The organism is Streptomyces sp. S063, from assembly GCF_002832675.1.
Lineage (GTDB): Bacteria > Actinomycetota > Actinomycetes > Streptomycetales > Streptomycetaceae > Streptomyces > Streptomyces sindenensis.
Genome location: NZ_CP021707.1, coordinates 628698 through 686368 on the forward strand (window position 1 = coordinate 628698; position 57671 = coordinate 686368).

Annotated in this window: 41 protein-coding genes and 8 pseudogenes; 29 read left to right on the forward strand and 20 right to left on the reverse strand. The window is 71.5% G+C overall.

Annotated features, from left to right (window positions below; genetic code table 11):
* Positions 1 to 187: 187 nt before the first annotated feature.
* Complete coding sequence (locus CCZ36_RS02760; protein ID WP_128816966.1) at positions 188 to 2143, forward strand: family 43 glycosylhydrolase; 1956 nt, start codon at positions 188 to 190, stop codon at positions 2141 to 2143.
* Positions 2144 to 2252: 109 nt separating this feature from the next.
* Positions 2253 to 2714, forward strand: a complete 462-nt coding sequence (locus CCZ36_RS35490; protein WP_237302588.1) for a GmrSD restriction endonuclease domain-containing protein — start codon at positions 2253 to 2255, stop codon at positions 2712 to 2714.
* A 471-nt stretch (positions 2715 to 3185) separates the two neighbouring features.
* Here CCZ36_RS35490 and CCZ36_RS02770 read toward each other — a convergent pair whose 3' ends face one another.
* The gene (locus CCZ36_RS02770; protein ID WP_128816967.1) at positions 3186 to 4499 is read right to left on the reverse strand and encodes a hypothetical protein; all 1314 of its coding nucleotides are present in this window, start codon (positions 4497 to 4499) and stop codon (positions 3186 to 3188) included.
* Positions 4500 to 4508: 9 nt separating this feature from the next.
* Between CCZ36_RS02770 and CCZ36_RS02775 the strand changes: the two genes are divergently transcribed.
* Positions 4509 to 5258 carry a 3'-5' exonuclease gene (locus tag CCZ36_RS02775; RefSeq protein WP_128816968.1) on the forward strand — a complete coding sequence of 250 codons (750 nt, stop codon included), beginning with the start codon at positions 4509 to 4511 and terminating at the stop codon, positions 5256 to 5258.
* Between the two features lie 72 nt (positions 5259 to 5330).
* Here the strand turns inward: CCZ36_RS02775 and CCZ36_RS02780 are convergent, their stop codons facing one another.
* Positions 5331 to 7916 (reverse strand): GmrSD restriction endonuclease domain-containing protein, encoded by a 2586-nt coding sequence (locus CCZ36_RS02780; RefSeq protein ID WP_128816969.1) that lies wholly within the window; start codon positions 7914 to 7916, stop codon positions 5331 to 5333.
* A gap of 272 nt (positions 7917 to 8188) precedes the next feature.
* On the reverse strand, positions 8189 to 8611 hold the full coding sequence (locus CCZ36_RS02785) for a YjbQ family protein (RefSeq protein WP_069736185.1): 423 nt from the start codon (positions 8609 to 8611) through the stop codon (positions 8189 to 8191).
* 101 nt (positions 8612 to 8712) lie between these two features.
* Between CCZ36_RS02785 and CCZ36_RS02790 the strand changes: the two are divergent.
* Both CCZ36_RS02790 and CCZ36_RS02795 read left to right on the forward strand, forming a co-directional pair.
* Positions 8713 to 8907, forward strand: a pseudogene (locus tag CCZ36_RS02790) (ABC transporter permease); the annotation flags it as partial.
* 111 nt (positions 8908 to 9018) lie between these two features.
* Positions 9019 to 10149, forward strand: a complete 1131-nt coding sequence (locus CCZ36_RS02795) for an NAD(P)-binding domain-containing protein (protein WP_206515707.1) — start codon at positions 9019 to 9021, stop codon at positions 10147 to 10149.
* A gap of 78 nt (positions 10150 to 10227) precedes the next feature.
* Here the strand turns inward: CCZ36_RS02795 and mltG are convergent, their stop codons facing one another.
* From mltG to CCZ36_RS02810, 3 genes are all read right to left on the reverse strand, one after another.
* Complete coding sequence (gene mltG / locus CCZ36_RS02800; RefSeq protein WP_069736183.1) at positions 10228 to 11088, reverse strand: endolytic transglycosylase MltG; 861 nt, start codon at positions 11086 to 11088, stop codon at positions 10228 to 10230.
* Between the two features lie 422 nt (positions 11089 to 11510).
* Positions 11511 to 12122 carry a hypothetical protein gene (locus CCZ36_RS02805; protein WP_069736182.1) on the reverse strand — a complete coding sequence of 204 codons (612 nt, stop codon included), beginning with the start codon at positions 12120 to 12122 and terminating at the stop codon, positions 11511 to 11513.
* 80 nt (positions 12123 to 12202) lie between these two features.
* The gene (locus tag CCZ36_RS02810; RefSeq protein ID WP_069736181.1) at positions 12203 to 14020 is read right to left on the reverse strand and encodes an ABC transporter ATP-binding protein; all 1818 of its coding nucleotides are present in this window, start codon (positions 14018 to 14020) and stop codon (positions 12203 to 12205) included.
* A gap of 113 nt (positions 14021 to 14133) precedes the next feature.
* Here CCZ36_RS02810 and CCZ36_RS02815 point away from each other — a divergent pair, with 113 nt between their 5' ends.
* The 5 genes from CCZ36_RS02815 (at position 14134) to CCZ36_RS02835 (ending at position 23191) form a co-directional block, all read left to right on the forward strand.
* Positions 14134 to 14625, forward strand: coding sequence for a MarR family winged helix-turn-helix transcriptional regulator (locus CCZ36_RS02815; RefSeq protein ID WP_069742528.1), 492 nt, complete (start codon positions 14134 to 14136; stop codon positions 14623 to 14625).
* 57 nt (positions 14626 to 14682) lie between these two features.
* A complete protein-coding gene (locus CCZ36_RS02820; protein ID WP_128816970.1) occupies positions 14683 to 17637 on the forward strand; it encodes an FAD-binding and (Fe-S)-binding domain-containing protein in 2955 nt (984 codons plus the stop codon).
* A 265-nt stretch (positions 17638 to 17902) separates the two neighbouring features.
* On the forward strand, positions 17903 to 19387 hold the full coding sequence (locus CCZ36_RS02825) for a Gfo/Idh/MocA family protein (RefSeq protein ID WP_069736178.1): 1485 nt from the start codon (positions 17903 to 17905) through the stop codon (positions 19385 to 19387).
* A gap of 160 nt (positions 19388 to 19547) precedes the next feature.
* A complete protein-coding gene (locus CCZ36_RS02830) occupies positions 19548 to 21413 on the forward strand; it encodes an ABC transporter transmembrane domain-containing protein (RefSeq protein WP_128816971.1) in 1866 nt (621 codons plus the stop codon).
* Positions 21410 to 23191, forward strand: a complete 1782-nt coding sequence (locus CCZ36_RS02835; protein WP_069736176.1) for an ABC transporter ATP-binding protein — start codon at positions 21410 to 21412, stop codon at positions 23189 to 23191. The genes CCZ36_RS02830 and CCZ36_RS02835 overlap by 4 nt, the downstream gene beginning before the upstream one ends.
* Positions 23192 to 23313: 122 nt before the next feature.
* Here the strand turns inward: CCZ36_RS02835 and CCZ36_RS02840 are convergent, their stop codons facing one another.
* Positions 23314 to 24876 (reverse strand): fused MFS/spermidine synthase, encoded by a 1563-nt coding sequence (locus CCZ36_RS02840; RefSeq protein WP_128816972.1) that lies wholly within the window; start codon positions 24874 to 24876, stop codon positions 23314 to 23316.
* A 145-nt stretch (positions 24877 to 25021) separates the two neighbouring features.
* On the opposite strand from CCZ36_RS02840, the gene CCZ36_RS02845 reads away from it, so the two are divergent.
* Both CCZ36_RS02845 and CCZ36_RS02850 read left to right on the forward strand, forming a co-directional pair.
* The gene (locus CCZ36_RS02845; protein ID WP_128816973.1) at positions 25022 to 26068 is read left to right on the forward strand and encodes a phosphotransferase; all 1047 of its coding nucleotides are present in this window, start codon (positions 25022 to 25024) and stop codon (positions 26066 to 26068) included.
* A 126-nt stretch (positions 26069 to 26194) separates the two neighbouring features.
* Positions 26195 to 27556: an NAD(P)/FAD-dependent oxidoreductase gene (locus tag CCZ36_RS02850; protein WP_069742523.1), complete on the forward strand. Its 1362-nt coding sequence runs from the start codon at positions 26195 to 26197 to the stop codon at positions 27554 to 27556.
* Between the two features lie 46 nt (positions 27557 to 27602).
* Here CCZ36_RS02850 and CCZ36_RS02855 read toward each other — a convergent pair whose 3' ends face one another.
* Positions 27603 to 29138 (reverse strand): ATP-dependent DNA ligase, encoded by a 1536-nt coding sequence (locus tag CCZ36_RS02855; RefSeq protein WP_069736172.1) that lies wholly within the window; start codon positions 29136 to 29138, stop codon positions 27603 to 27605.
* Positions 29139 to 29194: 56 nt separating this feature from the next.
* Complete coding sequence (locus CCZ36_RS02860; RefSeq protein ID WP_069736171.1) at positions 29195 to 29986, reverse strand: metal-dependent hydrolase; 792 nt, start codon at positions 29984 to 29986, stop codon at positions 29195 to 29197.
* A 139-nt stretch (positions 29987 to 30125) separates the two neighbouring features.
* On the opposite strand from CCZ36_RS02860, the gene CCZ36_RS02865 reads away from it, so the two are divergent.
* Positions 30126 to 32639 carry a DEAD/DEAH box helicase gene (locus CCZ36_RS02865; protein WP_069736225.1) on the forward strand — a complete coding sequence of 838 codons (2514 nt, stop codon included), beginning with the start codon at positions 30126 to 30128 and terminating at the stop codon, positions 32637 to 32639.
* Between the two features lie 34 nt (positions 32640 to 32673).
* Positions 32674 to 33546, forward strand: a complete 873-nt coding sequence (locus tag CCZ36_RS02870) for an acyl-CoA thioesterase (RefSeq protein WP_069742521.1) — start codon at positions 32674 to 32676, stop codon at positions 33544 to 33546.
* An 83-nt stretch (positions 33547 to 33629) separates the two neighbouring features.
* Here the strand turns inward: CCZ36_RS02870 and CCZ36_RS02875 are convergent, their stop codons facing one another.
* Positions 33630 to 33884: a DUF6011 domain-containing protein gene (locus CCZ36_RS02875; protein ID WP_069736169.1), complete on the reverse strand. Its 255-nt coding sequence runs from the start codon at positions 33882 to 33884 to the stop codon at positions 33630 to 33632.
* A gap of 167 nt (positions 33885 to 34051) precedes the next feature.
* Between CCZ36_RS02875 and CCZ36_RS02880 the strand changes: the two genes are divergently transcribed.
* The 6 genes and pseudogenes from CCZ36_RS02880 to CCZ36_RS02905 all read left to right on the forward strand — a co-directional run bounded on the left by CCZ36_RS02880 (position 34052) and on the right by CCZ36_RS02905 (position 39766).
* Positions 34052 to 35017, forward strand: a complete 966-nt coding sequence (locus CCZ36_RS02880) for a DUF389 domain-containing protein (protein WP_069736168.1) — start codon at positions 34052 to 34054, stop codon at positions 35015 to 35017.
* Positions 35018 to 35037: 20 nt separating this feature from the next.
* Positions 35038 to 36500, forward strand: a pseudogene (locus CCZ36_RS02885) (DUF2252 domain-containing protein).
* A gap of 182 nt (positions 36501 to 36682) precedes the next feature.
* Positions 36683 to 38025, forward strand: a pseudogene (locus CCZ36_RS02890) (chloride channel protein).
* 33 nt (positions 38026 to 38058) lie between these two features.
* On the forward strand, positions 38059 to 38637 hold the full coding sequence (locus CCZ36_RS02895; protein ID WP_069736165.1) for an XRE family transcriptional regulator: 579 nt from the start codon (positions 38059 to 38061) through the stop codon (positions 38635 to 38637).
* A gap of 65 nt (positions 38638 to 38702) precedes the next feature.
* Positions 38703 to 39227: a GNAT family N-acetyltransferase gene (locus CCZ36_RS02900; protein WP_128816974.1), complete on the forward strand. Its 525-nt coding sequence runs from the start codon at positions 38703 to 38705 to the stop codon at positions 39225 to 39227.
* Positions 39228 to 39277: 50 nt separating this feature from the next.
* Positions 39278 to 39766 carry a glutathione peroxidase gene (locus tag CCZ36_RS02905; RefSeq protein ID WP_069736224.1) on the forward strand — a complete coding sequence of 163 codons (489 nt, stop codon included), beginning with the start codon at positions 39278 to 39280 and terminating at the stop codon, positions 39764 to 39766.
* 165 nt (positions 39767 to 39931) lie between these two features.
* Here CCZ36_RS02905 and CCZ36_RS02910 read toward each other — a convergent pair.
* A pseudogene (locus CCZ36_RS02910) lies at positions 39932 to 41157 on the reverse strand (acyl-CoA dehydrogenase family protein).
* Positions 41158 to 41342: 185 nt separating this feature from the next.
* Between CCZ36_RS02910 and CCZ36_RS02915 the strand changes: the two are divergent.
* A complete protein-coding gene (locus CCZ36_RS02915; protein WP_069736163.1) occupies positions 41343 to 42017 on the forward strand; it encodes a TetR family transcriptional regulator in 675 nt (224 codons plus the stop codon).
* Positions 42018 to 42045: 28 nt separating this feature from the next.
* Here CCZ36_RS02915 and def read toward each other — a convergent pair whose 3' ends face one another.
* Complete coding sequence (def, locus tag CCZ36_RS02920) at positions 42046 to 42591, reverse strand: peptide deformylase (protein WP_069736162.1); 546 nt, start codon at positions 42589 to 42591, stop codon at positions 42046 to 42048.
* A 114-nt stretch (positions 42592 to 42705) separates the two neighbouring features.
* Here def and CCZ36_RS02925 point away from each other — a divergent pair.
* The 6 genes and pseudogenes from CCZ36_RS02925 to CCZ36_RS02950 all read left to right on the forward strand — a co-directional run bounded on the left by CCZ36_RS02925 (position 42706) and on the right by CCZ36_RS02950 (position 49272).
* Positions 42706 to 43943, forward strand: a pseudogene (locus CCZ36_RS02925) (MurT ligase domain-containing protein).
* A 34-nt stretch (positions 43944 to 43977) separates the two neighbouring features.
* On the forward strand, positions 43978 to 44703 hold the full coding sequence (locus CCZ36_RS02930) for a type 1 glutamine amidotransferase (protein ID WP_032765664.1): 726 nt from the start codon (positions 43978 to 43980) through the stop codon (positions 44701 to 44703).
* 212 nt (positions 44704 to 44915) lie between these two features.
* On the forward strand, positions 44916 to 45941 hold the full coding sequence (locus tag CCZ36_RS02935; RefSeq protein ID WP_069736160.1) for a 6-phosphofructokinase: 1026 nt from the start codon (positions 44916 to 44918) through the stop codon (positions 45939 to 45941).
* A 123-nt stretch (positions 45942 to 46064) separates the two neighbouring features.
* A pseudogene (locus CCZ36_RS02940) lies at positions 46065 to 47013 on the forward strand (cytochrome c oxidase assembly protein).
* 425 nt (positions 47014 to 47438) lie between these two features.
* Complete coding sequence (locus tag CCZ36_RS02945; RefSeq protein ID WP_069736158.1) at positions 47439 to 48155, forward strand: lysophospholipid acyltransferase family protein; 717 nt, start codon at positions 47439 to 47441, stop codon at positions 48153 to 48155.
* Between the two features lie 64 nt (positions 48156 to 48219).
* Positions 48220 to 49272, forward strand: coding sequence for an NAD-dependent epimerase/dehydratase family protein (locus CCZ36_RS02950; RefSeq protein ID WP_128816975.1), 1053 nt, complete (start codon positions 48220 to 48222; stop codon positions 49270 to 49272).
* A 32-nt stretch (positions 49273 to 49304) separates the two neighbouring features.
* Here the strand turns inward: CCZ36_RS02950 and CCZ36_RS02955 are convergent.
* The 8 genes and pseudogenes from CCZ36_RS02955 to CCZ36_RS03000 all read right to left on the reverse strand — a co-directional run bounded on the left by CCZ36_RS02955 (position 49305) and on the right by CCZ36_RS03000 (position 56404).
* Positions 49305 to 50887, reverse strand: a pseudogene (locus tag CCZ36_RS02955) (alpha/beta hydrolase).
* A 153-nt stretch (positions 50888 to 51040) separates the two neighbouring features.
* A complete protein-coding gene (locus CCZ36_RS02960; RefSeq protein WP_128816976.1) occupies positions 51041 to 51850 on the reverse strand; it encodes an urease accessory protein UreD in 810 nt (269 codons plus the stop codon).
* Positions 51847 to 52524 carry an urease accessory protein UreG gene (ureG, locus tag CCZ36_RS02965; RefSeq protein WP_128816977.1) on the reverse strand — a complete coding sequence of 226 codons (678 nt, stop codon included), beginning with the start codon at positions 52522 to 52524 and terminating at the stop codon, positions 51847 to 51849. Before ureG ends, CCZ36_RS02960 begins: the two co-directional genes overlap by 4 nt.
* A 61-nt stretch (positions 52525 to 52585) precedes the next feature.
* The gene (locus CCZ36_RS02970) at positions 52586 to 53248 is read right to left on the reverse strand and encodes an urease accessory protein UreF (RefSeq protein WP_128816978.1); all 663 of its coding nucleotides are present in this window, start codon (positions 53246 to 53248) and stop codon (positions 52586 to 52588) included.
* 15 nt (positions 53249 to 53263) lie between these two features.
* Positions 53264 to 54983 (reverse strand): annotated as a pseudogene (locus CCZ36_RS02975) (urease subunit alpha).
* The gene (locus CCZ36_RS02980; protein ID WP_069736151.1) at positions 54976 to 55287 is read right to left on the reverse strand and encodes an urease subunit beta; all 312 of its coding nucleotides are present in this window, start codon (positions 55285 to 55287) and stop codon (positions 54976 to 54978) included. The pseudogene CCZ36_RS02975 and the gene CCZ36_RS02980 overlap by 8 nt, the downstream one beginning before the upstream one ends.
* A gap of 13 nt (positions 55288 to 55300) precedes the next feature.
* Positions 55301 to 55603: an urease subunit gamma gene (locus tag CCZ36_RS02985; RefSeq protein ID WP_069736150.1), complete on the reverse strand. Its 303-nt coding sequence runs from the start codon at positions 55601 to 55603 to the stop codon at positions 55301 to 55303.
* A gap of 480 nt (positions 55604 to 56083) precedes the next feature.
* Positions 56084 to 56404: a type II toxin-antitoxin system Phd/YefM family antitoxin gene (locus tag CCZ36_RS03000; RefSeq protein ID WP_069736149.1), complete on the reverse strand. Its 321-nt coding sequence runs from the start codon at positions 56402 to 56404 to the stop codon at positions 56084 to 56086.
* Between the two features lie 92 nt (positions 56405 to 56496).
* Between CCZ36_RS03000 and CCZ36_RS03005 the strand changes: the two genes are divergently transcribed.
* Both CCZ36_RS03005 and CCZ36_RS03010 read left to right on the forward strand, forming a co-directional pair.
* The gene (locus CCZ36_RS03005; RefSeq protein ID WP_069736148.1) at positions 56497 to 57102 is read left to right on the forward strand and encodes an ATP-dependent Clp protease proteolytic subunit; all 606 of its coding nucleotides are present in this window, start codon (positions 56497 to 56499) and stop codon (positions 57100 to 57102) included.
* 52 nt (positions 57103 to 57154) lie between these two features.
* Entirely contained in the window at positions 57155 to 57475 is a 321-nt protein-coding gene (locus tag CCZ36_RS03010; RefSeq protein ID WP_069736147.1) for a hypothetical protein, read from the forward strand.
* Positions 57476 to 57671: the final 196 nt, after the last annotated feature.

A 57671-nucleotide genomic window follows, 5' to 3' on the forward strand; every position in this document is an offset into this window, starting at 1 on the left:
TGTTCTTATGCTGCACGTCGCAGAATTTCCAACGTCGTACATCGGTCCGCCCACCCACGGGACCGCGCTGAACTCGCACACCACGCACCGCTCCGACGACAGAACGCGCCTCCCGTACGTACGCGCCCCGTCTTGCCACGCACCTTCGTCCGACAACGTTGTCGCCTGCGAGAAAGGCCCCGCAACCATGGTGCGCACCATCCGCAAGCTCTCCCTCATCGCCCTGGCCGCCGCCCTGCTGGCGGGCGTCGCCCCATCCTCCGCGGGAGCCGACGGCCCGGCGGCCGCCCGGGCTGTCGACGTACCGGTCCAGAGCACGGCCGAGGCGGGGAACCCTTTGGTCGAGGGCTGGTACGCCGACCCGGATGTCGCGGTCTACGACGACCGTTTCTGGATCTTCCCCACCACCTCCCGCAGGTACGCCGAACAGACCTTCATGGACGCGTTCTCCTCGACGGACATGGTGACGTGGACCAAGCACTCCAAGGTGCTGGACATCGCCGACGTCTCCTGGGCCAAGTACGCTCTCTGGGCCCCCGCTCCGGTCTTCCGCGACGGCAAGTACTACCTCTACTTCGCGGCCAACGACATCCAGAACGACTCCGAGCACGGCGGGATCGGCGTCGCCGTCGCCGACCGCCCGGAGGGCCCGTACAAGGACGCCATCGGCGGCCCGCTGATCTCCCGGTTCCACAACGGTGCCCAGCCGATCGACCAGGACGTCTTCATCGACGACGACGGCCAGGCGTACATGTACTACGGCGGATGGGGCCACGCGAACGTCGTCAAGCTCAACCCGGACATGACCAGCCTCGACACCTTCCCCGACGGATCGACCTACAAGGAGATCACCCGGGAGAACCACGTCGAGGGCTCCTTCATGTTCAAGCGCGGCGGCACGTACTACATGATGTGGTCCGAGGGCGGCTGGACCGGCCCCGACTACTCGGTGTCGTACGCCATGTCGGACTCCCCGACCGGCCCGTTCAGGAAGATCGACCAGGTGCTGGCACAGGACTCGGCCGTCGCCCGCGGCTCCGGGCACAACTCGGTCGTCAACGTGCCGGGCACCGACATCTGGTACATCGTCTACCACCGCCGCCCGCTGAGCGAGACCGATGGCAACCACCGGACCCTGGCCTACGACCGGATCCACTTCAACGAGGACGGCACGATCCGTCCGGTCACCATGAAGGTCAAGGACAACTTCGACGACGGCAACGCGGTCGGCTGGCGCACGTACGGTGGCGCCGGCTGGACTCCCGAGCGCGGAGCGTACTCCACCATGTCCTCCTCCCGTGGTCTCTCGCTGCAGGACACCGACTTCTCGGACCTGGTCTACGAGGCCGACGTGACCCTGCGGCACAGCCGGAGCACATCCGGCCTCGCCTTCCGTGTCTCGCGACCGGGCACGGGCACCGAGGGCTTCCACGGCTATTACGCCGACCTGACCGCCAAGGGCCTGGTCCTCGGCAAGGCGACGGGCGACGAACGGACACAGCTGGCGACGGCCCGGCTGACGGGGGCGGTCGGCACGACCCACCGGGTGAAGGTCGAGGCCGTAGGGCCGTCCCTCAAGGTCTACGTCGACGACATGGCCGTGCCGAAGATCAGCACGACGGACTCGGCCTTCGCTACCGGGGCCAACGGCCTGCACACCGCCCCGTTGCCGCCGAAAGCCGGCACCGCGGCAGCACCGGGCAGGCCGTCCGCCCGCTTCGACAACGTCTCGATCCGCTCCAACGTGTTCAGCTTCGAGGCGTCCGACGCCCCCAACCAGTTCATCCGGCACGCGTGGAGCCGTGGCCGGGTCGACCCCGACGTCACGCCGTACGCCGACATGCAGTGGAAGGTCGTCCCCGGTCTGGCGGACCCGTCGGCCGCGTCACTCGAGTCGGTCAACTTCCCCGGATCCTTCCTGCGGCAGCGGGACGGAGAGGTGTGGATCGACACGCGCACGGATGACGCCGACTTCCGCGTGGACGCCACATGGCGACGCGTACCCGGTCTCTCCGACCGGACCCTGACCTCGTTCGAGTCCTACAGCACACCCGGCAGTTACCTGCGGCACCGGGACGCGCTGCTGTACAGCGAGCGCGTCAGCGCTGCGGATCGGCCGGACGCGACCTTCAGGCCCTGGTGAGACGGTGAGCCGGCGACCTGGTGACCTGGTGACCTGGTGACCTGGTGACCTGGTGAGACGGTCCGGCCGGACACACCGATCGAGGTTCGGCGCATCCGCCGGTCAGACGGTGAGGAACCCGCAGGCCCGCCGCCGCACCGGCTTCCGCGTCCCAGCCGGGGGCGGCGGGGCCGACGGCCGCCACCCGGCCGACACCGACCTCGCCGTCGCCGTCGATCGGCGCGTCGATCTCCCCGAACGCGGGCCGGCTCCCCTCCGAGACAGGTATACGCCGGACTGCGGCGAGGGTCTTCCCGGGTCACGGCTGTGGCGAGCACGGGCAGCCCCTGCACTCGCGAACCCGTCCTTTGACGACGACTTCAGGATCCCGGAATACCAACGTCCTTACAGATGGCAGCCCGAGCAGGCTCAGCAACTCCTCGCGGACCTCGAAGTAGCTCTCCTGAGAGGTGACCGAGAACCCTGTTTCCTCGGCTCACTGGTGCTCGTCAAGGACAGTCGCACCGCAGGCACCAGAACCTGCGGCCCGCTTCCCTGGCCCCGCCTCGTGGAGAGTGGCGGCGGCCTTTGACAGCGGCCTGCCACGGACGCATTGCGAAAACCGCAACACACGTACCGACCAGCTGTCGACTGACTCCCTCTCGCCCCGCACCCAGCGCCCAGCCGCCTTCGCGCCGAGACCACCAGCCAGGCCTCCCAACCGCCCCAGTGCGCTGTGTCGTCGGCCCGGCGTGGCGCCTGTCACCGCCTCGGTCGGCCATCGAATGCGGCACCCTGCCCGCCCCACGGTGTGAGCGCGTGGTCGGCGATTCCACGCTCGTCGATACACGAGACGCCGCAATCTCGTCCTCGCGACGTTTCTGACACCAACCCAGTGCCCGCTCACCGCCGGTAACGCCAGATCTGCCGCAGCCGCAGAGTCTCCGTGGCCCGGTGTGCCTCAAGCTGCGTTTCCGGGACAGGCTTAGCGCTTGGGCCGCAGCGGTTCTCCGCAGCCGCCTGTAACCCACACCACTCGCCTCACCAGGCGAGTCGGGCACACCTACGCGGGCAGGGCGGGGAAGACCACCACCGAACCGTCCCTGTTGCGGGCGATCTCGATCGTCACATCCGTGGCGCGGCTGTTGACCGTCACGTTTTCGTCCAGCCGGTTGATCCGGTGTGCCGCACGCATCAGGCGATCAACTTCACCGGGCGTGAAGACGGGCCGCAATCCGTTCGGGCGAGCCAACTCGAGCGCCGACAGGCGTAGCAGAACCTCGGCGATGCCCGACTCCAGTTCGTCGAGGCGCTGCTGGTCCCGCTTGAGTTCACGCGTGAAGCTCTCAAACAGATTGCCAGGGTTGTTCTGCGCATGCTCGACCGCTTGCAGAACGACGACTCGCCGCTTCAACGCAATCGCCAGCGAAGCGAGTTCGAGGTGGGCACGGAATTCGCCACCCTGGTCGTCGATGCCGGGGAACGACTTGGTCAGTGTGCCGAGCTCGACGGCCTCGCCATCGGGCAGCGCATCAAGGGTGTTCTGCCACCGGGTGAGGCGGCGACCGGCCTTGCCCAGTGCCGTGTCGATGGCATACACCGCCGAGTCCAGCCCCAGCGACACACCGAGCTTGCCCTGGTCGAGCAGGATCGCGGTGGCCTTTTCGATGGCGCCTCGGCAGCCGTCGAGGGCACTGTGCTCGTCTTCGAGCTTCTCCTCGTGCAGTCGCTCCAGCAGTTCCGTGATGTGTTCGATGGCCTGCTGACGCTGCTGGTCGGCATGCGCACTCACCCCCACCGCCACGGCCATGAGTACGAGCGGCGCGGCCACGGTGAGCGCCGCACCGCCGACGGCCGTGACGCCGGCCGTAGCACCGGCTCCACCGGCTGCGCCCGCTGCCGCCGCCTTACCGACCGGCACGTACGTCGCGTGGGCGACGATGCGGCCCATGGGATCCACGAGCGGACCACGGACGCCACCGACCACCGCCTTCGATGCCATCCGGCGGACCATGCCCTGGCCGACCTGGGCTGCGACCTTCGCCGGAATCACGATGCGATACAGGTTCTCGCCCGCGGCGGTCGCCGTGGCCGCAGCGGAGGAGTTCCGTGCTGTCTGCGTGACGAGCTGCGACAGGTGCTGTGCCAAGGGACTCACAGCGTCGAGCGGGAGGCCTCGGCTGCGGTCAAGCTCGTCGGGCAGCGGATGTGCCTCGAGAGTGGCGATCGGCTCGTCTGCCAGGACGGCCAGCACGCCGCGCAACTCACCCAGGCGCTCAGCTGTCATCGGCCTGTCCCCGACCACGGCGGGCACCCGGACGTCACCGGTCGCGAGCGTCCACACCGGAACAGCTGCTGCCTTGCGGTAGTCAATCATCGTCTCCCCTTGCGTTCCCTCAACAGCCTACGGCTGGCATACGGCTGGGGTGGTCGATTCCCGTCCTCGCGGATCACGGCGCCCGGCCAGCACTGGCCACTCCTCGGGCCAGGTCACAACCTGGACGGCTTCACCGCACCCTCGCAGTCCCAGCCACACCGTCACCGCGTCCGGACCGAGGAGTTGCAGGAGATCCTGGCCTGGTCCGCTTCGCTGCTGACGGGTGAGGAGCCGGACGACATGGACGGGGCGAAGGAATCCCTGGCCGGTTACCGCTCCACGATGCGCGGCGTACGGCCCGAGACGTCCGCGCACGCGGCCGAGGCCGAGGAGACCGCGGCACTGGTGTCCCGGGTGGAGAAGTGGATCGCCTCGGGGGTGGAGGCGGAACACATCGGTATAGCGGTGCGGTTCGTCCAGTTCGGCCGGGACATCGCGGGGGCCCTGGAACGGGCCGGGATCGCGGCATGTGTGCTGGGCGCCGGTCGTAGCGGACCAGGGGTGCGGATCGGGACCATGCACCGGATGAAGGGGCTGGACTTCCGCTGCGTGACAGTGGCCGGGGTGAACGACGGCACGGTGCCGGTGAAGGCCGCGGTCGCTCCGGTGGATGTCCACGCGCAGCAGCACCAAGACGGTGTGAACAGCGAGTTGAGCCTGATGTTCGTGGCGTGCACGCAGGCGCGGGAGGCACTTCGGGTGTCCTGGCACGGCGATCCAGGTCCGTTCCTGGCCCCGGTCACCGGCCCGTGCCCGTAGCGCCGAGCGAGTCCGACCTGCGGGAGGCCCCGGGAGTCCCCTGAGCCCCACGTGCGCGACGGACGCGGGACGTCAGAGAGCGCCGGGGTCCTCGTCCGGCATGCGCCGGGCCTCCGCGAGGGCAGCCGTGTGCGCGAACCACTCCAGCACCGCGCAGATCTCCTCGCTGTGCGCGGCGAAGACCTCCACGGGGAAGGACGGACGCAGATCGAGCTTGGCCTCTGCCAGATCGATGCCCTCGATGTCGTTCAGCCGGGTCATCAACTCGCGCCGCAGCGGCTCGTCGTCGAACGGGGGGCGCCGCTTGAGATACTGGAAGACGACTTCGACCGTCCCGGAGACCGGGTAGATCCCCAGTGGCCACAGAGTTCGGGTGTCGGTCGTGCCGCCGAACCGCGCCAGGGGGAAGCAGCTGGTCTCACTCGCCCGGCCGTAGGCGAGGTGGCCGCCCTGTCGTTCCCAGAAGCGGAGCGCGCCCAGAACGCTTTCGGCGGTTTCCTTGGTCTGGTTGTCACGCAGTTGCGCTTCGAACCGGTCGGCCGCCGACAGCTGCTCGACTTCGGTCTGTGGGACCGGCACGGCCTCCTCGGCGGTTTCCTTGCCGAGCAGGGCCGCCAGATCGCCCGTCGTCAGCCGGTGGGAGCGGCGGGCCCGGCCCGCGTCGTCGAAGGGAACGCCCTCCGCCTCCAGGCAGGTTCGCGCACCTTCGTGCTCCTGACCGTCGGGCCACCGGAAGCCCACCGAGACGCGGCCGTCCGCCGTCAGCACCCGGTAGGCGCCGTGCAGGCCGGCCTTGGACGCCAGGTGCTGGCCCACCGGGACGGCATGGGTGCCGATGAGCGCCGCAACATCGCCATACGTCGTCCATGTACCCGCCGGCATGGCAAGAAGTGCGGCCCGCAGCTCCTTCCAGCCGGACCACTCGTCGTCCCCGGGGACCGTTCCGGAGACGGGGCCGGGCCACAGCCGCACCGCCCGGTCGGCCAGGCGGGCGGCGCGGTCGAGGATCTCCGCCCTCCCCCACCGCTCCCGCCCGGCGATCTCCTGGTTCATGCGCAGGGCACTGGAGTCCAGGATCTCCTGCTTGCGGCGGAACGGATGGTTCGAGAGCTTGGCGTTGTCCCCGGAGAGGGTCAGGTTGCCCAGTGTGTGGACGAGCAGGGCATGGAGCTCGTCCGGGCCCTGTCCGTCCTCGGCCTCTTCGGCGAGCAGGTCGAACCATTGCTGGGCGGGGTTCTGCGGCAGTACGTGCTCGACGGTGAGACGCGCTTTGGCGTAGTCGACCGGCTCGCTCCCCCCGTAGCTCTCCTCCAGCCTGCGCAGTACCTGGAGCCGCTGGTTGCTGCGGCCCGCCTTGTAGAAGGGCCGGGTGCGGATCGCTTCGCGGACGGCGTCGTCGTCAGGCCAGACGCGCGCGCCCGCCTTGTTCTTCGACAGGATGCGGCGTACGGCCTCCGCCGGGTCCTCGTCCTTCTCCAGTTCCCTGGGCATCTCCATGAAGACCCGGTTGCTGCCTGTGGTGGAGTAGCCCGCGAAGAGCCGTCGCACCATGTAGCTCTCGGCGTACGCCAGTGCCCGGGCGGCCTGATGGGTTGTGGCCTGTCCACCGTCCACCCGGTCGAGCAGCTGAAGCGCCAGCGGGTAGTGGGTCTGGCCGCCCCAGCGTGACAGTCTTTCCAACACCCCGCGCAACTCCGGGTCAGGCTCCCGTTCGGGCTCCAGGATCCGCATCAGGCGTCCGGCCCGCCGTGAGAGGGACTCGATCTCGGCTTCGAGGGCCGCTTCGTCCGCGCTCAGGGGTTCCAGGCGCTTCTTCTGGTCGCGGTAGATCTCGCTCTGTTTGGCCCGGCTGTTGCCGGCCACGACCAGGTCGAGCCAGACCAGGAGTTCGAGGTTGGCCGGACCGAGCAGTTCCTGCATGGGCAGCCAACGGTTGCGGTAGACCGACTCGCCACGGGTCGGCAGACACATGAAGAGGTAGTTGCGCAGCAGGTCGCTCTGGCTGAGTCCGACACCGGTGTTGTTGATCGACTCAAAGATCCGGTAGACGTTGTCGCCCTCGGCCGCGGTGATCTCGACGATCGACAGCAGGCCGCTCAGTACGGTCTCCACCGCGTCCGTCCACGCCTCACCGCCGCTCGCCTCGCCCTCGGTCAGCGCGGCGACGAAGAACCGGTAGGCGGCGCCCACATTGCCGGGACCGCCTGCCTTGGGTGAGCTCTCGACACATGCCGTGAAGGCATCCCGGTCCGCCTGCGTCGGCAGGAGCCGGTAGTGGTCGTCACCGTTGCGGTACTTGTTGACGAGCACCAGGTCATGGATGCGGTCGGCCTGCCGTTCCGCGCCGCCGCGTTCCCGGTGGCGGTCGCGCAGCGCGGTGAAGGCGAGCATGAGGGTGGTGAGCCGCTGCTGGCCGTCGACGACGAGCCAGCGCTGCATGCCGCCGGCGGTGATCCGGCCCGGTGCCAGTACGACGGAGCCGAGGAAGTGCGCTGCGGGAGCCCGCCCTTCCAACTGCTCCTCGACCAGCTCTTGCACGTCGTCCCAGAGCTGCTGCAACTGCTCACGCTGCCAGCTGTAGGTGCGCTGGTAGAGCGGCACCTGATACTGCTTCTCCCCCTGGACGAGCTCTTTGAACGTGGTCTCCTGAGCGTGCACGCGTGCTTCTCCCCTGGGTGTCTTCGACCTGCTGCCCATCTTCCACGATCAGAGGTGCGCACGGGAGTAACCGGACGATCTCGCCGCCGTCAGCAACTGGCGGCGACGAGCAGGTTGCGGTAGTCACGCCAGGTACCGACCGCCCTCGTTTTCGCCCTCCAGGAACGGTCGGTCCTAGAAACACTCGACCGCCCGCGAGGCCATCATCGATCCGGGCGGCGTCTCGTCTGGTGTGGCCGGAAGTCGCTCCTACAGTGACGACGCATGTGCTCCTACCCGAGGAACGACAGCCGGACCTGGCGGTCCGCATTGTCGCGATTCGTGTCGACCAGGCAGACCGACTGCCAGGTCCCCAGCTCCAGTCGGCCGCCGATCACCGGCAGCGTGGCGTGGGGCGGGACCAGGGCGGGGAGCACGTGGTCGCGGCCGTGGCCGGGGCTGCCGTGGCGGTGTTGCCAGCGGTCGTCTGCGGGGAGCAGGTGATGGAGGGCGGCCAGGAGGTCGTCGTCGCTGCCGGCGCCGGTCTCCAGTACCGCGATACCGGCCGTGGCATGCGGGACGAAGACGTTGAGCAGGCCGTCGCGGCGGGGGGCGGTGCGGGTGAGGAACTCCTCGCAGGCGCGCGTCAGGTCCGTGACCGTCTCGGCCGTACCCGTGGTGATGTTCAGGACCGTGGTGGTGAAGGAATCGGACATGCCCCCATCATCACCTCACCGGGGTGAGATGAGGCGTCCCCGCTCCGAGACGCCCTTGGCCCGTGTCCCGACCGGATGACGGCGTTCAGCGCCATGCTCCGATCAGCTCTGCTCGCTTCGCGCGCGCCTCCGTCCGGCGGTCGCGGCGGTTGCGGGCCGCTCCGCGGTGGGCGCGGCGTGCCGTGGGGCCGTTGCTGTTGCTCGTGTTGTGGCGGGTCTTCAGCGCCACGGGGGTGCTCGATCCCGATGTGCTCGCCTCGCCCGGGACCATCGCCCGCACCGGTGCCGATCTCATGATCGGGGCGTCCAACGAGCAGTCGGGCTTCGAGGCGCCGTGCTGACGCCGACCGGTACCTGGTGCGAGGGCGCTCGGGAAGATCCCGGCCGCCCGACGAGTTAGTAGAAGCGTGAACATTTCTGGGGTGCGCGAGCTGGACGTGGTCGTCGTCGGCGCGGGTCAGGCGGGGCTGTCCGCCGCCTACCATCTGCGCCGCGTCGGGCTGAAGCCGGACGACGCCTTCGTCGTGCTGGACCACGCGCCCCGGCCCGGCGGCGCGTGGCAGTTCCGCTGGCCCTCGCTGACGTACGGCAAGGTCCACGGGATGCACGCGCTGCCGGGCATGGAGCTGACCGGGGCCGACCCCGACCGGCCCTCCTCGGAGGTGATCGGCGCGTACTTCGCAGCGTACGAGGACCGCTTCGGCCTGCGGGTCCACCGGCCCGTGGAGGTGAGCTCCGTACGGGAGGGGAACGGCGGGCGGCTGCTGGTGGAGACGTCCGAGGGGACGTACGCGACACGGGCTCTGATCAACGCCACCGGCACCTGGGACCGGCCGTTCTGGCCGCGCTATCCGGGCCAGGAGACGTTCCGGGGGCGGCAGTTGCACACGGCGAACTACCCGGGGCCCGAGGAGTTCACGGGACAGCGCGTCCTCGTGGTCGGGGGTGGCGCCTCCGGTACGCAGCATCTGATGGAGATCGCCGAGTTCGCCGCCGAGACTTTCTGGGTGACCCGCAGTGAACCGGTCTTCCGCGAGGGACCGTTCACCGAGGAGTGGGGGCGGGCGGCCGTGGCGATGGTGGAGGAGCGGGTACGCAACGGACTGCCGCCGAAAAGCGTGGTCAGCGTCACCGGGCTGCCGCTGAACGATGCCGTGCGCCGGGCCCGGGAGCAGGGGGTGCTGGACCGGCTGCCCATGTTCGACCGGATCACGCCGACCGGGGTGGCCTGGGACGACGGCCGTGTCGTCGAGACCGACGTGATCCTCTGGGCGACCGGGTTCCGGCCCGCCGTGGACCACCTGGCTCCGCTGAAGCTGCGCGAGCCGGGTGGTGGCATCCGGGCCGAGGGCACCCGTGCCGTACGGGACGGGCGCGTCCATCTCGTCGGGTACGGCCCTTCCGCCAGCACCATCGGCGCGAACCGTGCGGGTCGCGCGGCGGTCCGGTCGGTCATGCGGCTGTTGAAGGAGCCGGGGGGCGTGCGGGCCGGCGGGGAAGCGGGGGCGGGCGTCGCCGTGCCGGTTCCCGCCGCCTGATCCCTTCCGTCTTCCCGCCGCCCTCGCGCAGCCTTCCCTCCGTCGGCAGATGCGGTCAGTCCGTCGCGGCGGAGCCGGTCAGCTCGTGGTGGCGGAGCCGCGGCTGCGGTTGAACTCCTCTACGTTCTTCTGCTGCTCGTCGTAGCTGTCGGTGAACCGGGTGTCGCCGGGGCCGACCGTGACGAAGTAGAGCCAGGGGCCGGGCGTGGGGCGGACGGCGGCGCGCAGCGCCTCCTCGCCCGGGTTGCCGATGGGCGTCGGCGGCAGGCCCTTGATCCGGTAGCTGTTGTACGGGCTGTCCAGCTGGGTGTCGGCGGTCGTCGTGTCCAGGGTGGAGCGCTTGAGGGCGTAGTTGATGGTGGAGTCCATCTGGAGCGGCATGTCCTTGAGCAGCCGGTTGTAGACGACCCGGGCCACCTTGCCCATGTCCGCCGGGGTGTCGGCCTCGGCCTGGACGATGCTGGCGATGGTGACCGTGTCGTAGACGGAGACGTTGTTGCGCTGGGCCCCGGCCGTGACATGGTCCGCGGCGAAGTGCTTGCGGGCGGTGTCGGCCATGTAGCGCAGCAGGCCCGCGGGCTCGGTCGTGTCGTCGATCGGATACGTGGCCGGGAAGAGATACCCCTCGGGGTTGCCCTCGGCCTGGGCCGGCAGCTTCAGATCCACCGTCGACGCGGCCTTGCGTGTGCTGCCGGGCTTCAGGCCGAGCGCCTCGTCGACTGCTTCGTACACCTGCGAGACGCGACGGCCTTCGGGGATCATCAGCGTGCTCCGCGGGCTCTCCTGCTTCTTCGGCGGCTCGTCCGATCCGGTCAGGGACAGCGGGATCAGGACCGCGGCCGACACGACGAGCAGGGCGCCGACGACCAGGACGATCTTTCCGCGACGGGTCGGGCGGAGTCTGCGACGGGGGCGGGCGTCCGGGGACTCGTTCACCATGCGGGCACGTTAACCCGGGGTACGAGCCACGGCCGGTAGCCCGACCACGGCGTCGGCCCCGGCGACACGAACGCCGTACGGCGCGTCCGGAACACCTGTAGCCGGAACACACGAACAAGGGATCGGGTGTTCGCTGGAACGCGTGATCGTCAGGGGATTCGTTGCTCTTCACTCGTCCGGGGCGTGATGATTGCAGAGCGCAGTCAACGGGCTGCAGACCGCTACTGCGCTGTCCCACAGATGCACCACGTACAAGGAGAAAGACCAGATGAACTTCCTGACCAACCTGCTGGCCGGCGTCGTCCACTTCGTGGGTTGGCTCGTCTGACCATTGCTCCACCCGGCGCCGTCGCTCCCCGTCCCACGGGAGCGGCGGCGCCGCCGTGTGTGGTGTGTGCGTCGAGTGTTCGGAGCCGGTCGGCTCAGCCGTTCGTCGCGGTGGGTCCGGTGAAGGGCGGCAGCCCGGCGAACTCGGGCGCGACCGTCACCGCCGCCGCGAGGGTGTCGAGCGTCCGGCGGACCCGGGTGAGCGGATGGTCCGGGAACTCGGCGTCCCACTGGACATGGTCCGCCGCGTGGAAGGGCAGCCCACCCTGGACCTCGGGGGCATAGGGGTGCGGCCGGAAGTACTGGTCGGGGCCGAGCCTGGCCATCACCACGGCTTCCCGCATGCCCGTCATGCCGCGCTCCGCCGCCTGGACCTTCACCACGGTGCTGCATCCGGCGCGCGGCACCGTGAAGCTGCCGATGAACGCCTGACCGCTGGGCTGGTTCGGCAACGGTAGTTTGAGTATCTGCCGCAGGGCGGGCAGTTCACCCAGGCGCTTCACCGATGCTTCGATGAGTCCGCCGCCCGCCCGTGCGGTGAAGTGGGTCAGGCCGTGCCGCAGAGCCGGGCCGTCGTCCAGCGCGGCCGGCAGGTCCGGTGGCAGGTGGAAGAGATGCAGCGACAGCACATCACCGTGGTCGTTCAGCCAGGTGTCGGTGTCGACGGGGCGGTATCCGGGGAGTTCCACCCCGAGGAGAGCTCTCATGCGCGGCGATCATGCCGTACGCGGGCCGTGGCGGTGGCGTCAGGGGCGGTCTGATCGAGGGTCGGACCCGACGAGGGGCGTCAGGGCGCCGGGACCGGAACCGGGTGGGTGTCGCGGCGGATCAGGGCGGCGTAGCGGCCGTCGCGGTCGAGCAGTTCCTCGTGCGTGCCGCGTTCGGCGACGCGGCCGTCCTCCAGGACGACGATCTGGTCCGCGTCGCGGACGGTGGAGAGCCGGTGCGCGATGGTGAGTGTGGTCCGTCCGGCGGACAGGGCGTCGATCGCCTCCTGCACGGCCTGTTCCGTACGGGTGTCGAGCGCGCTGGTCGCCTCGTCGAGGATCAGCACCGGAGGGTCGCGCAGGATGGTGCGGGCAATGGCCAGACGCTGCTTCTCGCCGCCCGAGAAGCGGTAGCCCCGCTCACCGACCATGGTGTCGTAGCCGTCGGGCAGGGAGGCGATGTGATCGTGGATCTGCGCGGCGCGGGCCGCTGCCTCGATCTCCTCGTCGGTGGCTTCCGGCTTGGCGAAGCGCAGGTTGTCGGCGACCGAGGCGTGGAAGAGGTACGTCTCCTGGGAGACGACGCCGACGGCCCGGGCGAGGGTGTCGAAGTCCAGGTCGCGGACGTCGGTGCCGTCGAGCGTGACCCGGCCGCCGGTGACGTCGTACAGCCGTGGCACCAGATAGCTGAGCGTGGACTTGCCGGAGCCGGTGGATCCGACGACCGCGAGGCTGCCGCCCGCGGGGACGGTCACGTCGATGCCGGTCAGCGTCGGGCCGTTCTCCTCGTCGTAGCTGAAGTCGACATCCTCGAAGGCGATCTCGCCGCGGATCTTCTCCAGGCGGACCGGATTCTCCGGTTCGGTGATGTCCACCGTGAGGTCGAGGTATTCGAAGATGCGCTGGAAGAGGGCGAGGGAGGTCTGCATCTGGACGCCCGTGGAGAGCAGGCTGACCGCCGGGCGGAACAGCCCCTGCTGGAGCGTGACGAAGGCGACGAGCGTACCGATGGAGACGGCGGCGGCTCCGGACGCGAAAGTGAGTCCGGCCGCCCAGTAGATGACGGCGGGCATGGCGGCCATCACGATGCCGATCACGGACATCCGCCAGCGGCCGGCCATGTTGGAGCGCACTTCGAGATCGACCAGGCGCTCGGACTCCTCGGCGAAGCCCTGGGTGAGGGAGTCGGAGCGGCCCATCGTGCGGCCGAGGAGGATGCCGCTGACCGAGAGGGACTCGGTGACCGTGGCGGCCATCGCGGCCATCTGTTTCTGGCGCTGGGTGGTGATCTTCTTGCGTTCCCTGCCTACACGACGGCTGATCGCGACGAAGACCGGCAGCAGGAGCAGCGAGACGACGGTGAGCCGCCAGTCGAGGGCGAGCATGGCGACGACGGTCGCGATGACGGCCGTGAGGTTGGAGACCAGCGAGGTCGCGGTGGAGGTGACCGTCGCCTGCATGCCGCCGATGTCGTTGGCGATGCGGGACTGGACCTCTCCGGTGCGGGTCCGGGTGAAGAAGGCGAGCGGCATCCGCTGGAGCTGGGTGTAGACGGCGGTGCGCAGGTCGTGCATGACGCGCTGGCCGACGGTGGTCGAGATGAGGGTCTGGAGCACGCCGAAGACGCTGGTCATCACGGCGGTGAGGATCATGCCGAGCGCCAGCAGGGTCAGCAGGCCCGTACGCCCCTGCGGGATGGCGGTGTCGAGGATCTCGCGGAGCAGGAACGGGGAGGCGACCGCCACCAGAGAGGATGCGCCGACCAGCAGGCCGACGACGGCCAGGCGGCCGCGGTAGGGACGGAAGAGACGGAGGATGCGGCGCACCTCGGCGGGCGGCCGGTCGGTGTCGGTGCGGGCAGCGGGCAGGGGCGTCCACGTGGGTTCGTCGGGCTTCATGGGCTCCTTCGTCGGGCGTGAGGCGGGGCCGGGCAGTCCCGGTCCCGCACAGTGAGAGCCTAGCTCATTGTTACCTATACTCACAATGAACCAGGTCCTGATATTGTTCCCGTATGGACGCCCCGGATTCCCCCGACCCCTCCGACCCTTCCGATTCCCCTGATTCCCGGGACTCCCGCGACGGCTTGCTGGCCGAGCAGTTGCTGCGGCTCACCCGCCGGCTGCACCGCATCCAGCGCCGCCAGCTGGAGCCGATCGACATCACTCCGGCCCAGTTCCGGCTGTTGCGGACGGTGGCGGGTTACGACGCGGCCCCCCGGATGGCGGATCTGGCCCGACGGCTCGATGTCGTCCCGCGCGCCGTGACCACGCTGGTCGACGCCCTGGAGGCAAGCGGCCGGGTGCGCCGCACCCCGGATCCCGACAGCCGCCGGGTGGTCCGCATCGAGATCACCGACGAGGGGCGCGCCACACTGCGCTCCCTGCGCAGCGCGCGCCGGGCCGCCGCAGAGGAGATCCTGGCTCCATTGACCGCCGATCAGCGCGAGGTGTTCGGTGAGCTGCTGTCCGCTCTGGTCGACGGAATGCCGGAGCGCCACTGCTGAGCGCTGTGCCGCTGCCGAGCACCGAGCACCGAGCACCGAGCCGAGGGGAAGGCCGACATGCCGCTGCTGGAGCCCGACCCGGAAGCCCTGCGCCCCGGAACAGCACGGGAACCCGCCCCTGACCGGGTCACCGACGGCAGCGCGGGCGGCACCCCGGAGCCGCTGCGGAGCGAGCTGACCGCGCTGCTCGGCGCGGACAAGGTGCTGTGGAAGATCTCCGATCTCGTGCGGTACGCCTCCGACGCCAGCCCCTACCGTTTCCTCCCCCGGGTCGTGCTGGTCCCCGAGGACCTCGACGACGTGTCCGCGATCCTTTCGTACGCTCACGGCAAGGGCCGTTCCGTGGTGTTCCGGGCCGCGGGCACCAGCCTCAACGGCCAGGCGCAGGGCGAGGACATCCTCGTCGACGTACGCCGTCACTGGACCGGCGTCGAGGTGCTGGACGACGGGGCGCAAGCCCGGATCCTGCCGGGCACCACCGTCATGCGGGCCAACGCCACCCTCGCGCGGTACGGCAGGCTGCTCGGCCCCGACCCGGCCAGCGCCATCGCCTGCACCCTCGGCGGGGTCGTCGCCAACAACGCCTCGGGCATGACGGCCGGCACCACCCGCAACTCCTACCGCACGCTCGCCTCGCTCACCTTCGTCCTGCCGAGCGGTACCGTCGTCGACACCGCGGACCCCGCCGCCGACGAGGAGCTGGCCCACGCCGAGCCGGAGCTGTGCGCGGGGCTGCTGGAGCTGAAGGCGGAGATCGAGGCGGACGCGGAGCTGACCGCCCGGATCCGCGCCAAGTACACGATCAAGAACACCAACGGATACCGCCTGGACGCCTTCCTGGACGGGGCGACGCCGGTGCAGATCCTGCGGGGGCTGATGGTCGGCTCCGAGGGGACGTTCGGCTTCATCTCCGAGGCCGTCTTCGACACCCTCCCGCTCGACCGGCGGGTCTCCAGCGCGCTGCTGTTCTTCCCCTCCCTCACCGCCGCCGCGGCCGCCGTGCCCCGGTTCAACGAGGCCGGGGCGATCGCCGTGGAGCTGATGGACGGCAACACTCTGCGCGCCTCCGTGAGCGTGCCGGGCGTTCCGGCGGACTGGGCGGCGCTGCCCCGGGAGACGACCGCCCTCCTGGTGGAGTTCCGGGCCGCCGACGAGGCGGGCCGGGCGGCGTTCGAGCGGGCGGCGAACGCGGTGGTGGCCGGGCTGGACCTGGTCCGTCCGGCGGCGTCCGTGACCAACGCGTTCACCCGGGACCCCGGGACGATCGCCGGGTACTGGAAGGCCCGCAAGGCGTTCGTGACCGCCGTCGGCGGCTCCCGGCCCTCGGGCACCACGCTGATCACGGAGGACTTCGCGGTGCCGCCCGCCCGGCTGGCGGACGCCTGCGCCGCGCTGCTGGAGCTCCAGTCGCGCCACGGGTTCGACGCCGCCGTGGCGGGGCACGCGGCGCACGGCAATCTGCACTTCCTGCTCGCGTTCGACGCGGCGAAGCCGGCCGACGTGGCCCGGTACGACGCGTTCATGCAGGAGTTCTGCGCGCTGGTGGTGGACCGGTTCGACGGGTCGCTCAAGGCGGAGCACGCCACCGGACGCAATATCGCGCCGTTCCTGGAGCGCGAGTGGGGGCCGCTCGCCACCGAGCTGATGTGGCGGACCAAGCAGGTCATCGACCCGGCGGGGGTGCTCGCCCCGCGCATCGTGCTGGACCGGGATCCGCGGGCCCATCTGCGGGGTCTGAAGACGATTCCGAAGGTGGAGGCGGTCGCCGACCCGTGCATCGAGTGCGGCTTCTGCGAACCGACCTGTCCCAGTGGGGACCTGACGACCACTCCGCGCCAGCGGATCGTGCTGCGCCGGGAGATGATGCGGCAGACCGATGGCTCACCGGTGGAGTCCGGCCTTCTGGACGCGTACGGCTATGACGCCGTGGACACCTGTGCCGGGGATTCCACCTGCAGACTCGCCTGCCCGGTCGGTATCGACACGGGGGCGATGATGAAGGGCTTCCGGCATCGACGGCATACCCCGCGCGAGGAGCGGATCGCGGCGCTCACCGCGAAGAACTTCCGGGCGGTGGAGGCTTCGGCGCGGCTGGCCGTGGCGGCGGCCGACGCCGTCGGGGACCGGGTGGGGGACGCTCCGCTTCAGGCCGTGACGCGGCTCGTTCGCAAGGCCGTGCGCCCCGATCTCGTACCGGAGTGGCTGCCGCAGATCCCCGGTGCGGCGGCGCGGCGGCTGCCGGACACCGCACGCGCCGGGGCGAGCGCGGTGTACTACCCGGCGTGCGTCAACCGCATCTTCGCCGGGCCGGACGACGGCGACACGGGGCCGGGACTCTCCCTGGCCGAGGCGGTGGTAGCCCTGTCCGGGCGGGCCGGAAAGCCGGTGTGGATCCCGGAGGACGTCACGGGCACGTGCTGCGCGACGATCTGGCACTCCAAGGGGTACGACGCGGGCAACAGGATCATGGCGAACCGGATCGTGGAGGCCGCCTGGGGCTGGACGGCGGGCGGGACGCTGCCGCTGGTCGTGGACGCCTCCTCGTGCACGCTCGGCATCGCGGAGGAAGTGGTGCCCTGTCTCACCGAGGACAACCGGGCGCTCCACCGCGAACTGACCGTCGTGGACTCGCTGGTGTGGGCGGCCGAGGAGCTGCTGCCGCGTCTGACGGTGTTCCGGACAACCGGTTCGGCGGTCCTGCATCCCACCTGCTCGATGCAACATCTCGGTGACGTCGAGCAGTTGCGGGTGCTGGCCGAGGCCTGCGCGAAGGAGGTCGTGGTCCCGGACGACGCGGGATGCTGCGCGTTCGCGGGCGACCGCGGCATGCTGCACAAGGAGTTGACCGACTCGGCGACGGCCGAGGAGGCGGCCGAGGTCGACCGCCGGCCCTACGACGCCTACCTGTCGGCGAACCGGATGTGCGAGATCGGCATGGAACGCGCCACCGGGCACCCGTACCGCTCGGCGCTGATCGAACTGGAACACGCCACCCGCCCGACTCTCCCGTGAGTCGGTGGCGGCGGGCGTCAACTCCCCCGTCTGGCCTGCACAGATGAGCGTTTGAAGGCCTCGATTGGTTGCACCAGTCGAGGCTTCGGCGTGCCGTGAGAAAAGTCCAAGGTTTGAGGACAAGAGTCCAAATACTTCCCTTGCGCACCATCAGCCTCACCCTCCAGGGTCCTTACCGAGCCCCGGTCCCGCCCGCCCGTATCCGTACGGCGGGGCCGGGCGCGCTCGCGCACCGTCTGAACCCCAAACCCCACCTGGAGGCTCGATGAACGACGACGCCCGGCCCGCACCGGAACCGCAGGACATACCCCCGCACAGAGGCGCGGCCGACGAGGCGAACCGGCAGGACCCCAGCCGCCGTTCGGTGCTGTGGACCACGGCGGGCGTGGCCGGCGCCGGGCTCGGCCTCGGGGCACTGGGCGCAGGCACCGCGTCGGCGGCCGGGCGGGGTGCCCCCGACGCCGTCGCCGCCGCGGAAGCCGTGGCCGCCGCCCCTCCCCGGCAGGGCCGCACCATGGCGGGCGTGCCCTTCGAGCGGCGCTCCACGGTCCGGGTCGGCATCATCGGCCTCGGCAACCGCGGCGCCAGCATGATCGACCTCTTCCTCGCCCTCCCGGGCGTCCAGGTCAAGGCGGTGTGCGACACGGTCCGGGACAAGGCGGAGAAGGCCGCCAAGAAGGTGACGGCCGCCGGTCAGCCCGCTCCCGCGATCTACGCCAAGGACGAGCACGACTACGAGAACCTCTGCAAGCGCGGTGACATCGACTTCGTCTACGTGGTAACGCCGTGGGAGCTGCACTTCCCGATGGCGAAGACGGCGATGCTCAACGGCAAGCATGTCGGGGTGGAGTGCCCGATCGCGATGCGCCTGGAAGAGCTGTGGCAGCTCGTGGATCTCTCCGAGCGCACCCGGCGGCACTGCATGCAGCTGGAGAACTGTTGCTACGGCAAGAACGAGATGCGGGTGCTGCGGATGGCGCACGCGGGTCTCTTCGGCGAATTGCAGCACGGCGCGGGCGCCTACAACCACGATCTGCGTGAGCTGATGTTCGACCCCGACTACTACGAGGGCCCGTGGCGGCGGCTGTGGCACACCCGGCTGCGCGGTGACCTCTACCCCAACCACGGGTTCGGTCCGGTCGCCAACTACATGGATGTCAACCGGGGCGACCGGGTCGTCAGCATCAGCAGTGTCGGCACCACTGCCCTGGGGCTCGCCGCGTACCGCGAGGAGCACATGGAGCCGGGCGACCCGAGCTGGAAGGAGTCGTACATCGGGGCCGACCGGACGATCAGCCTCGTGCAGACGGCCAAGGGCCGGGTGATCCGGCTGGAGCACGACGTGTCGTCGCCGCACCCGTACTCGCGGATCAACAGCCTCGGCGGGACCCGGGGCGTGTTCGAGGACTACCCGGCGCGGATCTATCTGGAGCCCACGAACACGAACCACCAGTGGGACGACTTCACGAAGTACGCCGAGTGGGACCACTGGCTGTGGAAGGAGCACGCCAACCCACCGGGCGGCCACGGCGGGATGGACTACATCATGGTGTTCCGCCTGATGCAGTGCATGCGGCTCGGTCTGGTGCCCGACTTCGACGTGTACGACGCGGCGGTCTGGACGGCCCCCGTGCCGCTGAGTCATCTGTCCATCAAGGCCAAGGGCGTGCCCCTGCCGATCCCGGACTTCACTCGCGGTGAGTGGAAGAAGGCCCGGCCCGGCATGGACTCGGAGAAGCCCGCGGAGTGACGTTCCCGGGGTCCCGGGCCTGCCTGCCCGGCCCGGGACCCCTGGGGCGGGGGCGACCGAGAAAAACCGGTTGCCCCGGAACGGGACGAACAGGGAGCCTTGCACGTCACCCCGTCTTCGAGGTCCGTCCGGACCTCCGTTTCACGAGCCCTGGGACGTCATGCAGATTCGCGACCTTCCGTATTCGGATCCCGGCGACCCCGATGTACGTTCGGGCCCTCGCTTCCTGTTCTGGCTCGGGCGCAATCAGCTCGGCGGGCAGCTCAAGTCCCTCTCCTGGGGGCTGCTGCACCAGCTCGGCATCGCCGGTCTGCCGGTCACCGTGGGGCTCGCCGTCCAGGCCGTCATCGACCGCTCCGGTGGTCGGCTCGCCCTGGCGGGCGGCCTCATCGTGGCCCTCGGCGTGCTGATCGCCGTCGGCGACACCATGCTCCACCGGACCGCCGTGACCAACTGGATCACCGCCGCCGCGCGGGTCCAGCAGCTGCTCGCCCGCAAGACCGCCGAGCTGGGTTCCGCGCTGACCCGCCGGGTCGCGGCCGGTGAGGTCGTGGCCGTGTCGACCGGTGACGTGGAGAAGATCGGCTGGTTCGTGGAGGCGCTCTCCCGGTTCGCCGCCGCGGCCACCGCCCTCGTGGTGATCTGCGTCGGCCTGGCGGTCTACCTCCCGTCCCTCGGGCTGATGGTGGCGCTCGCCATGCCGGTGCTGGCCCTGGCCGTGCTGCCGTTGCTGCCACGCGCCACCCGCCGCGCCGACGAGCAGCGCGAGAAGGCGGGCAAGGCCACCGAGCTGGCCTCGGACACCGTCGCCGGGCTGCGGGTGCTGCGCGGTATCGGCGGCGAGGAGCTGTTCCTCGGCCGCTACCGCCGCGCCTCCCAGGAGGTCCGCCGCGCGGCCGTGCGCTCGGCCCGGATGTGGGCGCTGATCTCGGCGGTGCAGGTGCTGCTGCCGGGGGTCCTGCTGATCTCCCTGGTCTGGTACGGGGCGACGCTCGCCCGGGACGGCCGCATCGACGTCGGCCAGCTCGTCACGGTCTACAGCGCGGCCACCCTGATGCTGTTCCCCCTGCGTCACTTCGAGGAGATCGCCATGGCGTACTCCTTCTCGCGGCCGTCCGCCCAGCGTGCGGTGCGGGTGCTGTCGCTGCACCGCAGTGCGCAGGAGGCCACGGTGGAGGGCGTGACGCCCACCGGCGATCTGTACGACCCGGCGACCGGGCTGATGGCCCCGCGCGGGCGGTTCACCGCCGTGGTCTGCGGCGACCCGGACGAGGCGGGCCGGCTGGCCGAACGGCTCGGCGGGCACGCGGAGACCGGCGAGGAGGACGACAAGGCTGCCGCGGCGCCCCCGTCGGTGCTGCTCGGCGGGGTCGCCCTGGACGAGATCCCGCTGGACGCCGCACGGGCCGCGGTCCTGGTCCAGGACAAGGACCCGGTGCTGCTGTCCGGCACGCTCCGGGAGCTGCTGGACGTCCCGTCCTCGGGCCTGGTCACCGCGGACGCGGCGCTGGAGGCGGCCCAGTGCGGTGATGTGCTGAGCGCCCTGGCCCAGGCGTCCCCCGACGACGACGGGGACCCGATGCGGACCCGGATCACCGAGCGCGGCCGGTCCCTGTCCGGCGGTCAGCGCCAGCGCCTCGCGCTGGCCCGGTCCCTGGTCACCGACCCGGAGGCGCTGGTGCTGGACGAGCCGACCTCCGCGGTCGACTCGCACACCGAGGCACGGGTCGCCGCCGGGATCGCGAAGCTGCGCCAGGGGCGTACGACGGTGACGTTCGCCTCGTCGCCGCTGCTGCTCGACGCCGCCGACCGGGTGGTCCTCGTCCACGAGGGCACGGTCGTCGCCGTGGGGAACCACCGCGACCTGCTGCGCACCGAACCGCGCTACCGGGCGGTCGTCACCCGCGAGACCGACGACGAGACGGCCGCCGCGAACGCGGTGAACGGCATCGGCGACGGCTCCACCGTGCGGAGCGACGACGTCCCCGCCATGAAGAGCATCGAGGAAATCGAGGAGAGGGCATGATCGGCGTCGCACCCCCGGCGTACGACCCCGCGGCCCCGGAGTCGGCGACGACACTGCCCGTGGGCACACCGACGACCGTGCGGAGTTACGTACGGAGTCTGCTGCGCCGGCACCGCAGGGCGTTCACCGTCCTGATCACGGTCAACGCGGTGGCGGTGGTCGCCTCGATCACGGGACCGTACCTGCTGGGCGGTCTGGTCGAGGACCTCTCGGCCGGGGTCACCGACCTGCGTCTGGAGCGTACGGCCGCGATCTTCGCGGTGGCGCTGGTCGTCCAGGTCGTGTTCACCCGCTCCATGCGGCTGCGCGGCGCGATGCTGGGCGAGGAGATGCTCGCGGATCTGCGCGAGGACTTTCTCGTCCGGTCCGTCGGGCTGCCGCCCGGTGTGCTGGAGCGGGCAGGGACGGGCGATCTGCTGTCCCGGATCACCACGGACATCGACCGGCTGGCGAACGCGATGCGCGAGGCCGTGCCGCAGTTGGCGATCGGCGTCGTGTGGGCGGGTCTGCTGCTCGGCGCGCTGACGGTGACCGCTCCCCCGCTGGCGCTGGCCGTGCTGATCGCGCTGCCGGTGCTGATCGTGGGCTGCCGCTGGTACTTCCGCCGGGCCCCCTCCGCGTACCGCTCGGAGGCCGCCGGTTACGCCGCCGTCGCCGCGATGCTCGCGGAGACCGTGGACGCGGGGCGGACCGTGGAGGCGCACCGCCTCGGCGACCGCCGGGTGGCGCTGTCGGACCGGCGGATCTCCGAGTGGACCGCGTGGGAGCGGTACACCCTCTTCCTGCGCTCGGTGCTCTTCCCCGTCATCAACGCGACGTACGTGACGATCCTCGGCGCGGTCCTGCTGCTCGGCGGCTGGTTCGTGCTGGAGGGGTGGCTGACGGTCGGGCAGCTGACGACGGGGGCGCTGCTGGCCCAGATGATGGTCGACCCGATCGGTCTGATCCTGCGCTGGTACGACGAGCTCCAGGTCGCCCAGGTGTCGCTGGCGCGGCTGGTCGGCGTCCGGGACATCGAGCCGGACGCGGGCGACGCCGAGGTCGGCCCGGAAGGCCGGGACGTACGGGCGGACGAGGTCCGCTTCGGGTACCGGGAGGGCGTCGACGTCCTGCACAAGGTGTCGCTCGACGTGGCTCCGGGCACCCGGCTCGCCCTGGTCGGCCCGTCCGGCGCGGGCAAGTCGACGCTGGGCCGGCTGCTGGCGGGGATCTACGCCCCGCGCACCGGTGAGGTGACGCTCGGCGGGGCCGAGTTGTCGCGGATGACGGCGGAGCGGGTCCGTGAGCATGTGGCCCTGGTCAACCAGGAGCACCATGTCTTCGTCGGTTCGCTCCGGGACAATCTGCTCCTTGCCCGTGAGGGGGCCAAGGACGCGGAGCTGTGGGCGTCGCTGGCCGCGGTCGACGCGGACGGCTGGGCGAAGGCGCTGGAGAAGGGGCTGGACACCGAGGTCGGTTCGGGCGGGTTCGCGCTCACCCCGGCACAGGCGCAGCAGATCGCGCTGGCCCGGCTGGTGCTCGCCGATCCGCACACGCTGGTGCTGGACGAGGCGACCTCGCTGCTGGACCCGCGGGCCGCCCGCCATCTGGAGCGTTCCCTGGCCCGGGTGTTGGAGGGCCGCACGGTGGTGGCGATCGCGCACCGGCTGCACACCGCCCACGACGCGGATGTGATCGCGGTCGTGGAGGACGGCCGGATCAGCGAACTGGGCAGCCATGACGAGCTGGTGGCGGCGGGTGGCGCGTACGCGTCGCTGTGGCGGTCCTGGCACGGGTGAGGCATCACGGTGGAACGGCCCGGTGGCCCGCCCGAACGGCGGGGGCTCACCGGGCCGTCCGGCGTCACCGGCCGGTCCTGGATGTCACCCGGCTGTCCGGGCGTGACCGAGCCGTCGGGAGATCACCGGGCTGCCGGGACGGGGTGGGGCTGGAGGAGCTGGTCGACGGGCGCGTGGTCGTCGGTGAGCACCCGGGCCTTCCCCGTCCAGGCGGTGAGGGTCTGGCCGGTGGCGATCCTCCAGCCGACGTCCCGGGCGTCCATGGCCTCCTGGATGGCGGGGGTGTCGAGCGGCCGGGCGGAGGCGACGACCACCATGTTGCCGCCGACGCCCGGAGCGGTGGGGTCCAGGCCGATGTCCGCGGGCTGCCCGAGCAGCGCGACATGCCGGAAGGTCGCGGCGAGGGTGGCGACCTCGGCGCGGGCGAAGGCGAGCCGGCCGTGGTCGATGAGGTTGGTGACGTACAGACCGTCCGTGTCGAGCGCCCGGCGTACGTCCTCGAGCGCCTGGGACGTCGTGAGGTGCCAGGGCGCGCTGACGCCCCCGAAGGCGTCGCCGACGACCAGGTCGTGGCTGCCCGCGGCGAGCCGCCGCAGACCGAGGCGCCCGTCCTCCACGCGTACGTCGATGCCGGTCGCGGCAGGGGTGCCGAGGCCGAGCCGGTCGCGGTCGATGCGGACGACCCCGGGGTCGATCTCGGAGACGAGACTGCGGGTTCCGGGGCGGGTGGCCGCGAGGTAGCGGGGGAAGGTGAGACCGCCGCCCCCGATGTGGTGGGCGGTCAGCGGGTCGCCCTCGGGGAAGGCGGTGTCGACCACGGACGCGAAGGCGCGTACGTAGGCGAACTTCAGGTACGCCGGGTCCTCGATGTCCACGTAGGAGTGGCGCAGACCGTCCAGGACGAGTGTGCGGCCGCTGTCCCGCTCGGGGTCCGCGACGATCCGGGCGCAGTGGTAGCGGGTCTCCGCGTCGCAGCCGCCGGGGGCGAATCCGGTGGCGAGGGTGCCCGCGACGACGGTGGCGAGGGCCACGGCCGTGGCGCGCCGCCACCGCCGGGCCCGCCATCCGACGAGGGCCGCCCCGAGCACCAGCAGTGTGCCGAGGCCGATCAGGATGGAGCTGACGGGCAGCCGGGTGACCAGGACGAATCCGGTGAGCACGGTGCCGACGATGGCGCCGAAGGTGCCGACGCCCGACAGCCGCCCGACGACCGTCCCGGTCTCGGCGAGGCTGGTGAGCCGCAGCTTCGTCACGAACGGGGTCACCGCGGAGAGCAGTGCGCCCGGCACCAGGAGGGTCGCCGACGCGACCAGCAGGAGCAGCGCGGGAGACCACTCGGCGGTGGTACGGAGCAGAAGCGGGGTGAGCGCGACGACCACGCCCGACACCCCGAGCGCGGGGGCGATGAGCCGGTGCGGGTCGACCTGGTCCGCGATGCGCCCGCCGAGCCAGGAGCCCAGGGCGATGGCGGTCAGCGCGATGCCGATCACCAGCGTGCTGGTCTCCAGGGTGAGACCGAGGTACGGGGCCAGCAGCCGCAGGGCGACGATCTCGACCACGAGGACCGCGGCCGAGGACCCGAACACGAGGACCGCGGCGGCACGGGAGCCCAGCCCCTGGTCGCGGGGCGGGGCGTCGCCCACGGGAGAGCCGTCGGCCACGGGCGAGGAGGGCGAGGTGGTCACCGCAGCATCCTCGCACGGGGCGGGCGGCCGAACTCCCCCTGTTCCAGGGGCCGGAGGGAAGGGCCCGCCCATCCGGGCGGGACAGGAACGGGTGTTCCCGGAAATTGCGGTGCGCCCGCGTCGGGGCCGGTGATCCCATGATCGGATGCGCAGAGACGAGAAGACCGTGTTCGACGCGGCCCCGGAGGCCGTGACCACGACCGTGGACCGGGGGCGCTTCCCGGACGCCGTGACGCCCTGGGAGGACCCGGTCTGGCGGGCGGAGGCTCTCGCCTGGGTGACCGAGGGCCTCGCCGCGCACGGGCTGGCGGAGGCGGGCCCCCGGGCGGTGCGGCTGCGTCCCTGGTCGGTGCTGGTGCGGCTGACCGTCGCCGGGCCCGCGCCCGTGTGGTTCAAGGCCGTTCCGCCCGCCGCGGCGTTCGAGGCGGGGCTCACCGAGGCGCTGGCGCGCTGGGTCCCGGCCCGGGTGCCGGCCCCGCTCGCCGTCGCGGCCGCACGGGGCTGGACGCTGACCCCGGACGGCGGTCCGGTGCTGTCGGAGGTCCTCGACGGGCGTCCCGGCTCCCCTGACCCCCGGTACTGGGAGGAGCCGCTGCGCCAGTACGCCGCGATGCAGCGGGAGCTGACCCCGTACGCGGAGGCGATCGAGGCGCTGGGGGTTCCGGCGGCCAGGCCGCGCGACCTGCCCGCGCTGTTCGACCGGCTGGTCGCGGGCAACGCCGCGCTGAGCCGGGAGGACCGGGTGACGCTGGAGGCGCTGCGGCCCCGGGTGGCCGACTGGTGCGAGGAGCTGGCGTCGTCGGGGGTGGCGGACTCGCTGGACCACGCCGATCTGCACGAGAAGCAGTTGTTCGCACCCGTGTCCGGGCGGTACGCCTTCTTCGACTGGGGCGACGCCCTGGTCGGGCATCCGTTCTGCAGCCTGCTGGTGCCCGCCCGTGCGGCCCGTGAGCGCTGTGGCCCCGACGTGCTGCCCCGGCTGCGGGACGCGTATCTGGAGCCGTGGACCGGCGGGGGCGTCACGGCGGCCGGGCTGCGCCGTGCGGTGAGCCTGGCGTGGCGGCTGGCGGCGCTCGGCCGGGCCGCCTCGTGGGGGCGGATGTTCCCCGTACCGCCGGGGGGTCCGGCCGTGGCCGGGGACGCCGAGGGCGCGTACTGGCTGCGGGAGCTGGCGGCGGCCCCACCCCTCTGACCGGGCCCCGTTTCACCCCTGTCAGGAGGCGGATGCCGGAGCCTCCGGTGAGGATGAGGGGTGAATCACCCGGTAAACGGGGCAGGCGAGCGCAGAACCACGCAAGCCCGAGAAGGGACGCAGACCGTGGCACCACCAAGGATTCTCGTCGTCGGCGCCGGCTTCGCAGGCGTCGAGTGCGTACGCCGTCTGGAGCGCAGGCTCGCTCCGGGCGAGGCCCAGATCACGCTCGTCACGCCATTCTCCTACCAGCTGTATCTGCCACTGCTCCCCCAGGTCGCCTCCGGGGTGCTCACGCCGCAGTCCGTGGCGGTGTCGCTGCGCCGCAGCCGCCGCCACCGGACCAGGATCGTGCCGGGCGGGGCGATCGGCGTGGACACGCAGGCGAAGGTGTGTGTGATCCGGAAGATCACGGACGAGATCGTGAACGAGCCGTACGACTACCTCGTGCTGGCGGCGGGCAGCGTCACCCGTACCTTCGACATTCCCGGGCTGCTGGACAACGCCCGGGGGATGAAGACGCTGGCCGAGGCCGCGTACGTACGCGATCACGTCATCGCCCAGCTCGACCTGGCGGACGCCAGCCACGACGAGGCCGAGCGGGCCTCCCGGCTCCAGTTCGTGGTGGTCGGCGGCGGTTACGCCGGCACGGAGACCGCCGCCTGTCTCCAGCGTCTGACGACCAACGCGGTGAAGCACTATCCGCGGCTGGACCCGCGCCTGATCAAATGGCATCTGATCGACATCGCGCCCAAACTGATGCCGGAGCTCGGCGACAAACTGGGACAGGCCGCGCTGGAGGTGCTTCGCAAGCGGAACATCGAGGTGTCGCTCGGGGTGTCGATCGCGGAGGCGGGTCCGGAGGAGGTCACGTTCACCGACGGCCGGGTGCTGCCCTGCCGGACGCTGATCTGGACCGCCGGGGTGGCCGCGAGTCCGCTGGTCGCCACGCTCGGCGCGGAGACGGTACGCGGCCGGCTCGCCGTGACCCCGCAGATGAAACTGCCGGGCTCGGACGGGGTGTTCTCGCTCGGCGACGCGGCCGCGGTGCCCGATCTGGCGAAGGGCGACGGGGCGGTCTGCCCGCCCACCGCACAGCACGCGATGCGTCAGGGCCGGGTGCTGGCGGACAATCTGATCGCCTCGCTGCGCCACGAGCCGCTCAAGGACTACGTGCACAAGGATCTGGGACTCGTCGTGGACCTCGGCGGCAAGGACGCCGTGTCCAAGCCGCTGGGCATCGAGCTGCACGGGCTGCCCGCGCAGGCGGTGGCCCGGGGCTACCACTGGTCGGCGCTGCGGACGAACGTGGCGAAGACCCGGGTCATGACGAACTGGATGCTGAACGCGGTCGCCGGTGACGATTTCGTACGGACCGGGTTCCAGTCGCGCAAGCCGGCGACGCTGCGGGACTTCGAGTACACGGACGTGTATCTGACGCCCGAGCAGATCAAGGAGCACACGGCGGCGACGGTCATCAAGCACTGAGCCGCCGGCCCCTGTAGGAGCGCGCCCCTGCAGGACGGGGGCGCGCTCACGGCTGCCGGGACAGCACCGTCTCCACGGTGTCCGCCTCCTGGGCGGTCTTGTCGTCGCGGTAGCGCAGGACGCGGGCGAAGCGAAGGGTGACGCCCGCGGGGTAGCGGGTGGAGCGCTGAAGTCCGTCGTAGGCGATCTCGACGACGAGTTCCGGGCGTACGGTGACGACGTGGCCGTCGTCGTCGGTGGCCAGCTCGCCCAGCTTCTCGGTCTGCCACTCCAGCAGGGCGTCCGTGAGCCCCTTGAAGGTCTTGCCGAGCATCGCGAACGTACCGTCGGGGCGGCGTGCGCCCAGGTGCAGGTTGGAGAGCTTGCCGGTGCGCCGGCCGCTGCCCCACTCCACGGCCAGCACCACCAGGTCCAGGGTGTGCACGGGCTTCACCTTCAGCCAGGACGCGCCCCGGCGGCCCGCGCTGTAGGCGGCGGCGAGGTCCTTGACGACGACGCCCTCGTGGCCGCGTTCCAGGGTGTCGGCGAGGAACGCGTCGGCCGCCGCGCGGGCCCCCGGGTCCTCCGCGTCGGGGACGAGGGTGCGGCGGACCCGCAGGTCCTCGGGGAGGAGCCGGGCCAGGGCGGCGTGGCGGTCGGTGAAGGGCAGGTCGAGCAGGTCCTCGTCGTCGACGAGCAGTGCGTCGAAGAAGACCGGGACGACGGGTACCTGCGCCGCCGCCTCCGCCACGTCCCGCCGGGAGCCCACCCGGGAGGCGGTCTCCTGGAAGGGGCGGGGTCTGCCGTCCTCCCCCAGGGCGATCACCTCGCCGTCCAGGATGAAGCGGCCGGCCGGAAGCGCGGCGACGGCGGCGGTCAGCTCGGGCAGCCGGTCGGTGATGTCGTCGAGGGTCCGGGTGTAGGCGCGGATCCGGTCGCCGTCCCGGTGGACCTGCACCCGGATCCCGTCGAGTTTCTCCTCGACCGCGCACGCGCCGAGTCTGTCGAGGGCCTCGCCGACCGAGGCGGCGGTGTGCGCCAGCATCGGCTGGACCGGCCGCCCGACCGTGAGCCGGAAGGCGGCGAGCGCCTCGGGCCCGTCCGCGAGGAGGACCCCGGCGACCTCCTGGAGCGATCCGGCGAGCATCACGGCGCGCCGGACGTCGGCGGGCGGGGCGTCGGCGGCGCGGGCCAGGGCGTCGGCGGCGAGGGCGTCCAGGGCCCCCTGGCGTACCTCGCCGGTGAGCAGGGCCCGCAGGAAGCGCTGTTCGTCCTCGGTGGCGGCGGCGAAGAGGGCGCGGAGGTGTTCCTTGCGCCGGGCCTGGGAGCCGGGTCCCGAGAGGGCGGCGAGGGCGGTCAGCTCGGCGTCGACGCCGGCGACGGTCAGGGTGGGTTCCGCCGCGGGCTCCACCGGGTCGCCGAGGGAGCGCCACCCCACCCCGATCCGGCCCTGGGGCAGCCGGCCGGCGAGGTACGGGATGACGACGGGGACGTCCTCGGGTCCGGCGTCCCGGAAGAGTCCGGCGAGGAGTGCCACCTTCTTGGACCGGGCGGAGGTGGCGGCGACCTCCAGGGACACCTGGGCGAGCTCTGCGAGCAGCATGCGCCCATGGTGCTACGGGGCGGAGCGCGCCGCCCGCGCGCCGCGCGCCCGGTGCGTCATATGTAGTTGAGGGCGGCGGCCCCGCCGACTCCTCCGAGGACCATGAAGGCGGGCATCAGCACCTTCATCTCCACCCAGCTGCCGGCCCGGAAGCGCATGGCCTTCGGCGGGCCGATCGGGTACCAGCGCTTGCGGCCGATCGGGATGGGCCACAGGATCGGGCAGCCCGAGACGGTCAGGGCGTCGCCGATGTCGTGGACGAGGGCGCCCAGCACGATCGGCAGGCCGAGCCAGAGGTACTCCTGGCCGGGGGCGTCGAACAGCCAGTCGGCGCCGTGGCCGGGCTTGTCCAGGACGCCCGCGAGGATCCACGCGCTGGTCGCGCCGAGCAGCCACACCAGGACGTCGCTGGAGACGCGGGCGGCCCGCCACAGCAGGCCCTCGACGGCGAGCACGAGGTGGACGAAGAGGATCACGAGGACGGCCCAGCGGCCGCCGGTGATGGCGGCCACGGAGCAGCCGCCGCCGATGAGGACGGCCCACAGCCAGGTGTGGGTGAGGGTGCGGTGTCCGCCGGTCCTGCGGGGGTCCCCGGCGCTCTTGGTGGCCTTGTAAACGGCGTAGGAGAGCTTGTCGACGATCTCGCAGAGGGTTTTGGAGATCGGGCCGAAGGCGCGCGAGATGGTCGCGGACTTGTGGTCGAGGTCGGGGGCGAGCGCGGCTCCCGCGCAGATGAGCGCCCCGACGACGAGGACGGGCCAGGGCATCGTGTGGCCCGCGGCGGCGGCCGCCGCGCCCACCCCCAGCCAGGCCGCTGCCCCTGACAGAGAGTGTGCCGGTCCCATCATGGTCTGTCCCGCCCCCAGTGGCTTCGTGCGCCCATCACCGGTGCGGCGCGGGCAGGTTGAGTCCGCAGCGTATCGTCCGTGATCTTCGTGCCGTCCGCCGGTTCCCTCATCCGGGCGGAAGACAGGCAAGATGGGGGGCGTGACCCTCATCGACCAGCTTCCCCAGACCGCCGACCCGGACGCCCTCTTCGAGGCCTTCTCCTCATGGACCGAGAGCCAGGGCATCACGATGTACCCGGCTCAGGAGGAGGCGCTGATCGAGGTGGTCTCCGGGGCGAACGTGATCCTGTCCACCCCGACCGGCTCGGGCAAGAGCCTGGTGGCGGCGGGCGCGCACTTCACGGCGCTGGCCCAGGACAAGGTCACCTTCTACACGGCGCCGATCAAGGCGCTGGTGTCGGAGAAGTTCTTCGACCTGTGCAAGCTCTTCGGCACCGAGAACGTCGGCATGCTCACCGGCGACGCCTCGGTCAACGCGGACGCCCCGGTGATCTGCTGCACGGCCGAGGTGCTGGCGTCCATCGCGTTGCGCGACGGGAAGTACGCCGACATCGGCCAGGTCGTGATGGACGAGTTCCACTTCTACGCCGAGCCGGACCGGGGCTGGGCCTGGCAGATCCCGCTGCTGGAGCTGCCGCAGGCGCAGTTCGTGCTGATGTCGGCGACGCTCGGCGACGTCGCGATGTTCGAGAAGGACCTGACCCGCCGTACCGGCCGCCCCACCTCGGTGGTGCGCTCGGCGACCCGCCCGGTGCCGCTGAGCTACGAGTACCGCTTCACGCCGATCACCGAGACGCTGACCGAGCTGCTGGACACCCGGCAGTCACCGGTCTACATCGTGCACTTCACCCAGGCGGCGGCCGTCGAGCGGGCGCAGTCGCTGATGAGCATCAACATGTGCACGAAGGAGGAGAAGGAGAAGATCGCCGATCTGATCGGCAGCTTCCGCTTCACCACCAAGTTCGGCCAGAACCTCTCCCGTTACGTGCGCCACGGCATCGGGGTGCACCATGCGGGGATGCTGCCGAAGTACCGCCGGCTGGTGGAGAAGCTGGCCCAGGCGGGGCTGCTGAAGGTGATCTGCGGGACGGACACGCTGGGCGTCGGCGTCAACGTCCCCATCCGTACGGTGCTGTTCACGGCGCTCACGAAGTACGACGGGAACCGGGTGCGGACGCTGCGGGCGCGGGAGTTCCACCAGATCGCGGGCCGGGCCGGGCGGGCCGGGTTCGACACGGCCGGATTCGTCGTGGCGCAGGCCCCCGAGCACGTCATCGAGAACGAGAAGGCGCTGAAGAAGGCGGGCGACGACCCGAAGAAGAAGCGCAAGGTGGTCCGCAAGAAAGCCCCGGAGGGCTTCGTCGCCTGGTCGGAGTCGACGTTCGACAAGCTGATCCAGTCCGAACCGGAGCCGCTGACCTCCCGCTTCCGGGTCACCCACACGATGCTGCTCGCGGTCATCGCCCGCCCGGGCAACGCGTTCGAGGCGATGCGGCATCTGCTGGAGGACAACCACGAGCCGCGCCGGGCGCAGCTGCGGCACATCCGGCGTGCCATCGCCATCTACCGTTCGCTGCTGGACGGCGGGGTGGTGGAGCAGTTGGACACCCCGGACGCCGAGGGCCGCATCGTGCGGCTGACGGTCGACCTCCAGCAGGACTTCGCGCTGAACCAGCCGCTGTCCACGTTCGCGCTGGCCGCGTTCGACCTGCTGGACGCCGAATCGCCGTCCTACGCGCTGGACATGGTCTCGGTGGTCGAGTCGACGCTGGACGATCCCCGGCAGATCCTGGCGGCCCAGCAGAACAAGGCGCGCGGCGAGGCCGTGGGGCAGATGAAGGCGGACGGGGTCGAGTACGAGGAGCGGATGGAGCGGCTCCAGGAGGTCACGTACCCCAAGCCGCTGAGCGAGCTGCTGTGGCACGCGTACGACGTGTACCGCACGAGCCACCCGTGGGTGAACGACCATCCGGTGTCGCCGAAGTCGGTGATCCGGGACATGTACGAGCGGGCCATGACGTTCACGGAGTTCACCTCGCACTACGAGCTGGCCCGGACCGAGGGCATCGTGCTGCGGTATCTGGCGAGCGCGTACAAGGCGCTGGAGCACACGATCCCGGACGACGTGAAGTCGGAGGATCTCCAGGACCTGATCTCCTGGCTGGGCGAGATGGTGCGTCAGGTGGACTCCAGTCTGCTGGACGAGTGGGAGCAGCTGGCCAACCCGGAGGTGGAGACCGCCGAGGAGGCCCAGGAGAAGGCGGACGAGGTCAAGCCGGTCACGGCGAACCCGCGCGCCTTCCGGGTGCTGGTGCGCAACGCGATGTTCCGCCGGGTGGAGCTGGCCGCGCTGGACCGGGCCGGTGACCTGGGCGAGCTGGACGGCGAATCCGGGTGGGACGAGGACGCGTGGGGCGAGGCCCTGGACGCGTACTGGGACGCCCACGAGGAGATCGGGACCGGCCCGGACGCGCGGGGCCCGAAGCTGCTGAAGATCGAGGAGGACCCGGCGCACGGGCTGTGGCGGGTCTGGCAGGCGTTCGCCGATCCGGCGGGCGATCACGACTGGGGCATCAAGGCCGAGGTGGACCTCGCGGCGTCCGACGAGGAGGGCCGGGCGGTCGTCCGGGTCACCGAGGTCGGCCAGCTGTGAACCGGTCCCCGACGCGTAACAGGAGAGGTACGGCATGACGAATCCGGCCGAGCGTCTGGTCGATCTGCTCGACCTGGAGCGAATCGAGGTCAACATCTTCCGCGGCCGCAGCCCCGACGAGTCCCTCCAGCGGGTCTTCGGGGGGCAGGTCGCGGGTCAGGCGCTGGTGGCGGCGGGCCGGACCACCGACGGGGAGCGGCCGGTGCACTCGCTGCACGCCTACTTCCTGCGGCCGGGGCGCCCCGGGGTGCCGATCGTCTACCAGGTGGAGCGGGTGCGGGACGGCAGGTCCTTCACCACCCGCCGGGTGACGGCGGTCCAGGAGGGCCGGACGATCTTCAACCTGACGGCGTCCTTCCACCGCCCCGAGGAAGCGGGGTTCGAGCACCAGCTGCCGCCGGCCCGGATCGTCCCGGATCCGGAGGAGCTGCCGACGGTCGCCGAGGAGGTGCGCGAGCATCTGGGCGCGCTGCCGGAGGCGCTGGAGCGGATGGCCCGCCGTCAGCCCTTCGACATCCGTTATGTCGACCGGCTGCGCTGGACGAAGGACGAGATCAGGGACGCCGATCCGCGCAGCGCGGTGTGGATGCGGGCGGTGGGCCCGCTGGGCGACGACCCGCTGGTGCACACCTGTGCGCTGACGTACGCGAGCGACATGACGCTACTGGACGCGGTCCGTATCCCGGTGGAGCCGCTGTGGGGTCCGCGCGGCTTCGACATGGCGTCCCTGGATCACGCGATGTGGTTCCACCGGCCGTTCCGGGCGGACGAGTGGTTCCTGTACGACCAGGAGTCGCCGATCGCCACGGGCGGGCGGGGCCTGGCGCGGGGCCGGATCTACGACCGTGCGGGGCAGTTGCTGGTGTCGGTGGTGCAGGAGGGGCTGTTCCGGCGGCTGGAGGGGTAGCCCTGCCGCTGACGTGCCGGGTCCGGCGGCTGGAGGGGTGACCCTGCCGCTCGGGTGCCCGGCGCCGGGGTGAGCCCTGCCGCTCAGGTGCCGGGAAGCGGGTCCTGGTCGACCTCGTGGCGGCGGGTGCGGATGTCCGGCGACGCCGGGTGCAGCTTGGCGTCGCAGGACGGGCCGAGGCCGGCCCGCCGCGAGTCGGTCCCGGTCAGGGGCCGGCCGCAGAGACGGCAGCGGACGAGGCGGCGGCCCTCGGGCGCGCCCTCGTCGGCGGCCCCCTCCTCGCGGACCGCTTCGCCGGTTCCGGGCAGCGGTTCGGGAAGGGCATCGGGTGTGTCCACCCCTCGATGATCCCAGCCCCGCTGGGCGGCCGCCCGCCGCCCGGGGCTTCCCGGCCGGGGCGCCCGGTTTGCCGAACCGTGCCGGTGCCGCGTTACTGGAGTGAGCCCCGGGCCGCCTGCCGGGCACAGCTCCGTGCGACGGGGCCGGGAGCCGCGGAGGTGCCGGGATGGACATGATCCACATCCGCGCGGTGAGCCCGCCGGATCTGACCGACGAGGTCGTGGGCCTGCTCTCGGCCGACCCGTGCGTGCTCAATCTGATCGTCCAGCGCGATGCCGCACGACGCCCCGACGGCGATGCCATCGCCTGCGACGTACTGACGGGGGCGGCCAACGACGTCCTGCACCGGCTGCGCGCCGTCCACCTCGACCGGCGGGGCTCCCTCGTCATCGAACCCGTCGACATGGCCTTCTCCGGCGCGGCCACCGAGGGCGGGCAGCGCGAACTGGGGCCGCTGAGCCGGGCCCCGGTCTGGGAACAGGTCGAGGCACGCATCAGGTCCGGAGGCCGGTACCCGCCGAGCTTCTACCTCTACCTGGTCATCGCCGGTCTGATCGGCTCGGTCGGCATCGTCACCAACTCGCAGATCCTGATCGTCGGCGCGATGGTCGTCGGGCCGGAGTACGGCGCCATCGTCAGCGTGGCGCTGGGCATCGACCAGCGCCACCGGTCCATGGTGCGCAGCGGGCTGGCCGCCCTGGGCGGCGGCTTCCTCCTGACCATCGTGATCACCTTCCTGTTCGCCCTCCTCATCCGCGGTTTCGGGCTGGAGTCGGAGGCGTTCGAGCGAGGGCTGCGGCCCGTCTCCAACCTCATCAACACCCCGAACTTCTTCTCCGTCGCCGTCGCCACCCTGGCCGGGATCGTCGGAATCGTGTCGCTCACCGAGGCCAGGACGAGCGCCCTGCTCGGGGTGTTCATCTCCGTGACGACGATCCCGGCCGCCGCGGACGTCGCCGTCTCCGCGGCGTTCACCAGCTGGGCCGATGTACGGGGCTCGGCCATCCAGCTCGTCGTCAACATCCTCGTGCTGATCGTGGTGGGCACGACCGCGCTCAAGGCCCAGCGCGCGATCTGGCGGCGGGTCCGGCTCCGCCGCGACCGCGAACGCCGGCTCGCCGAACAGACATGAGGACCGCCGGAGGGATACCCATGGGCAGGGAAGCCGCGGCGTCACTGCGCGCCGCACCGCACGCGACACCCGCCGAACGCGCCGCGCTGGGCAAGGCCGCCCGGCGGAAGGCTCCGCGGTCGAGCCATGCGGAGTTCTCGCCGTCACCGTATCGTCCCGATCCGCTGGCCGTCCTCGAAGCGCAGTCGGCGGAGCGGGTCCCCGAGCTGGTGCCGATCCGCTATGCCCGGATGACGGAGTCCCCGTTCCGCTTCTACCGGGGCGCGGCCGCGGTGATGGCCGCCGACCTGTCCGGCACTCCGGCCTCGGGGATCCGGGCGCAGTTGTGCGGGGACGCCCATCTGCTGAACTTCCGGCTGCTGGCCTCCCCGAGCGGAATCTGCTCTTCGACATCAACGACTTCGACGAGACGCTGCCGGGGCCGTGGGAGTGGGACGTCAAGCGGCTGGCGGCGAGCCTCGTCATCGCGGGGAGGGCGAACGGATTCACGCACCGGGAGCGGGCCGGAATCGTCCGGGCCGCGGTCCGCTCGTACCGGGAGGCGATGGCCCGGTACGCGGACATGCGCAATCTGGACGTCTGGTACGCGCGGACGGATGCCGAGCGGCTGCGCACGGTGGCCGCGCAGCAGTTGGGCGGGCGGGGGCGCAGGAATGTCGACCGGGCGTTGGGGAAGGCCCGGTCCCGGGACAGCCGTCAGGCGTTCGGGAAGCTCGCCGAGGTGGTCGACGGGCGGCTGCGGATCGCGGCGGACCCGCCGATGGTCGTCCCGCTGACCGATCTGACGCCGGGCGTGGACCGGGATGCGGTGTTCCGGCGGTTCGGCGGCATGCTGGCGGGGTACGCGCGCAGCCTGCCGCCCGACCGGCGCAGCCTCCTGGAGGACTTCGCCCTGGTGGATGTGGCCCGGAAGGTCGTCGGTGTGGGCAGTGTCGGCACCCGGTGCTGGATCGTCCTGCTGCTCGGCCGGGACGGCGGGGATCCGCTCCTGCTCCAGGCCAAGGAGGCCGGCCCCTCGGTACTGGCCGAGTTCGCCGGGGCGAGCGGGTATGCGAACCAGGGCGAGCGGGTGGTCGCGGGGCAGCGCCTGATGCAGGCGGCCGGCGACATCTTCCTCGGCTGGGAGCGGGCGCAGGGCATCGACGGCCGGAGCCGGGACTTCTATGTGCGCCAGCTGCGCGACTGGAAGGGCATCGCCGAGCCCGAGTCGATGGTGCCGAAGGGGATGCGGGTGTTCGGTGAGGTGTGCGGGGCCACGCTGGCCCGCGCCCATGCCAGGTCCGGGGACCGGATCGCCATCGCCGGCTATCTGGGCGGCAAGGACGTCTTCGACCGGGCGGTCGCCACGTTCGCCGAGTCGTACGCGGACCGCAACGAGCTGGACCACCGGGCGCTGGTCGACGCGGTGGCCGCCGGGCGGCTGCCCGCGGACGGCGCGAACGGCACCTCCGGCGCGGACGGTCCTCCGGGGCCGGGTGGCTGACCTTCCGCACCGGAGAGTGAGTTCCCGGGGCGGCGGGCGTCCCGGTCCGCTGCCTCGTGGTATCCCGGCGTGAAGCAGGGAGGGCGCGCCCCCTCCCGATGTCCGACGGCCGGGGGTGTGCCGTGCCCGGCGGCCGGGGGACGCCCCTTTCCCGACCGTCGTCACGCCGAGGAGCCGAGACCATGCCGACCACCCCTCCGGCCACCCCCCTCGCCGTTCCGGAGGACCCGTACGCGGCGGTCCGCACGCGGAAGTACGCGGGGCTGCTACTGATTGCGGCCGTACTCGGGGTGCCCGTCTCCGCGATCGCGTTCGGCTTCCTGGCGCTGGTCTCGGAGCTGCAGTCGCTGACGTACACGGAGCTGCCGAAGGCGCTGGGCTTCGACGCGACGCCGTCGTGGTGGCCCGTTCCGCTGCTCGGCGTCGCCGGGCTCCTGGTCGGGCTCGTCGTCCGCCGGCTGCCGGGCGGGGGCGGGCACCGGCCCGCGGAGGGGCTGGTGTCCACCGGCGCCCCGCCCGCGGCGCATCTCCCGGGGTCGTGCTCGCGGCGCTCGTCTCGCTGGGCGTGGGCGCGGTGCTGGGGCCGGAGGCGCCCCTGATCGCCCTGGGCGGGGGGCTGGCCGTCTGGGCGGCGGGCCGCGTCAAGCGGGATCTGTCCCCGGACGCACGGTCCCTGGTCGGGGCGTCGGGGAGCTTCGCCGCGGTGAGCGCCCTGCTGGGGTCCCCGCTGCTCGGTGCGTTCCTGCTGATGGAGGTGTCGGGGCTGGCCGGACCGATGCTGGGCGTGGTGCTGGTGCCGGGGCTGCTCTCGGCGGGGATCGGGGCGCTGATCTTCACGGGGCTCGGGTCCTGGACGGGGCTGGGGACGTACTCCCTGACCCTGGGCGAGGTGCCCTCGGCGGCCGGCCCTGATGCCGCCGGGTTCGGATGGGCGCTGGTCCTGGGTGTCGCGGCGGCCTTCGCCGGGGCGGGTATCCGCCGGCTGTCGCTGGCCCTCCAGAAACGCGTGGAGCGGCGGACGGTGGTGGCCACGGCGGTGATGGGCCTGGTCGTCGGCGCGCTGGCACTGGTGTACGCCGAGGCGTCGGGCAAGGACGGCTCCCAGGTGCTGTATTCGGGCGAGCACGAGATGGGCCACCTGCTGTCCGCGAGCGCGGAGTATTCGGTCGCCGCGCTCGTCCTGCTCATCGTCTGCAAGTCGCTCGCCTACTGCGCCTCGCTGAGCTGCTTCCGGGGCGGACCGGTCTTTCCCGCGATGTTCGTGGGTGCGGTGGGCGGTATCGCGCTGTCCCATCTGCCGGGGCTGCATCTCACCGCGGGGTTCGCGATGGGCGTGGGGGCCATGTGCGTGGCGATGCTGCGGCTGCCGATGACCTCGGTGCTCCTGGCGACGCTTCTGCTGGGCAGGGAAGGGCTCACGGTGATGCCGCTGGTGATCGTGGCGGTGGTGGTGGCGTACGTGGTCACTCTCCGGCTGACGCCCGCGCCCGCGGATCCGGGCGGGGCGCGGTCGGGGGCCGTCTAGATCCTCTCCCCGATCAGGGATATGCTCCCGAATATGGGAGAAGCGATCGAGGAGCCGGACCCCATGGGCGTCCGGCTCGCCGTGCGACTGGCGGACCTGCGCACCGAGCACGGCTGGTCCCTGGACGAGCTGGCCCGGCGCAGCGGGGTGAGCCGGTCGACGCTCTCGCGGCTGGAGCGCTGCGAGGTGAGCCCGACCGCCACGCTGCTCGGGCGGCTGTGCACGGTCTACGGCCGGACGATGTCCCGCCTCCTCATGGAGGTGGAGGCCGAACCACCGCCCCTGGTGCCCGCGGCGCGGCAGACGGTCTGGCGCGACGAGGCGGCCGGGTTCGTCCGGCGGTCGGTCTCGCCGCCGCATCCGGGACTGCGCGCCGAGGTCGTCGAGTCCGTCCTCGATCCGGGGGCGTCGATCGCCTACGAGAACGCGCCCGTCCCCGGTGTCGAGCAGCACATCTGGGTAGTGGAAGGCACGGTGGAGGTGACGGTCGCCGAGGTGACGCACACCGTGCGCACCGGCGACTGCCTCCGCTTCAGGCTGCACGGCCCGTCCCGCTTCCACTGCGCGGGGCCGGAGCGGGCCCGTTACGCCCTGCTGATCGTCCTGCCCTGACTCCGGCTCCGCGCCCTTTCCGCTCCGCACCCTTCGACCGTTCCGCCGCGAAAGGACCCCCGCTCATGACCGAGATCGTCCACGTGACCGCCCCTGAGCTGGTCACGTACGCCGATGACCTGGCCGGCCTGCTGGTCGAGACCGTCGAGGAGGGTTCCTCGGTGGGCTTCCTGGCCCCGTTGGACCGGGAGACGGCCGCCGTCTGGTGGCGGGAGCGGGCTGCCGCCGTGGAGGCCGGGAGCATCGGCATCTGGATCGCCCGCGAGGGCGGTCGGGTCTCCGGAACGATCGCCCTGGTCCGTGCCCCTCTGCCGAACGCCCGCCACCGCGCGGAGGTCGCCAAGCTGATGGTGCGCCCCTCCGCACGCGGCCAGGGGCTCGGCGGGGCGCTGCTGGCGGCGGTGGAGGAGTACGCGATGACCGAGGGCATCACGCTGCTGATCCTGGACACCGAGAGCGGCAGCCTGGCCGAGCAGGTCTACTGCGGGGCGGGGTGGACGAAGATCGGGAGCGTGCCGGGATACGCGGCCGATCCGGCGGGCAGCCTCAAGCCGACGACCTTCTACTACAAGGAGCTCGCCGCTCCGTGAGCGGCGGGCGGCACAATGAGCGGCACCACGCAATGACCAGGGAGAGCTTCATGACGCTGCACGACATTCCGCTGCGCACCCTCGCGGGCGAGCCGACCACGCTGGGCGCGTACAGCGGCCGGACCGTCCTGTTGGTGAACGTGGCCTCCAAGTGCGGGCTCACCCCGCAGTACGAGGGCCTGGAGCGGCTGCAGCAGAACTACGGGGACCGGGGCCTGACCGTGCTCGGCGTCCCGTGCAACCAGTTCGCCGGGCAGGAGCCGGGCAGCGCGGAGGAGATCCAGACGTTCTGCGCGACGACGTACGGGGTCAGCTTCCCGCTGCTGGAGAAGACCGACGTCAACGGCGACGGCCGGCACCCGCTGTACGCGGAGCTGACGCGGCTGTCGGACGCGGACGGGGAGGCCGGGGACGTCCAGTGGAACTTCGAGAAGTTCGTGATCTCGCCGGCCGGTGAGCCGGTGGCCCGGATCCGTCCGCGCTCCGAGCCGGAGTCCACGGAGGTCGTGGCGGCGATCGAGGCGCACCTGCCGGGCTGAGTGCGCGCGGGGGCGGTCCGGACCGCCCCTTTTTTGTGGGGTCCTTCGGTCGGGCTGGATCACAGAACCCGATGGCAGGTCACCGCGCTCATCAAACGCTAGCCGCGGCCGCCGCTCCTCCGGGAGAAGCGGCGGCCCTGCCCCGTCCGGACGGGGCAGGCGTCCTCAGCGGATCGGCATGCCCGAGAGCGTGCGGGCGATCACCAGGCGCTGGATCTCGCTGGTGCCCTCGAAGATGGTGTAGATGGCCGCGTCGCGGTGCATGCGCTCGACGGGGTACTCGCGAGTGAAGCCGTTGCCGCCGAGGATCTGGATCGCCTGCGCGGTGACGTCCCGGGCGGTCTCGCTCGCGTAGAGCTTCGACATGGAGCCCTCGGCCGAGGTGAACGGCTTGCCGGTGGTGGCCATCCAGGAGGCGCGCCAGACCAGCAGCCGGGCCGCGTCGATGCGGGTGCGCATGTCGGCGAGCTGGAAGGCGATGCCCTGGTTGTCGATGATCGGGCGGCCGAACTGGCTGCGGGTCTTCGCGTAGTCGAGGGCGACCTCGTAGGCGGCGCGGGCGGTGCCGACCGCCATGGCGCCGACGGCCGGGCGGGAGGCCTCGAAGGTGGCCATCGCCGCGTTCTTCACCCGCTCGCCGCCCGCCTTGGCGCGCTCCCGGGCGCGGGCGAGGCGCTCGTCGAGCTTCTCCTTGCCGCCGAGCAGGCAGTGGCCGGGGACACGGACGTCCTCCAGGACCACCTCGGCGGTGTGCGAGGCCCGGATGCCGTGCTTCTTGAACTTCTGGCCCTGGGAGAGGCCGGGGTGTCCGGGGGCACGATGAAGGAGGCGTGGCCCTTGGAGCCGATGTCGGGGTCGACGACCGCGACGACCACGTGCACGTTGGCTATGCCGCCGTTGGTCGCCCAGGTCTTGGTGCCGTTGAGGACCCACTCGTCCTTGGCCTCGTCGTAGACGGCCCGGGTGCGCATCGAGGCGACGTCGGATCCGGCGTCGGGCTCGGAGGAGCAGAAGGCGGCGACCTTCACGTCGTCGGCGTCGCCGTACATCTGCGGGATCCAGGTGCCGATCTGCTCCTCGGTGCCGTTGGCGAGGACGCCGACGGCCGCCAGGCCCGTACCGACGATCGACAGGGCGATGCCCGCGTCGCCCCAGAAGAGCTCTTCCATAGCCATGGGGATGCCGAGACCCGTAGGGTCGAAGAACTGCTGGGCGTAGAAGTCCAGGGAGTAGATGCCGACCTTGGCCGCTTCCTGGATGACGGGCCAGGGCGTTTCCTCACGCTCGTCCCACTCGGCGGCGGCGGGGCGGATGACATCCGCCGCGAAGCCGTGGAGCCACTCCTTGACCTGCTTCTGGTCGTCGTTGAGCTCAAGCGTGAACTCGGCCATGTTTCCCCTCCAGGCACTGCGGCGAAAACCATGCGTTACTCGCGGTAACAACAGTCTGTTACCGGCAAGTAGGTACTGTCAACCGCCATGGAGCCGATCCGGCCCCCGCCTCGTGGAGTGTTACGTTGCGCGGGCGTGCAGGAGCGGTGCGACGGCACCGCGTGGCCAGGGGTGGGAGAGACGACATGGAGACCGCACGAACCTCCGAGCGACAGCGGACCGCGGCCGAGCGCCGTCGCCGCGAGTTGCTGGAAGCGGCGGACCGGGTGGTGCTCAGAGACGGACCGCAGGCCTCGATGAACGCCATCGCCGCCGAGGCCGGGATCACCAAGCCGATCCTCTACCGCCACTTCGGGGACAAGGGCGGCCTCTACCGCGCGCTGGCCAAGCGCCACACCGACGCCCTGCTCAGCGCGTTGCGCGCCGCCCTGGACGCGCCCGCCGAGCGGCGGGCGCGGGTGGAGTCCACGCTCGACACCTATCTCGCCGCGATCGAGGCCCGCCCGCAGGTCTACCGCTTCTTGATGCACCCCGCCGACGGAGCGGCCGACACCGCCGACGCCTCCCCCTCCGCCGAGCAGGGCTTCGACGTGGGCCGGCACTCCGCACCCCTGCTGCGCCGCCTCGGCGAGGAACTGGGCCAGGTGATCGTCGAGCGGGTGGACCTGGGGCCGGACAGCGAGCAGATGGCCCGCATCTGGGGCCACGGGATCGTCGGCATGATGCACGCGGCGGGCGACTGGTGGCTCGCCGACCGGCCCTGCTCCCGCGAGCGGCTGGTGAGCAGCCTCGCCGACCTGCTGTGGGGACGGCTGGCGGAGGCCGGCGACCGCGACGTCAAGGGGGGCCCGGGGTTCTGAACCGGCACCCCGCCGGGCCCCGGCTGGATCAGCCCTGCCGCGCCCAGGGAGCCCGGCGCGCCGCGCGCAGCAGCCGGGAGCGCCGCAGCCCGGTCAGCCGGTCGGGGTAGACGGTGCCCTCCAGGTGGTCGCACTCGTGCTGGAGGCACCGGGCGAACCATCCCGTCCCGGCGATCCGGACCGGATCGCCGGTCATCGTCAGCCCCTCGACGACCGCGTGGTCGAAGCGTTCCGTGCCCGCTTCCAGACCTGGAAGTGACAGACAGCCCTCCGGTCCGCGTACGGTGAGTCCGTCCGCCTCGACCAGTTCGGGATTGACCACATGTCCCAGATGGCGGACATCGTCGTCGTCCGGGCAGTCGTAGACGAACACCTTGAGCGGGACGCCGATCTGGTTGGCGGCGAGCCCGACACCCTGTGCGGCGTACATCGTGGCGAACATGTCCTCGATCAGCTTCGCGAGCGACGGGCCGAAATCGGTGACGTTCTCGCAGGGCCGGTGGAGCAACGGGTCGCCGAGCAGACTCATCTCACGGACGAGTCCGGAACTGCCGGGGATCGGGCGGTTTCGCATGGCGGCAAGCGTACGTTCCGCCGGGGCCGGTCACTTCCCGTGGTGCCGCGGTGCGGCCGATGCGGCGGACATCGATAGGCTGGGCGCGGACCGATGCAAGGAGGATCTAGGACGATGGCAGGCAACACGGAGCCGTTGTCGCCGCGGGCCAAACTGGCCGTGACGGCGGGCAAGGCCGCGGCAGCGGTGTCACGCGCCGCGGGGCGGGGCAGCGGATCGGTGATCGGCGGCCGGGTGGCGCTCAAACTCGACCCGACCTGCTGGGGCGGCTGGCGCAGCACCTGGACGTGATCCTCGTGTCGGCGACGAACGGCAAGACGACCACCACGCGGCTGATCGCCGAGGCGCTGCGGGCCGCCGGGCCCGTCGTGTCGAACGCGCTCGGCGCGAACATGCCCGCCGGCATCACCTCGGCGCTGGCCGGCGGCTCGGACGCGAAGTTCGGCGTCATCGAGGTCGACGAGAAGTACCTGGCGGGGGTGGCCCGGGACACCACGCCCAAGGCCATCGCGCTGCTCAACCTCTCCCGCGACCAGCTGGACCGCGCGGCCGAGACCCGGATGATGGCCGAGCACTGGCGCGAGGGCCTGTCCGGCTCGAAGGCAGTGATCATCGCCAACGCGGACGACCCGCTGGTCGTCTGGGCGGCCTCCTCCTCGTCCAACGTGGTGTGGGTGGCGGCCGGTCAGGCGTGGAAGGACGACGCCTGGTCCTGCCCGTCCTGCGGCGGTGTGATGCAGCGTCCGGGCGACGACTGGTTCTGCGGGCAGTGCGGCTTCCGCCGTCCCGCCCCGAGCTGGGCGCTGAACGGCGACTACGTCCTGGACCCGCACGGTTCGGCGTGGCCGATCCACCTCCAGCTGCCCGGCCGCGCCAACAAGGCGAACGCCGCCAGCTCGGCCGCCGTGGCCGCCGTCTTCGGCGTGCCTCCGCAGGTCGCGCTGGAGCGGATGTACCAGGTGCAGGCGGTCGCCGGACGGTACGACGTCGTCACCTTCCAGAACCGTGAGCTGCGGCTCCTGCTGGCGAAGAACCCGGCCGGCTGGCTGGAGACGTTCTCGCTGATCGACCCGCCGCCGACGCCGGTGATCCTCTCGGTGAACGCCCGCGGCGCGGACGGCACGGACACCTCCTGGCTGTGGGACGTGGACTACACCCAGCTGGCCGGGCACCCGATCTTCGTGCTCGGCGACCGCAAGCTGGACCTGGCGGTCCGTCTCGAAGTGGCCGGTCTCGACTTCCGGGTCTGCGAGAACCTCGACGAGGCCGTGCAGTACGCCCCGCCCGGCCGCATCGAGGTCATCGCCAACTACACCGCCTTCCAGGATCTGCGCCGCCGTGTCGGCAACTGACCCCGGCCCCGGCCATCTCCGGAGAGGACGAAGTATGAACAACGGTCTGCGTCTGGTCTGGGTCTACCCCGACCTGCTCAGCACCTACGGCGACCAGGGCAACGCCCTGGTCGTGGAGCGGCGGGCCCGGCAGCGCGGTCTGGACGTGCAGCGCGTCGACGTGCGCAGCGACCAGCCGGTGCCGACGTCCGGCGACATCTATCTGATCGGCGGCGGTGAGGACCGTCCGCAGCGGCTCGCGGCGGAGCGGCTGCGCCGTGACGGCGGGCTGGCCCGGGCCGCGTCCAACGGCGCGATCATCTTCTCGGTCTGCGCGGGCTACCAGATCCTCGGCCACGAGTTCGTCAACGACCTCGGTGAGCGCGAGCAGGGTCTCGGTCTGCTCGACGTGGTCTCCACCCGCGGCGAGGGGGCGCGGTGCGTCGGCGACGTGCTGGCGGACATCGACCCGCAGCTCGGTCTGGAGCCGCTGACCGGGTTCGAGAACCACCAGGGCGTCACCCATCTCGGCCCGACGGCACGGCCGTTCGCCCGGGTGCAGTTCGGCCGGGGCAACGGCACCGGGGACGGCACGGAGGGCGCGTACAACGACACGGTCTTCGGGACGTACATGCACGGTCCGGTGATGGCCCGCAACCCGCAGATCGCCGATCTGCTTCTGAAGCTGGCCCTTGACGTGAACGCGCTGCCGCCGACCGACGACCGCTGGTACGAGGCGCTGCGCGCCGAGCGGATCGCCTCGGCGACCCAGCCCGCCTGAGGTGCGTTCCGCTCGCATGAGCAAAGCCCTCCTGAGGGGGTTTGCGCTCGGTTGAGCGACAGCCCGCCTGAGGGGTTTTCCGCTCGGTTGAGCGAAGTCCAGCAGGCGGACGGCCGGTTCGGTCCCGCCACCCTGCGCCGGTAGGGTGGCGGGGATCCAACCGGACGGCGTGGTCCGGTCGTCGACTTACACGTTGCAAAGGTTTCCGGGCCATGCGCATTGGCGTACTCACCTCCGGCGGCGACTGCCCCGGCCTCAACGCCGTCATCCGTTCCGTCGTGCACCGCGCGGTGGTGGACCACGGCGATGAGGTCATCGGCTTCCACGACGGCTGGAAGGGCCTGCTGGAGGCGGACTACCGCAAGCTCGATCTCGACGCGGTGGGCGGCATCCTGGCCCGCGGCGGCACGATCCTCGGTTCCTCCCGCGTCCAGCCCGCGCATCTGCGCGACGGGGTGGAGCGCGCCCGCGGCCATGTCGCGGACCTCGGCCTGGACGCCATCATCCCGATCGGCGGCGAGGGCACGCTGAAGGCCGCCCACCTCCTCTCCGAAGCCGGGCTGCCCATCGTCGGGGTCCCCAAGACCATCGACAACGACATCGCCTCCACCGACGTCACCTTCGGCTTCGACACCGCCGTCGGTGTCGCGACCGAGGCGCTGGACCGGCTGAAGACCACCGCCGAGTCGCACCAACGGGTGCTGATCGTGGAGGTCATGGGCCGTCACACCGGCTGGATCGCCCTGCACTCCGGCATGGCCGCCGGCGCCCACGCGATCGTGGTACCCGAGCGCCCCTTCGACATCGACGAGCTGACCGAGCTGGTCGGCAAGCGGTTCTCGGCGGGCAAGAAGTTCGCCATCGTCGTGGTCGCCGAGGGCGCCAAGCCGCGCGAGGGCTCCATGCAGTTCGAGCAGGGCGTCAAGGACATCTACGGCCACGAGCGGTTCGCCGGGGTGGCCACGCAGCTCTCCGGCGAACTGGAGCAGCGGCTCGGCAAGGAGGCCCGCCCGGTCATCCTCGGCCACGTCCAGCGCGGCGGCACGCCGACCGCGTACGACCGCGTCCTCGCGACCCGGTTCGGCTGGCACGCGGTGGAGGCGGCGCACCGGGGAGAGTTCGGGATGCTGACCGCGCTGCGCGGCACGGACATCGTGATGGTCCCGCTGGCGGAGGCGGTCGAGACGCTGAAGACGGTCCCGGCCGAGCGGTACGCCGAGGCGGAGTGCGTGCTCTAGAGCACCTCGTCAGGACACGTCCTTCCAGAACTGCCCCCGGCCGCGACCGCGCCCGGGGGCAGTTCTACTCTGGACCGGACAACCGGCACGAAACGGGGACGTGTCCCCATCGGGAGTGAACAGATGGATCACAGCGGGCACGGCATGAACATGGATCTGCCGCCGTTCACGCTGGGACGGGGGCTGGACCTCTCCGTCGAACCGTTCTTCCTGACCGGCTGCGTCCTGGCGCTCGCCCTGTACGGGTACGGCGTGGTGCGGCTGCGTCGGCGCGGGGACGGCTGGCCGGTGAGCCGGATCGTGTTCTTCACGGTGGGCGTGCTGAGCATTGCGCTGGTGATGTGCACCAAGCTCAACGACTACGGCATGGTCATGTTCAGCGTGCACATGGTGCAGCACATGGTGATCAGCATGCTGTCGCCGATCCTGCTGCTGCTCGGTGCCCCGGTGACGCTGGCGCTGCGCGCGCTGCCGCCGGCCGGCCGGGGGCGGACCGGGCCGCGCGAACTGCTGCTGAAGCTGCTGCACAGCCGGTACATGAAGATCATCACGCATCCGGTGTTCACGATCCCGCTGTTCATCGCGAGCCTCTACGCTCTCTACTTCACGCCGATCTTCGACTTCCTGATGGGCTCCAAGCCGGGCCACATCGGGATGATGGTGCACTTCCTCGCGGTCGGTCTGGTCTTCTTCTGGCCGATCATGGGCGTGGACCCGGGCCCGCACCGCCCGGCTATGTGATGCGGATGCTGGAGCTGTTCGCCGGGATGCCGTTCCACGCGTTCTTCGGGATCGCGCTGATGATGCGTCGACGCCGATGGTGAAGACGTATGAGAATCCGCCCGCCTCGCTGGGCATCGACGCCCTGAGCGACCAGAACTGGGCGGGCGGCATCGCCTGGGCGTTCAGCGAGATCCCCTCGGTGCTGGTGCTGATCGCGCTGGTCTACCAGTGGTACAACTCCGAACAGCGTGCCGCCCGGCGCTCGGACCGGGCCGCCGACCGCGACGGCGACAAGGAGCTGGCGGCGTACAACGCCTATCTCGCGTCTTTGCAGGCGCGCGGACAGTAGCGCGGAGGGCGCATACGGGGTGACCATGGGGACAACGGCCGCGCGGCCGACGAGGAGCGTGCGCGCATGTCCGGATCGACGAAGACCATGGGATACCTGACCGTCGGGCGCTGGTCGTGGTGACCGCGTACACGGTGGCGTTGGGAAGCAGTGGCTGGCTCTGGTTCGGCTGGGTGGTGCTGGGACTGTGCACCATCGGCATGCTGGCCACACAGGACACCTGAGACATCACGGTGGGTGAACACTGCCCCGGCGTCACGGTGGGGTGACCACGCCTGACGGGCCCGGAGGCGGGTACGAGCCGGGAGACCGGTTCGCTACGGTCGCACGGTGGTGCCGGGGCCCTACGCTGAGGCCCCGGCACCACCATGACCTGGTAGATACGAGTCCTGAGTCGGCCCGGCAGAGCGAGGTGCACCCGCACGGTGTTTTATTACGTCCTGAAGTATGTCGTTCTGGGACCTGTGTTGCGGCTGCTGTTCCGGCCCCGGATCGAGGGCCTGGAAAGCATCCCGGAGGAGGGCGCGGCGATCGTCGCGGGCAACCACCTCTCCTTCTCGGACCATTTCCTGATGCCGGCCATCATCAAGCGGCGGATCACCTTCCTGGCGAAGGCCGAGTACTTCACGGGCCCGGGGATCAAGGGGCGGCTCACGGCCGCCTTCTTCCGCAGCGCGGGCCAGATCCCGGTGGACCGGTCCGGCAAGGACGCCGGTCGGGCGGCGATCCGCGAAGGGCTCGGCGTGCTGGACAAGGGCGAGCTGCTGGGGATCTACCCGGAGGGCACCCGCTCGCACGACGGCCGGCTCTACAAGGGCAAGGTGGGGGTCGCGGTGATGGCGATCACCGCACAGGTGCCGGTGATCCCCTGCGCGATGGTCGGCACCTTCGAGATCCAGCCGCCCGGCCAGGTCGTGCCCAAGATCAAGCGGGTCGCGATCCGCTTCGGCGAACCGCTGGACTTCTCCCGCTACGCGGGCATGGAGAACCAGAAGGCCGCGATCCGGGCGGTGACGGACGAGATCATGTACGCGATCCTCGAACTCTCCGGCCAGGAGTACGTGGACGAGTACGCGGCCAAGGTGAAGGCGGCCGAGCAGGATGCCGCGCCGCCGAGGAAGTTCCCCAAGCGGCGACGCTGAGCGCGGATTCGCCACCGGCAGAGCGGCCTCGTCCCGGCGGGCGCACTCCCCTAGCGTCGCTTCCATGGCCAAGGGACACGCATGGGTGCTGGGAGCGACGGGGCAGATCGGGCGGGCGGCGGGCCGCGCGCTGGCCGCCGACGGCTGGGAGGTCACCGCGGCCTCACGCGGCGGTGGCCGGGACGAGGAGTGGGATGCCGGGGTCCGGGCGGTGGCGCTCGACCGGGACGAGGAGGGGGCACTGGAGAAGGCGCTGGGCGACGGCTGTGACGTGCTGGTCGACATGGTGGCGTTCGGCGGCGCGCACGCCCGGCAGTTGACCGGACTGGCCGACCGGATCGGCTCGGCGGTGGTGATCTCCAGCGGCGCGGTGTACGAGGACGAGCGGGGCCGCAGCTTCGACACCCAGGCCGAGCCGGACGGCTTCCCTCGCTACCCGGTCCCGCTGCGGGAGAGCCAGGCGACGGTGGCCCCGGGGGACGGCACGTACGGGACGCGGAAGGTCCTGCTGGAGCGGGAGTTGCTGGCGGCGGGCGAGGCCCTGCCGGTGACGCTGCTGCGCGCGGGCGCGGTCCACGGCCCGTACTGCCGCACACCGCGCGAGCTGTACGTCGTGAAGCGGCTGCTGGACGGGCGGCGGCGCCGGGTCCTCGCGTACGGCGGGGAGAGCCGCTTCCACCCGCTGCACGTGGCCAACGCGGCGGAGCTGATCCGTCTGGCCGCCGGGCAGCCGGGTTCGCGTGTGCTGAACGCGGCGGACCCCGAGGCGCCCACGGTCGCGGAGATCGCGTCGGCGATCGACGCGGTGCTCGGGCGGGAGACGGAGACGGTGCTGATCGATGGCCCGGCGCCCGAGGGGCAGGTGGGCGAGACACCGTGGAGCGGCGCGCACCCGGTGGTCTACGACATGACGGCCGCCGGTCAGCAGCTCGGCTATCGCCCCGTGACGGGCTATGCGGAATCGCTGCCGCAGACGGTCGAGTGGCTCGCCGGGGAGCTGGCGGGGCGCGACTGGCGGGAGGCGTTCCCGAAGATGCTCAAGAACTACGGCGAGAGTCTCTTCGACTACGCGGCGGAGGACGCCTGGCTGACGGCGTACGACCGGGGCCGCCGCTGAGAGCGGGCCCCGGTCGTACGCCTCGGGGCGTCCTACGGCTTCGGCGTGGCGTGCGGGGTGCACGTCACGTCGCGCCGACCGGTCTTCCCGGTGAGCAGGTAGGTGTCCACCCGCTCGTTGACGCAGGGGTTGAGCAGTCCGGTGACGCCGTGGGATCCGGCGTCCTTCTCGGTGATGAGCCGCGAGCCCTTGAACCGCTTGTGCAGCTCGACCGCGCCCGCGTACGGGGTGGCGGCGTCACGGGTGGACTGCACGATGAGGACCGGCGGCAGACCCTTGCGCGTCTTCACGTCCAGCGGGGTCTGCTGCTTGGCGGGCCAGGTGGCGCAGGGCAGGTTCATCCAGGCGTTGGCCCACGTCATGAACGGGTACTTCTCGTGGAGCCGGGTGTTGTCCCGGTCCCAGGTGCGCCAGTCGGTGGGCCACGGGGCGTCGGCGCACTCGACGGCGTTATAGACCGCGTTGCCGTTCTCGGAGGCGGCGTTGCCCGCGAGGTCGCTCATGTCGGGGGCGGAGGCGTCGATCAGCGCCTGGGTGTCACCGGCCCGGTAGGCGCTCCAGGTCTTGGCGGTGGGGGCCCAGGCGGAGTCGTAGTACGGGGCGCCCTGGAAGAAGCCGATGAGCTCGGCGGCCCGACGACGCCTCCGATGGGCTTCTTCTTCGCGGTGGCCCGCAGCTCCAGCCAGGCCTTCTCGACCTTCTGCGGGGTGTCGCCGATGCCGTAGACGTCGTCGTGCTTCGCGACCCACGCCTTCCAGTCGTCCCAGCGCGTCTGGAAGGCGATGTCCTGGTTGAGGTTCGCCCGGTACCAGATGTTCTTCCGCGACGGGTCGACCACGCTGTCGACGACCATGCGCCGGACGTGGGTCGGGAAGAGCGTGCCGTAGACGGCGCCCAGGTAGGTGCCGTAGGAGACGCCGAGGAAGTTGAGCTTCTTCTCGCCGAGCGCGGCCCGGATGACGTCCAGGTCGCGTGCCGTGTTCGGCGTCGTCATGTGCGGCAGCATCTCACCACTGCGCTCACCACACCCCTCGGCGTACTCGCGGGCCAGCTTCCGCTTGGCGAGCTTGTCCGCCTCGCTGTCGGGGACCGGGTCGGCCTTCGGCGCCTTGACGAACTCCTGCGGATCGACGCAGGAGATCGGGGCCGAGTGGCCGACGCCCCGCGGGTCGAAGCCGACGAAGTCGTACGCCTTCGCGGTCTTCGTCCAGAGCGGGTTCTTGGCGGTGATCCGGGCGGGGAACCGCAGCCCCGAACCGCCGGGCCCGCCCGGGTTGTAGAGCAGGGCGCCCTGCCGCTCGCGCTTCGTGCCGGTGCTGACGTGCCGGTCGACGGCCAGCTTGATCTTCTTGCCGTTCGGCTTGGCGTAGTCGAGCGGCACCGTCACCCAGCCGCACTGGATGGGGGCGGTCAGACCCCAGTCCTTCGGGCAGTCCTTCCAGTCGATCCCGGCCTTCGCCGCCCGCTGCGCCGCGACGGCGACCCCGCGCGCCTCGGCGTCGCCCCGGCCGGGGTGGCGGCCGCCGGCACTCGCGGCGGGTGCGGCCATGGCCCCCGCTATGAGCGTGCCCGCGACGAGAGCCCCGGCCGAGCCGAGGACGGTCGTACGTCTCACGTGAATCCCCCTTCATCCGATCCGCCGCCGAGGGGGCGGCGTGGTCATCGGTACGTCGCGGGGATCCTTTCGTCTGCGGGGCACCTGGGGCCAGGGCGTACACCTGTTTCTTTACCGAACCCATAACCGGTGAAGGAAGTTCGCTGAGCGGACTCAGCCCTCGGACTCTTTCTCGAAGCCTTCCTCGCAGCTTTCCTTGAGTCCGTCCAGCAGCTCGCGCATCGCGTCGTCCAGGATCCCGCGCAGCACGCGGGCGTCGGCGGCCACGGCGGTGACCAGGACGGCGGGGCCGGCCAGGGGAGTGAGGGCGGCAGTGGGTCCCAGGAGGCGGGCGGGGAGCGGGGTGTCCTCGAAGGACGGGTCGGCGAGGAGGAGTTGGCCGGTGGCACGGTGGCCGCCGAGGACGGCGGAGCCGTCCCAGCCGGCGGGGGCGTCGGGGCCGTAGGTCAGTTGCTGGTCGAGGAGGAGGCCGCCCGCGCGATGGACGGTGAGGCGGGTGGTGAGGGCGCCGGTGGGTTCGGCGTGGCGGCCGAGGATCTGTTCCTCGCGCAGCAGGAGGCGTGCGGTGGAAGCGAGTTGGACCCGGGTCGTCTGGTGCAGGCGGCTGCCGTGGGCGGAGACGAGCTGGTCGGGGAGCCAGTGCAGGGCGGCCCCCTCCCCCACGGCCAGGTTCACCGTGTACGTGGACGGGTCGGCGTCCGGCCGTGGGCCCGGGAGGGCTACCGTCGCCGCCGCCGCGTCCACGATGAGGCGTGCACCGTCGGCGGCCTCGGCCTCGATGGCGAGGCGGTCGCCGTTCAGCGGGGCGCTCATCGCGCCCACCACGGTGACCCGGGCGTACCGGAAACGGGGGGAGCGGGTGCGGCGCAGGGCGAGCGGCCCGTCGCTCTCCAGGACGGGCAGGGAGGTGCCGCCCCGCCCGTCGGGCTCGGCGCGGAGCCGGGCCCGCGCGTGGACGCTCACGCGGTCCAGCCGGCGAGCTGGGCCCGCACCCAGTCGGCGACCGGTCCGACGCCCTCGGCCGAGGTCAGCGACGTGAAGGCGACGGGGAGTTCGCCGCGCTGCTTCTTGGCGTCCAGGGCCATCCGCTCCAGGTCGGAGCCGACGTACGGGGCGAGGTCGGTCTTGTTGACGACGAGGAGATCGGCGGTGGTGACGCCGGGGCCGCCCTTACGCGGGATGTCGTCGCCGCCCGCGACGTCGATGACGAAGATCTGCGCGTCGACCAGGCCCTTGGAGAAGGTGGCCGTGAGGTTGTCGCCGCCGGACTCGACGAGGATCAGGTCGAGCGGGCCGACCGCGTCCTCCAGGTCCTCGACCGCTTCGAGGTTGGCGGAGATGTCGTCGCGGATCGCGGTGTGCGGGCAGGCTCCGGTCTCGACGGCCTGGATCCGCTCGGGCGGCAGGACGGCGTTGTTGAGGAGGAAGTCGGCGTCCTCGCGGGTGTAGATGTCGTTGGTGACGACGGCGATGGAGAGCCGGTCGCGCAGTTCCCGGCAGAGGGCGGCGACGGTGGCCGTCTTGCCGGAGCCGACAGGACCGCCGAGGCCGATGCGCAGGGCGCGCCGGGTGCCGTCGGGGCGGGGGGCGTCGGCGCTGACGGCGGCGGGGCCGTCGTGGGTGTGGCCGAGGTGCATGGGGGCTCCCTGTGGTGGTCGAGCGGAAGGTCTCACGCGGCGGTGGTGGCCGGGCGGGTGGTCACGAGGCGAAGAGGCGGACCGGCCAGGCGGCGTGCGCCTCGGCGGTGAGGTCGAGGAGCGGGGCCGAGGCGGCGGGCAGGGCGTCGATGCCCCGACGGGCTGCCTCGGCGGCCTGTTCGGCGACCCGGTCCAGTTCGGGGGCGAGCCGGGCGAGGACGGCGGTGGCGTGGAAGGGGTCGAGGGAGAGGAGCCGGACGACCGCGGTGGCGGGGCCGCTGACGGTCTCGTACGCGACACAGTGCGCGGCGTCCTCGGGGCCGAGGCCCGCCGTCCGTGCGGTGAGCCCGAGGACGACGGGCTGGTGGGCTCCGCGCGGCCGGGCTGTGGCCAGCGCGTCCAGTTCGGGGCTCGGCCAGGTGGCGCGGGCGGCCCGCATCATCTGCCGGCCCAGCTTGCGGGCGGTGACCCGCAGGGCCGGCGAGGGCATACGGGCGTCGGCGGCCTCGTCCAGGGCGAGCGGGTCGAGGCCGTGGGCCGCCGCCGCGGCGAGGGCGGCGGCGGTGAGGCCCGCGGTGTGCAGGCGGCCCCGGCAGAAGTCCGCGAGGGAGTCGGCGTCCCGGATCCGCCCCTCGGCGACGGCCGGTTCGGCGCCACCGGAGTGGGCGTGGCCTCCGGCGGGGAAACGGCCGTCGGCGAGAACGAGGAGAGCTGCGCGTGACATGGCGGCGGCCGGCCCTCAGAAGAGGAAGTAACGCTGGGCCATGGGCAGTTCCGCCGCCGGGGCCGGTTCGACCGGGTCGCCGTCGATGGTGACGGCGAAGCTGTCCGGGTCGACCTCGACACGGGGCACGGCGTCGTTCTCGCGCATGTCCGCCTTCGTGACCCCCCGGGTGCTGGTGATCGGCGTGAACGGCTTGTCCAGGGCGAGCCGTTCGGGCAGCCCGTCCTCGATCGCGGCGGCGGAGACGAAGTTGATGGAGCCCCGGGCCGCCGCCCGGCCCAGCGCGCCGAACATCGGCCGGGGCATCACCGGCTGGGGCGTCGGGATGGAGGCGTTCGCGTCACCCATCTGCGCATACGCGATCTGGCCTCCCTTGATGACGGTCTGCGGCTTCACGCCGAAGAACGCCGGGTCCCAGAGCACGAGGTCGGCGAGCTTGCCGGTCTCCACGGAGCCGATCTCGTCGCCCATGCCCTGGGCGACGGCCGGGTTGATGGTGTATTTGGCGACGTAGCGGCGGACTCGCTGGTTGTCGGCCCGGCCGTCCCCGGGCAGGGCACCGCGCCGCTTCTTCATGACGTGGGCGGTCTGCCAGGTCCGCAGGATCACCTCGCCGATCCGTCCCATCGCCTGGGAGTCCGAGGAGATGATCGAGATGGCGCCGAGGTCGTGGAGGATGTCCTCGGCCGCAATGGTGGAGGGCCGGATCCGGGACTCGGCGAACGCCAGGTCCTCGGGGACGGCGGGGTTGAGGTGGTGGCAGACCATCAGCATGTCGAGGTGTTCCTCGATGGTGTTGACGGTGTGCGGCCGGGTGGGGTTGGTCGAGCTGGGCAGGACGTACGGCTCGGAGACCACGCTGATGATGTCGGGCGCGTGCCGCCGCCCGCCCCCTCGGTGTGGTACGCGTGGATCGTCCGGCCGGCGATGGCGGCGAGGGTGTCGGCGACGAACCCGGCCTCGTTGAGGGTGTCCGTGTGGATGGCGAGCTGGGCGCCGGTCCGCTCGCAGACGGTGAGACAGGCGTCGATGACGGCGGGCGTGGCGCCCCAGTCCTCGTGGATCTTGAATCCCAGCGCTCCGCCGCGCAGTTGGGAGTACATGGCGTCCTGCGACATCGTGTTGCCCTTGCCGAGCAGCCCGATGTTGACGGGGAAGGTCTCCAGCGCCTCGAACATCCGCGCCAGATGCCAGGGGCCGGGGGTGACGGTGGTGGCCTTGGTGCCTTCGGCGGGGCCGGTGCCGCCGCCGACGAGGGTGGTGATGCCGCTGGAGAGCGCCTGGTCGACGAGAGTGGGTGAGATGAAGTGGACGTGGGCGTCGACCGCACCGGCCGTGAGCAGCTTCCCGTTGCCCGCGATGACCTCGGTCTCCGGCCCGATCACCAGGTCGGGGTGGACACCGTCCATGGTGTCCGGGTTCCCGGCCTTGCCGATGCCGGTGATCCGGCCGTCCCGGATGCCGATGTCGGCCTTGACGATGCCCCAGTGGTCGATGACGACGGCCCCGGTGATGACGGTGTCGGCGCGCCTTCGGCCCGGGTGGTGCGGGCCTGGCCCATGGACTCGCGGATCACCTTCCCGCCGCCGAACACCGCCTCGTCGCCCGCGTTTCCGGGGCCGCCCGAGCGGTCCTCCTCGATCTCGACGAGCAGATCGGTGTCGGCGAGCCGGATCCTGTCGCCGGTCGTGGGCCCGAACAGGTCCGCGTACACGGCTCGCTGGAGGTCAGGCATCGAGGGCACCTCCGGTTTCGCCGCGCAGGCCGGGGACGACGCGGCGGCCGGCGAGGGGAACGAGTTCGACGTCGGCGGGGATGCCGGGTTCGAAGCGGACCGCCGTACCGGCGGCGATGTTGAGCCGCAGGCCGTGGGCGGCGGCGCGGTCGAAGCGAAGCCCGGGGTTGACCTCGGCGAAGTGGTAGTGGGAGCCGACCTGGACGGGGCGGTCGGCGGCGTTGAGGACGGTGAGGCGGGTGACCGGCCGCCCCTCGTTGAGGGGGATGTCCCCGTCCCCGTACAGGATCTCTCCGGGAATCATCGGCGCTCCCCCGTCAGATGATCGGGTCGTGGACGGTGACGAGCTTCGTGCCGTCCGGGAAGGTGGCCTCGACCTGGACGTCGTGGAGCATCTCGGGGATGCCTTCCATGACGTCGTCCCGGGTGAGCAGCTTCCGTCCCGATGCCATGAGTTCGGCTACGGTGCGGCCGTCCCGGGCGCCTTCGAGCAGATGGGCGGTGATCAGGGCGACGGCCTCGGGGTGGTTGAGCTTCAACCCGCGCGCGCGGCGCTTCTCGGCCACGTCGGCGGCCACATGGATGAGCAGACGCTCCTGCTCGTGCGGGGTCAGTTGCACGCTTCCACCTCATCGTCTTCCGCCCGGCTCCTGGCTCCGGACGCAGCGGGACCCTATCCCCGTTCAACAACTCGTTGAACGGGGACGGCCCCCTCGCGACCAGGCATTGCACGTTAGGGCGGAAGTTTTTCCATTGCGTTAACTGATCTTTTGCGGGGTGATGGACATCAGACCGCGCAACCCGTCCTCCAGCACCTCGGGGCATACGTCCCCGAAGAACGCCTCCCGCACGGTGAAGCCTGCGCCCCGCTACGACGAGGCCACCGCCCGAACCGCGGTCGGGGACCGGGTCGTATACCGCGCGGCTGTGCGCTGGGCGCGGGCGCTTCTCTGCTCCGCTCGGCCGCGTTCTTCGACGGGAGCGCGGCGGGCGGCCCCCTCCTGACGCTCGCACTGTGGTCGTTTCTCGGGCCGACGGCGGTGCTGCCGGCTTCGCGCTGTCGCGGTCGGGGCCGGTGGAGCCTCAGGGCCGGTGGAGCGTCAGAGGCTCCGGCCGTTGCCGTCGCCCTTGCCACCGCCGTTGCCATTGCCGTCGTGGGGGCGGTGCTCGGCGGCGATGCCGAACCTGCGCCGTTCGCCCTGAGCGGATGGCGCGGAGCCGATCGAGGAGACCGAGCTGATCACCTGCTCCTCGGCCGCGGATTCCTCCGCTTCGAGTCGTTGCAGGTCAGCGGCGGAAACCAGCGCGACGAGCGGCTTGCCGTGCCGTGTCACCACGACGCGCTCACCGCCGTAGACGACGCGGTTGATCAGTTCGGCGAGCTCCGCCCGTGCTTGCGTCACCGGAATCTCGTAGGCCATAGTCACCATCATAACCTTCTGTACGTCCTGTACATTTTTGACGGATGGCGGGACGCCCAGACGGACGGTCAGCTCCAGGAGAGAGGCACGCCATGATCCGCCCCGCCGCCCGCTACGTCCTTCCCGAGTTCACCGAGCGCACCGCGACCGGGACCCGGACGCAGGACCCGTACTCCAAGCTGCTGTCCGAGCGGATCGTCTTCCTCGGCAGCCCGATCGACGACACCGCCGCGAGCGATCTCATCGCCCAGCTCATGTATCTGGAGCACGCGGACCCGGACCGGCCCGTGTCGCTGTACATCAACTCGCCCGGCGGTTCGTTCCAGGCGATGGCGGCGGTCTACGACACGATGCGCTTCCTGACCTGCGAGGTGGAGACCTTCTGCCTGGGGCAGGCGGGCTCCTACGCGGCGGCTCTGCTGGCGGCCGGGGCTCACGGGCGGCGACATGCGCTGCCCGGCGCGCGGGTAGTCATTCAGCAGCCCGCACTGGAGGAGCCGATGCGGGGCCAGCCGTCCGACCTGGAGATCCACGCGCGCGAACTGGTGCGCACCCGCGAGATGTTCGCGGCCATGCTGGTCCGGCACACGGGCCGGACCGCGGAGCAGATCACCGCCGACATCGAGCGCGACACCATCCTCGACGCGAAGGCCGCCCTTGCCTACGGGTTGGTCGACCACGTCGTGGAGAACCGCTGACCCACCCCGGCCGCCGCACGACCGGCGCCGTACGACGCGAGGTGAAACGCCGATGGAGCCAACCGAGTTCCCGCCCCTGCCCGCACTGACCCGCGCCGAGGGCGAGTTCATCGACTGCTATCTGGCCGTGCTCGACCAGGTGGGCCGGATCAACCCCGCGCACGGCGGCGACACCTACAGCGCACTGCGGGCCGCCCAGGCACTGGCCTCCGGGGCGGCCGCCCTGCGCGACGCCCTGGTCCTGATGCACGAGCGCGGCGAATCACGGCTGCACTCCGCCACCCTGGCCCGGGCCCTGCGCGTCCTGGACGGGGAGCGCCGGGCGGGCCGGGTCGCGATGCCTCCGCCGGCGAACCGGCCGCCGGTGAACTGACCCACAGCGGACTGACCCACAGCGGACCGACCCGCCCCGCGCGCCGGGAGCGCTTTACGGGAGCGGACCGGTCGACCCGTCGCACGACACGCCCGAACCCTCGATCAATTCTTCTCGCTCGTTCGGCGTAGGCGATCACCCGTGCGAGCGACGGCTCAACTTGCGTCAACCGCGCGGCCCCTCCTCGAAATACGTC

Excerpts from the sequence above, each read along its gene's own strand:
- CCZ36_RS02830 (WP_128816971.1), top strand. The coding sequence starts at position 19,548 with ATGCAGATTCGCGACCTTCCGTATTCGGATCCCGGCGACCCCGATGTA.
- CCZ36_RS02900 (WP_128816974.1), top strand. The coding sequence starts at position 38,703 with ATGACCGAGATCGTCCACGTGACCGCCCCTGAGCTGGTCACGTACGCC.
- CCZ36_RS02970 (WP_128816978.1), bottom strand. The coding sequence starts at position 53,248 with ATGTCACGCGCAGCTCTCCTCGTTCTCGCCGACGGCCGTTTCCCCGCC.
- CCZ36_RS02760 (WP_128816966.1), top strand. The coding sequence starts at position 188 with ATGGTGCGCACCATCCGCAAGCTCTCCCTCATCGCCCTGGCCGCCGCC.
- CCZ36_RS02815 (WP_069742528.1), top strand. The coding sequence starts at position 14,134 with ATGGACGCCCCGGATTCCCCCGACCCCTCCGACCCTTCCGATTCCCCT.
- CCZ36_RS02860 (WP_069736171.1), bottom strand. The coding sequence starts at position 29,986 with ATGATGGGACCGGCACACTCTCTGTCAGGGGCAGCGGCCTGGCTGGGG.
- CCZ36_RS02895 (WP_069736165.1), top strand. The coding sequence starts at position 38,059 with ATGGGAGAAGCGATCGAGGAGCCGGACCCCATGGGCGTCCGGCTCGCC.
- CCZ36_RS02930 (WP_032765664.1), top strand. The coding sequence starts at position 43,978 with ATGAACAACGGTCTGCGTCTGGTCTGGGTCTACCCCGACCTGCTCAGC.
- CCZ36_RS02950 (WP_128816975.1), top strand. The coding sequence starts at position 48,220 with ATGGCCAAGGGACACGCATGGGTGCTGGGAGCGACGGGGCAGATCGGG.
- def (WP_069736162.1), bottom strand. The coding sequence starts at position 42,591 with ATGCGAAACCGCCCGATCCCCGGCAGTTCCGGACTCGTCCGTGAGATG.
- CCZ36_RS02825 (WP_069736178.1), top strand. The coding sequence starts at position 17,903 with ATGAACGACGACGCCCGGCCCGCACCGGAACCGCAGGACATACCCCCG.
- CCZ36_RS02880 (WP_069736168.1), top strand. The coding sequence starts at position 34,052 with ATGGACATGATCCACATCCGCGCGGTGAGCCCGCCGGATCTGACCGAC.
- CCZ36_RS02835 (WP_069736176.1), top strand. The coding sequence starts at position 21,410 with ATGATCGGCGTCGCACCCCCGGCGTACGACCCCGCGGCCCCGGAGTCG.
- mltG (WP_069736183.1), bottom strand. The coding sequence starts at position 11,088 with ATGGTGAACGAGTCCCCGGACGCCCGCCCCCGTCGCAGACTCCGCCCG.
- CCZ36_RS02980 (WP_069736151.1), bottom strand. The coding sequence starts at position 55,287 with ATGATTCCCGGAGAGATCCTGTACGGGGACGGGGACATCCCCCTCAAC.
- CCZ36_RS02770 (WP_128816967.1), bottom strand. The coding sequence starts at position 4,499 with ATGATTGACTACCGCAAGGCAGCAGCTGTTCCGGTGTGGACGCTCGCG.
- CCZ36_RS03010 (WP_069736147.1), top strand. The coding sequence starts at position 57,155 with ATGGAGCCAACCGAGTTCCCGCCCCTGCCCGCACTGACCCGCGCCGAG.
- CCZ36_RS02935 (WP_069736160.1), top strand. The coding sequence starts at position 44,916 with ATGCGCATTGGCGTACTCACCTCCGGCGGCGACTGCCCCGGCCTCAAC.
- CCZ36_RS02870 (WP_069742521.1), top strand. The coding sequence starts at position 32,674 with ATGACGAATCCGGCCGAGCGTCTGGTCGATCTGCTCGACCTGGAGCGA.
- CCZ36_RS03005 (WP_069736148.1), top strand. The coding sequence starts at position 56,497 with ATGATCCGCCCCGCCGCCCGCTACGTCCTTCCCGAGTTCACCGAGCGC.
- CCZ36_RS02820 (WP_128816970.1), top strand. The coding sequence starts at position 14,683 with ATGCCGCTGCTGGAGCCCGACCCGGAAGCCCTGCGCCCCGGAACAGCA.
- CCZ36_RS02845 (WP_128816973.1), top strand. The coding sequence starts at position 25,022 with ATGCGCAGAGACGAGAAGACCGTGTTCGACGCGGCCCCGGAGGCCGTG.
- ureG (WP_128816977.1), bottom strand. The coding sequence starts at position 52,524 with ATGCACCTCGGCCACACCCACGACGGCCCCGCCGCCGTCAGCGCCGAC.
- CCZ36_RS03000 (WP_069736149.1), bottom strand. The coding sequence starts at position 56,404 with ATGGCCTACGAGATTCCGGTGACGCAAGCACGGGCGGAGCTCGCCGAA.
- CCZ36_RS02810 (WP_069736181.1), bottom strand. The coding sequence starts at position 14,020 with ATGAAGCCCGACGAACCCACGTGGACGCCCCTGCCCGCTGCCCGCACC.
- CCZ36_RS02905 (WP_069736224.1), top strand. The coding sequence starts at position 39,278 with ATGACGCTGCACGACATTCCGCTGCGCACCCTCGCGGGCGAGCCGACC.
- CCZ36_RS02855 (WP_069736172.1), bottom strand. The coding sequence starts at position 29,138 with ATGCTGCTCGCAGAGCTCGCCCAGGTGTCCCTGGAGGTCGCCGCCACC.
- CCZ36_RS02785 (WP_069736185.1), bottom strand. The coding sequence starts at position 8,611 with ATGTCCGATTCCTTCACCACCACGGTCCTGAACATCACCACGGGTACG.
- CCZ36_RS02915 (WP_069736163.1), top strand. The coding sequence starts at position 41,343 with ATGGAGACCGCACGAACCTCCGAGCGACAGCGGACCGCGGCCGAGCGC.
- CCZ36_RS02805 (WP_069736182.1), bottom strand. The coding sequence starts at position 12,122 with ATGAGAGCTCTCCTCGGGGTGGAACTCCCCGGATACCGCCCCGTCGAC.